We start from the raw sequence: 57671 nt of genomic DNA, 5'->3' as shown, positions 1-57671 counted from the left end.
AGTGCGATGTTGTATTCTGGCGTACCGCGCTCATCCGCATGACCTTCAACGGTTACTTTGAAAGACGGGTTTGAACGCAGGAACGCTGCATGAGCATCCAGCATTTGAGCGAAATCAGAACGCACATCGTAACGGTCAAAATCAAAGTATACGATATTGTTTCTTTGCAGCTCTTGCATCGCTAAACGAGCTTGTTCATCGGCGGAACCATTACCACTTCCCATTCCGCTACCGCCGTTTAACATACCGCCGCTACCGTTTAGGCCAGACTGATCGTTATCTTTATTAGACGTTGAGCTACAGGCAGCCACAGCAAGAATAGGTAAAGCCAGCATCAGCCCTTTTAGCACTTTGTTCAGTTGCATTTTTCGATCCTTTTAAATAAATTTGCCATACATATTCACATATGCATTACATTACAAATACGGCGACCAAGCAGGGAATTTAACCTGACCTTCAGTCGTCGGAAGACGCGCTTTAAAACGCCCATCGGTCGACACTAAACGTAATACGCTACCCAGCCCTTCAGTGGCACTGTAGATAATCATAGTACCGTTAGGTGCGATGCTAGGCGTTTCATCCAACATGGTCTCAGTCAATACTTGCACCGACCCTGTTTCCAGATCCATTTTAGATATGTGCTGTTGACCGCTTGCCGAGCTCACCATGGTCATGAATTTGCCGTCTGGTGAAACATCGGTATCTTGGTTTTGACCACCTTCCCAAGAAACGCGAGCCGGCGCACCGCCGTTAATATTAACTTTATAAATCTGTGGTCTACCACCCTGATCTGAAGTATAGGCCAGAGTTTGGCTGTCAGGATACCAAGATGGCTCAGTGTCGTTGCTATGACCTCGAGTTACTTGGCTTATCTGATTTGAAGCCAGATCCATCACGTATAAATTTAAGCTGCCGTCTTTAGACAAAGCAAACGCCAATTTTCTGCCGTCAGGTGAGAATGCCGGAGCACCATTGTGACGAGGGAAAGAGGCAACCTTTTGAATTGCGCCGTTAGCCAAGGTTTGGGAGACTAACTCTGAACGCCCACTCTCAAACGTAACGTAGGCAATCTTACTACCGTCTGCAGACCATGCCGGAGACATTAACGGCTCCGGTGAACGGTGAACAACAAGCTGGTTATAGCCATCGTAGTCGGCCACGCGAAGTTCGTGTGGGAATTGGCCGCCCGCTTTACGCACAACATAGGCAATACGGGTGCGGAATGCACCTTTAATACCGGTCAACTTCTCAAAAGATTCATCGCTAGCCGTATGGCTAGCGTAGCGTAGCCATTGCTTAGTCACTTTGTATTGGTTCTGAGACAGTACGCTTGGCGTAGCGGCAGATGTGTCAACCAGTTGGTAAGAAACTAAGAAGCTACCGTCAGCACTTGGTTGAATTTGGCCAATAACTACCGCAGTAATACCTAACGCAGACCATGCCGCTGGGGTCACTTCAGAAACCGACGTCGGTGATTGAGGATTGCGATTTGGAGCTAACGGATTAAATTTACCGCTATTTCTTAAATCAGATGCAACAATTTCACCAATATCTTCAGGCGCAGATCCTGAACCAGTCCATTTAAACGGAACAACGCCAATAGGACGAGCCGAGTCAACGCCTTGGGTAATAACGATTCTGACTTCAGCGTGTAACACAGATGCCCATAAAATAAGCAGGCCCATAGCTAGTCGAAATGCATGCTTCATGTTCTCTCCCTTATCTAGACCTTCTAGGCCAAGATAAATTGCTCATTAGTAGTAAAGCGGTATAGCTTAAGCCTTAAAATATTGGTCATAAAAAAACCGTAAATCAAACCTAAGCGTTATTTATGTTGGTATTCTTTCATCACTGAGGCTTAAAATCTATGGGAGCATTTTTAAACTTCTCATAAATTTCAGTAGACGGTGGCTTAGGCAGCTTAGTTACTTTTGCCGCTGCGATAGCTACCTGGCACAGTGCTGGATCGCCGCCTTCGGCTTTAACATCATAGATTGTACCGTCAGGAGCCATCTTAATTCGCAACGTACAGGTCTTTCCTTTATACAACTGAGCGTCGAAAAAGTTCCTCATCAACGCCGCTTGAACCTGACTCATATAACCGTCAACTTCCGGGCCAGAAGCACCGGCTTTAGTACCGCCGCCTGATGCTCCATTGTTTGATGGCGTATTTTTATCTGAAGTCAAACCGCTAAAGATGTCATCAACGTCGGCGCTCTGTTTTGCTGCCTCAGCAGCAGCTTTCTTGTCATCAGCGGCCTTTTTGGCATCGGATGCTTTTTTAGCATCATCAGCTTGCTTCTTCGCTTCCGCTGCTTTTTTAGCATCATCGGCCTGCTGCTTCGCTTCTGCTGCTTTTTTAGCGTCATCAGCCTGTTTCTTCGCTTCTGCTGCTTTTTTAGCATCATCGGCCTGCTGCTTCGCTTCTGCCGCCTTCTTTTGTACTTCCGCATCGGCTTTAGCCTGTGCAGCTTCTGCATCAGCTTTGACTTTTGCCGCTTCGGCCTTGGCTGTTTCCGATTTAGCTTTAGCCGTGTCGGCTTCAGCCTTCTTCTGAGCATCTTCAGACTTCAGACGGTCAAGCTCTTGCTGCTTCAGTTTTTTCTGCTCAGCGGCCTGCTGCTGCTTTAGCTCTTCGGCCTGACGATCGGCTTCTTGCTTACGACGTTTTTCAGCCTGTTTAGCGTCGGTCTTTTGCTGACTTATTCGCTCTGACTGCTGGGCCATTGCGCTAGGATCGACCATAACTGCGTCAATAACAGCGCCGCCTCCATTATTTCCACCCAAGATGACATCTTTTTGCATAAATGCGCCAATAGCTAAAATGCCGAGCACTAAAATATGCAAGATTATCGAAACCATCACGGAACGGTTTAATTTATCGTTTTGCTCTGTAGCCTTTCCCACGCGCTGTTTTCCAAAAACTAATTAATTGGCTGAGTCATCAGCCCGACAGACTTCACGCCGGCCTTATGAAGCATATTTAACGCTTTAATCACTTCATCGTAAGGAACTTCTTTAGCCCCGCCGATTAAGAATACCGTTTTCGGGTCTTCGGCCAGTCGGGCCTGTGCTTCGGAAACCACCTGCTGTTCAGGTATTTGAGGAATACTTTCAGCACCAATCCTCAACGTATATTGACCAATGCCTGAAACTTCGACAATCACCGGCGGCTTATTATCAGATGCGACTGCGGTTGAATCGGTAGCATCAGGTAAATCAACCTCAACGCTTTGGGTAATAATTGGGGCCGTTGCCATAAAAATCAACAACAGCACCAACAAGACGTCCAATAGCGGAACAATATTGATTTCGGCTTTGGTATCACGACCGCGCCGAGAACGCTTATACGCCACGTTAACCCCCTAGCCTATTTAGTCTCAGTAGAGAACGCCTGACGATGGAGAATAGTGGTAAATTCTTCCATAAAGTTATCATAATTCTGCTCAAGTTTGACAACTCGCAGGTTAAGGCGACTATGAGCCATTACGGCAGGGATAGCGGCAAACAGACCAATGGCCGTTGCAATCAAGGCTTCTGCAATACCCGGTGCTACCATCTGTAAGGTAGCCTGCTTTACGGCACCCAGTGCGATAAAGGAGTGCATGATCCCCCATACGGTACCAAACAGACCGATGTACGGGCTGATAGAACCCACAACGCCGAGGAATGGAATATGGTTTTCCAGATTCTCAAGCTCACGGTTCAGAGACAAACGCATAGCGCGAGTCGCACCTTCAATTGCCGCTTCTGGCGCATGATTGTTTGCACGATGGATACGGGCAAACTCTTTAAAACCAGAATAAAAAATTTGTTCAGAACCACCTAACTCATCACGACGAGCGCTACTTTCTTGGTATAGGCGGGATAAATCGATACCCGACCAAAATTTATCTTCGAAAGCTTCAGCGTCGCGTCTTGCCGTACTCAGAATCCGAGTACGCTGGATAATAATAGCCCAAGATGCAATAGAGAACCCGGCCAGAATCAGCATTACAAATTTAACAAGTAAACTAGCCTCTAAGAACAGGCTCATGATATTCATTTCAGTCACTTATTTAACTCCGCGACAATAGACCTAGGAAGTTTTATTGGCTTCATTAGGTGTGAATCAACACATGCTACTAACACATCGGCCTGGCTAAGTAATTTACTATGTTGGTCAAAGATGCGTTGTGCAAACGTAAGGGATGCGCCCCCGATGGCGACTATTTCAGTTTCAATCTCCAGCATGTCATCAAGACGGGCAGGAGAAATATACTCAACGGACATTCGGCGGACAGCGAAAGCGACATGCTCACTAAGCAATTGTTGCTGATTATAATTGTATTGACGCAGCATCTCTGTGCGCGCTCTTTCATAGAAGGCTGCATAACGGGCATGGTAAACCACACCGCCGGCGTCAGTATCTTCAAAATAGACCCGAACGGGCCATCGGAACAGCAAGTTACTCACAATATATCCAGTCTAAAATTCTAATAACTAACCGACTGATACTATACGCAAGAGCAAACCTCTTGGGAATGGGAAGAATGGATGCGGGCGAAAATAATTCTCAGTTAGAATAACTGACCATTATTTTTGCTCGTCTTCGATTAGCTTATGATAAATAGTAGGCTAAACCTGCGATCAGGATCGCAATTGCCGGAAGCGGCGTAAAAAATACTTTCCAACGCATTTGATTGGGTCTGAACCCTACGCCATGGATCACGCCAGTGCAGACGGCCCACATAATCAACAGGCTTTGCCAGATGGCAATTGAACTGGTTTTAGCCGCAAAACTGGCTGGCTGCCAAAAAACACAGAACGCCATCGAAAACGCCAAAATTAAAGAAAGGGCCCGAAACGGGCCCTTATCCATAACCGCGTACAGTTTATTAAACACGGTACCCATTAGATTTAGTCTTTATCCCCGTTATTCGTTTCATACCAAACGGCACCGATCATACCGGCTGCACAGGCAAGCAACGTTCCGAGACTCCAAGCAAAATACCACATTGTTTAGCTCCTTAAGTTGATATCAATACAGCGCAGCGTGGTTGTCTTCAATGTGTTTCTTATCAAGACGACCAAACATTTTGACGTAGCTCCAAATCGTATAAAGCAGCACGATAGGAACAAATATCAACGCAACAAAAGTCATGATTTTCAACGTGAGATGAGTAGCCGTTGCGTCCCACATTGTCAGGCTCACATCAGGCATGATGCTTGACGGCATAACGAATGGGAACATGGTAATACCCGCAGTGAAAATAACGCACGCGATAGTCAGTGAGGAAAACAGGAATGACCAGCCGCCTTTATTACAGAGTGAGCAGATAATGGTTAATAAAGGTAAAGCTACGCCTAAGGCAGGAACGGCCCACAAAATAGGATAGCTGTTGTAGTTAACCAACCATGCGCCAGCCTGATGAGCCACTTCTTTTGTCAGTGGGCTTGATGGTGCAGTGTGGTCTAACACGGACGTAATAATGTAACCGTCCATATAGTACACAACCCAAACGCCCGCTCCCGCAAAGGCTAACATCACCACCAATGCCCCGATTTGCGTTGCAGCGCGAGCGCGTAAACGCAGTTCAGCGGTGGTTTTCATTTGCAGCCACGCGGCACCCTGAGTCACTAGCATCATCAGGCTAACAACGCCTGCGATAAGAGCAAACGGGTTTAGCAGCTGGAAGAAATTGCCGCTGTAGGTGACACGCATCAGGTTATCAACGCTGAAAGGTACGCCCTGTAACAGGTTGCCGAAAGCCACGCCAAAAACTAATGCGGGTACAAAGCTACCAAAGAAGATGCCTGCATCCCACCAGTTGCGCCAGCGCTGGCCGTCAATCTTACCGCGATAGTCAAAGCCTAGCGGGCGGAAGAATAAAGCGCAGAGGACCAGAATCATCGCAACATAGAAGCCGGAGAATGCCGTAGCATAAACCATTGGCCAAGCGGCAAATAAAGCGCCACCGGCGGTGATTAACCATACTTGGTTGCCGTCCCAATGAGGGGCAATACTGTTGATCATAATACGACGTTCAGTATTGGTCTTACCGATAATAGGCACCAGAATACCAACGCCCATATCAAAACCATCGGTTATGGCGAAACCAACCAGTAACACGCCAACCAACAGCCACCAGATAAATCGTAATGTATCGTAATCTAACATGTCTGGACTCCTGTTTACCGTGTTTCTTGCGCTATCGAAGCACTGTTTTGTTCATAATGATAACGGCCGGTTTTCAGAGCGCTTGGCCCCAAACGCGCATATTTAAACATTAAGAACATTTCAATAATGAGGAACATTGTATACAGCCCACAGATCAGAGCGATCGAGAACCATAAGTCGCCCACGGTCAGCGAAGACGTTGCCGCAGCCACCGGTAACGTATCGGCAATGGCCCATGGTTGACGGCCATACTCGGCGATAAACCAACCGGCTTCAACGGCAATCCAAGGTAACGGAATGCCGAACAGAGCCATACGCAGCAACCAGGATCTTTCACCAATCTGGTTGCGGGCAACGTTCCAAACGGCCAAACCAATGATGAGTAGCATTAACACACCACACCCAACCATCAAACGGAATGAATAATAAAGCGGAGCAACCTCTGGAATAGTACTCAGAGCCGCCGCTTTAATTTCTTGATCGGTGGCGTTATTGATATCTTTAGCCTGCGTGTGTAGCAGAATACCAAAGCCGAGGTCTTTTTTGGTCTCATCAAACGTATGGCGAACTGCCGGATCTTTATCGCCTGAGCGCAGTTTTTCTAACATTTGATAAGCGGTAATACCGTTACGCACGCGCTGTTCATTCTCAACCACTAAATCTTTAATACCGGTAATTTGCGTATCCAGAGAACGGGTAGCAATGATTCCAAGCATGTAAGGTATTTCAATGGCAAAGTTATTTTCCATTTTATCCTGATTAGGAATACTAACAATGTTAAATGAGGCAGGCGCTTTTTGGGTATCCCATTCAGCTTCAATAGCGGCTAATTTAACCCGCTGTACGTTGCCTAATTCATGACCAGATTCGTCGCCTAACAGCATAACGGAAAGTACAGAGGCAAGGCCGAAACAGGCTGCGATAGCAAATGAGCGTTTAGCAAAACCAATATCGCGTTTTTTCAGCAAGTAGAATGAGCTGATACCTAAAACGAACATGGCGCCGGTGACATAACCCGCAGAAACGGTATGAACGAATTTAACCTGCGCAACCGGGTTTAGAACGAGTTCGGAAAAGCTGACCATTTCCATACGCATGGTTTCAAAGTTAAATTCTGAAGCAACTGGATTTTGCATCCAACCATTAGCAACCAGAATCCACAGTGCAGAAAGGTTAGAACCCAGAGCAACAAACCACGTTACGGCTAAGTGCTGAACTTTGCTTAGGCGATCCCAGCCAAAGAAGAACAAACCCACTAACGTTGATTCTAAGAAGAACGCCATCAGGCCTTCGATAGCCAGCGGCGCGCCGAATATATCGCCAACATAATGGGAGTAGTAGGACCAGTTTGTACCAAACTGGAACTCCATGGTTAAGCCGGTAGCCACACCCAGAGCAAAGTTAATACCGAATAACTTACCCCAGAACTTAGTCATATCTTTATAAATATGCTTACCCGTCAGCACATATACCGATTCCATGATTGCCAGCAAAAACGCCATACCCAGCGTTAGCGGGACAAACAGAAAGTGATACATTGCCGTCAAGGCAAACTGTAATCGTGATAGTTCGACGACATCAAACATCTTGACTCCTTGCTTATCGCAGGAAGGCTTGGGATGGCAATAACCCTACATTTGGCATGCCCAAAACCTTGCACTATACTCACCAAAGGTGAATGCCTAAAATTTAACAAATTAAACAACAAACGAAATTTGTAAAACCACTCTTCTAATGGTAGTGACGTATTTTGAATTACGAACTCGGCCATCTGTCGGTAACACTGTTGGCAACAAACGAAGCCATTACATCAAACGTCTCTATAACAATTCGAATATTACGCCTCCAATCCCTTACAATAAATAGGTATTTAACAATAAAATCCAGAAATGTGAACTCAAATCAAAATCAATGTGTAATGAATATATCAATAAAATGATCTAGAACACGTTTAGCTAATTACACCATAAATTCACAATTTTTCAATTATGTTTAACTGCCATTTTCACAATATCTACTGAAATGTATAGTTACTGCCCGCCGATATATAACATAATTTACTTTTTGTTATCATATGCGCAATATTTAATTCCGGTTGTGAAAACTAGCCACCGCGATTAAATCAATAAACAACGCCGATATCCCCTTTCCCATTCTGGTTTTTTTAAGCATAAAAAAAGCCGCTTTCGCGGCTTTTTACATCAATTTGATATCAATGTTACATTCAGACTAATTCACTTCAGCAGACAGCGTTTTGGCAGCGTGGGGTTTACTGCCTAAGGCTTTTTTTACTGCATCACCGATATCCGCCAAACTGCGGACCGTATAGACACCGGCGGCTTCCAGCGCAGCGAACTTCTCATCGGCGGTGCCTTTACCGCCGGAGATAATCGCACCGGCATGGCCCATACGCTTGCCCTTTGGTGCGGTTACGCCAGCAATGTAGCCCACAACCGGCTTGGTCACATGATGCTTAATGTAGTGAGCCGCCTCTTCTTCAGCGGCCCCGCCAATTTCACCAATCATCACAATGGCTTCGGTTTGCGGATCTTGTTCGAACAGCTTCAGAATATCAATAAAGCTAGCTCCCGGAATAGGATCGCCGCCAATGCCCACACAGGTAGACTGACCAAATCCGGCATCCGTTGTCTGCTTTACCGCTTCATACGTCAATGTACCCGATCGGGAAACAATGCCAACGTTACCCGGCTTATGAATATGGCCCGGCATGATGCCAATCTTACAGGCTCCCGGGGTAATCACGCCCGGGCAGTTTGGCCCAATCATACGAACGCCTAGCCGATCGATTTTCACTTTAACCGTCAGCATGTCCAGCGTTGGAATACCTTCGGTAATACAAATAATTAGCTTTATTCCGGCATCGGCGGCTTCAAGGATGGAGTCTTTGCAAAACTGAGCCGGAACGTAAATAACCGAGGCGGTAGCCCCCGTAGCAATAACGGCTTCGCGCACCGTATTAAACACCGGTAAGCCCAGATGTTCCGTTCCGCCCTTGCCCGGCGTTACCCCACCGACAAGTTTAGTCCCGTAATCAAGCGCCTGCTGGGAGTGAAAAGTGCCCTGACTCCCGGTGAACCCCTGACAAATTACTTTGGTGTCTTTATCAATCAGTATCGACATTAGTTAGCCTCCGCAGCAGCAACAACTCGTTGGGCGGCATCAGTCAGGCTCGATGCACCAATAATATTCAGCCCGCTTTCGCTCAGTTTCTTCACCCCAAGCTCGGCATTATTGCCTTCCAAACGCACCACCACAGGCACGTTGATACCGACATCGCCCACCGCACCGATGATGCCGTCAGCAATAAGGTCACAGCGCACAATACCACCGAAGATATTAACGAATACGGCCTTAACCTTTTCATCAGAAAGAATGATTTTAAACGCTTCAGTCACGCGTTCTTTGGTGGCACCGCCGCCAACGTCGAGAAAGTTAGCCGGTTCACCGCCGTGAAGCTTAACGATATCCATGGTGCCCATCGCCAGACCGGCGCCGTTAACCATGCAACCGATATTGCCGTCTAACGCAACGTAGTTCAGTTCCCATTCAGCCGCGTGGGATTCACGCGCATCTTCCTGAGTCGGATCGCGCATTTCGCGCAGTTCTGGCTGGCGATACAGCGCATTGTTATCGACGTCCAGTTTGCCGTCTAAGCAGATTAACTCGCCGGATTTAGTCACCACCAGCGGGTTGATTTCGACTAAAGACAGATCGCATTCAAGGAACAGTTTGCCAAGCCCGACAAAGATATTGGTAAATTCATTAATCTGTTTACCGCTCAGGCCCAGTTTAAACGCCAATTCCCGGCCCTGATAAGGCATTGGGCCCGTTAACGGGTCAAGCTCCATCTTGTGAATCAGCTCGGGCGTCTCTTCTGCCACTTTCTCAATTTCTACCCCACCTTCGGTCGAGGCCATAAAAATCACCCGACGAGAGCTGCGATCGACCACGGCACCAAGGTAAAGCTCACGGTCTATATCGGTCGCACTTTCCACCAGAATTTGATTCACCGGTAAACCGGCGGCGTCAGTCTGGTAGGTTGCAAGACGCTGGCCTAACCAACGATGGGCAAAATCACGGATTTCATCTTTTGTTTTAGCCAATTTCACACCGCCGGACTTACCGCGCCCGCCGGTATGTACCTGACATTTAACCACCCAAGGGCCTGCGCCAATTTTTGCGGCGGCTTCGACCGTCTCTTGAGCTGTGTTACAGGCATAGCCTGTTGGTACCGGTAAGCGATACCGAGCAAACAGCTGTTTTGCCTGATACTCATGTAGGTTCATGATGTTCTATCCATTATTGTGGGGATTAAAGAACTGCGCCTTTCTACGCTCAGGAGATAACGCGCCCCCTGAACTCGAAAACACACTCACTAAGATAAGCACGCTCGCGTTATACGCATTGGTGCTCATCATCCTTGGCTTGACGGCAACACATAGCCGAAAATCGGGCGGCTATGTGCTGTGCATCAACTAACGCTTAAACCGGTAAATACGCTAAACGTCTAATAACAAACGGGTAGGATCTTCCAGCAGATCTTTTACTGCCACCAGAAAACTCACTGACTCACGGCCATCAATCAGACGATGGTCGTACGACAGCGCCAGATACATCATAGGCAGAATCACAACCTGACCATCCACCGCCATTGGGCGGTCTTTAATCGCGTGCATGCCCAAAATAGCGCTTTGAGGCGGGTTGATAATCGGCGTTGACATTAATGACCCGAAAACGCCGCCGTTAGTAATGGTGAAATTACCGCCGGTTAAGTCTTCTACGGTCAACTTACCGTCACGACCTTTGACCGCGAGATCCTTAATGCTTTTCTCGATATCCGCCATGCTCAGAGAGTCAACGTCGCGCAGTACCGGCGTGACCAGACCGCGTGGAGTCGATACGGCAATGCTGATATCAAAATAGTTGTGATACACCACGTCTTCGCCATCGAGCGAAGCGTTGATTTCTGGGAAGCGTTTTAACGCTTCAACCACCGCTTTCAGGTAGAAAGACATAAAGCCTAAGCGTGCGCCGTGGCGTTTCTCAAACGCCTCGCCGTATTGCTTACGCAGGTCCATTATTGGTTGCATGTTGACTTCATTAAACGTAGTCAACATGGCGGTATTGTTTTTTGCTTCTAACAGACGCTCTGCAATACGCTTACGTAAGCGGGTCATTGGCACGCGTTTTTCACTACGGTGCGCCATTGGCGTGCTGTCAGCCTTTTTAGCCTCAGCGGCGACCGGTGCAGCTTTTGGCGCAACCGTTTCCCGTTGAGCCAAATGCTGGGTAACGTCTTCACGGCTGATACGGCCACCAACGCCAGAGCCTTTAATCGAGTTAACGTCTAAGCCGTGTTCGGCAATGAGGCGACGCACAGCCGGGCTGAGAGCGTCATTCGAGCCCTCTTCCAGACTGGCTGTCTGGCGCTGAGCGGGCGCTGACTCGCTGTTTTGCGGCATATCGGTAATTTGCTTACCCGTGACATCCGCCGGGCGCAGTCGGCCCAACAGCTGGCGGGAGGTAACGGTAGCGCCTTCATCTTCCAAAATGGCGTCTAAAATTCCGGACTCCAGAGCGGGAACTTCCAGAACGACTTTATCGGTCTCAATTTCAACTAACACTTCGTCGCGCTGAACGCTATCGCCCGGTTTCTTGTGCCAGGTTGCAACGCTTGCATCGGCGACGGATTCAGGAAGGTCGGGAACGAGAATATCGATGTTACTCATTATTTATCCTTAATTCATTTAACGTTAAGCGCGTCTTCAACCAGATTCTTTTGTTGTTCTTGGTGTACAGACATGTAGCCTACGGCCGGTGAAGCCGAAGCCGGGCGGCCAGCATAGCGAAGCGTTGATCCCGCCGGGATAACGTCGCGAATATTATGCTGACTACAATACCAAGCCCCTTGATTTAAAGGCTCTTCCTGGCACCAGACAAAATCTTTCACATGAGCATAGTCGGATAATGCGTTTTGCATCGCCTGATGCGGGAACGGATAAAGCTGTTCGATACGAATGATAGCCACATTGCTTTGCCCATTAGCGCGGCGCTGTTCTAGCAGATCGTAGTACACTTTACCGGAACACATCACCACGCGTTTGACTCCGTCAGGATTCAGGCTATCAATTTCACCGATAGCCGGCTGGAACACGCCGTTTGCCAGCTCATCCAGAGAGGAGATAGCTAACGGATGGCGTAGCAGTGACTTCGGAGACATCACAATCAACGGCCGACGCATACCGCGCAGCGCCTGACGGCGAAGCATGTGGTAAACCTGAGCCGGAGTCGAAGGCACGCAAACCTGAATATTCTGCTCAGCACACAGCTGTAAATAGCGTTCTAAGCGCGCCGATGAGTGCTCTGGCCCCTGCCCTTCATAACCGTGCGGTAGCAGCATAACCAGTCCACACATCCGGCCCCATTTCTGTTCGCCAGAGCTAATAAACTGATCGATAACCACCTGAGCACCGTTGGCAAAATCACCAAACTGGGCTTCCCATATGGTCAGAGTACGCGGTTCTGCCGTGGCGTAGCCATATTCAAAAGCCAAAACGCCGGCTTCAGACAGTACGGAATCCCATACCTGAAAACTCCCCTGACTGCTGTGCACGTTAGCCAGCGGAACATAGTAAGAACCGTCTTTTTGATTATGGACCACCGCATGACGGTGGAAGAAGGTTCCCCGACCGGAGTCTTCACCAGAAATGCGCACAGGAATGCTCTCATCGACCAGCGTGGCATAGGCTAGATTCTCTGCAGCACCCCAGTCAAAAGGCTTTTGACCATCGGCCATCAGGGCCCGATCTTCATAAATTTTCACCACGCGGGGATGCAGTTCAACGTTGTCAGGCACTTGGCTAATGCGCTTCGCCAGATCCTGTAACCGTTTCATGTCAACCGCATTGGGGTAGGCTTCATCCCATTCGTGATTCAGGTAAGGCGCCCATGACTTTGAGTGACCGCTAATTGGGCGCCACTCTTCAACCACGCAGTCGCCGTTATCTAATGCATCGCGATAAAGGTTAACCATTTCGGTCACTTCTTCCGCTGAGACCACGTTGGTTTCGATCAGCTTATCCGCATAAACTTTGCGCGGCGTTGGCTGCTTCCTGATCTTCTGGTACATCATTGGCTGCGTTGCGCTTGGCTCATCGGCTTCGTTATGGCCATGGCGGCGATAGCAGACCAAATCAATCATGACGTCGCGCTTAAAGGTATTACGGTAATCAAGGGACAGTCGGGTTACAAAAGCCACGGCTTCCGGGTCGTCAGCATTCACATGGAAAATCGGTGCCTGAATCATTTTCGCGATATCAGTGCAGTATTCCGTTGAACGGACGTCCTGAGGGAAGGATGTGGTGAAGCCGATCTGGTTGTTAATCACGATGCGTACCGTTCCGCCCACTTCATAAGCGCGAACCTGAGACATATTCAGCGTCTCTTGTACAATTCCCTGACCGATAACTGCTGCATCACCGTGGATAGTAATCGGTAGCACTTGGTTGCTACTGCCGGTTGCATCAATTCTGTCACGACGGGCGCGCACCGATCCGATAACCACCGGGCTCACAATTTCTAAGTGGGATGGGTTAAATGCCAGCGTTAAATGAACCAGTTTGCCTTCGGTTTCAAAATCAGAGGAAAAGCCCTGATGGTATTTCACGTCACCGGTGCCAAGGTGCTCTTTATGGATACCGGCAAATTCGTCGAACAGATCGCCCGGGCGTTTACCCAATAAATTAATCAATACGTTAAGACGGCCGCGGTGGGCCATACCCAAAACGACTTCGCGACCATCGTTATGTGCCGCATGGCGAACCATCTCTTTTAGCATAGGAATGAGTGCATCTCCGCCTTCCAAAGAGAAACGTTTTGCACCCGGATATTTAGCACCGAGATAACGCTCTAGCCCTTCTGCCGCGGTTAGCTCTTGTAAAAATCGTTTCTTTTCTTCATGGCTAAAGCTACCGCGCCCCACCACCGATTCAAGACGCTGTTGAATCCAGCGTTTCTCTTCGGTATTGGTAATGTGCATATATTCTGCACCGATAGAATCGCAGTAAGTCTGCTTTAGCGCCTGATAAATTTCACTGAGCTTCATGGTTTCTTTACCGATGGCAAACGAGCCAACGTTAAAGGTTTCCTGCATGTCTTCTTCAGTTAAATGATGAAAGGCAGGATCGAGCTCAAGCACGGGCTCTTTATAGCGAAGTTTGATCGGGTCAAGGTTGGCATTCTGATGGCCACGGAAACGAAATGCGTTAATCAGCTGTAAGACTTTAACCTGTTTAGCGTCATTTTCTGGATCGCTGACGCTGGAAGAATAACGTTTAGAATCTTTGGCTAATCGGCGGAAATAATCACGGGTGGTTGAGTGGAATTGGTCCGGGCTCAGGGCGTCGGTTGGCAATTTATCGAAAATGGCTCTCCAACTGTCGTCAATAGAATTCGGATCTGTCAGAAAATCTTCATACAGCTGTTCTATATAAGATTGATTCGCACCAGCAAGATAAGATGAGTCTAACCAAGTCTTTATTGCGCCGTTCTGCATTATGACCTCTTAAGCTTCACGCTTCAGTATGTGTTGTGATACTCGCTACCACACTCTCTAACACGTCGTTACTAAAAGCCAACAAGCCTATATTTAATTTATTGCAAAAAAGTGAGTAAGTAGGTTTCACTTTTATGCAACACCAGAAAACCGCCAAAACTACCGCGATCCCCTTATTAATATCAGATTATTTAGTTGAACATAACCCTTTGTTATCTTTAATTGTTATGTTCAAAAAAACGTCAGCCCAAATATAATTATAAGGAGGTATAACCCGTAGCTCCAACGTATAGGTTGCAACTCCCGATTCGGAAGTGTCCTTGAGTATAGAAGGCTCATTTTACTATTACAATTCAAATAAAAACAGATTGATAACATTTTCCCAGAAAAGTGATAACGATCACAACCATCAAAAAACCATTAAAAACAACGGCTTTTAATGAATCGTGTCAACTACACTGTGTAGTGAATTGTTATACCAACCCGAAAATGTAAAATAAAAGTAAAAATTATCTTCACGATGGTCTAAATTTATGCAACTGTATTTAAGATAATTTAGAGGAAGGCAATCGCGTTGTATTTTATCGATTTTGCCGCACTTCCCTAAGCAGAAATTATTTGAGGAGACAACCATGGCTGTAGAAAAAAAAGCAACATTGGTCTTTAATAGCGGTAATAATATTGAACTACCAATATTATCCGGCTCGCTGGGAGAAGACGTTCTAGACGTAAGGACCCTTGGTTCCAAAGGGCTTTTCACCTACGATCCTGGCTATCTCTCTACGGCTTCTTGTGAATCAAAAATAACCTTCATTGATGGTAATCAAGGCATATTATTGCACCGCGGTTATCCAATTGCGCAATTAGCCAAAGAATCTACCTATTTGGAAGTTTGTTATATTTTATTATATGGCGAAACCCCTACACCTGAACAATTTGCCACCTTTAAAGACATCGTTACCCGACACACTATGATTCACGAGCAAATATCCCGTTTATTCCAGGGATTTCGTCGTGACTCACATCCGATGGCGGTTCTTTGCGGCGTAACTGGCGCGCTGGCTGCGTTCTATCACGACTCTCTGGACGTGAACAACGAGCGCCATCGTGAAATTACCGCATTCCGTTTACTGTCAAAAATGCCGACCGTTGCCGCTATGTGCTACAAATATTCGGTAGGTCAGCCGTTTGTATATCCGCGCAACGAGCTGTCGTATGCGGGTAACTTCTTGCATATGATGTTCTCTACGCCGTGCGAAGAGTACGTGGTTAATCCGGTGGTTGAGCGCGCTATGGATCGCATTTTTATTCTGCACGCCGATCATGAACAAAATGCGTCAACCTCTACGGTAAGAACCGCAGGTTCATCCGGTGCAAACCCATTCGCCTGTATTGCTGCCGGTATCGCCTCACTGTGGGGGCCTGCCCACGGCGGAGCCAATGAAGCCTGCCTGAAAATGCTGGAAGAAATTGGCAGCGTTGACCGTATTCCTGAATTCATTGAAAAAGCCAAAAATAAAGATGACCCGTTCCGCTTAATGGGCTTTGGCCATCGTGTTTACAAAAACCACGATCCGCGCGCTACGGTCATGCGTGAAAGCTGCCACGAAGTGCTGAAAGAGCTTAACCTCAGCGATGAGCTGTTAGATATCGCCATGGAGCTTGAACACATCGCCCTCAACGATCCGTACTTCATTGAGAAGAAGCTCTACCCGAACGTTGACTTCTATTCAGGCATTATTCTGAAAGCAATTGGCATTCCAACCACCATGTTTACCGTGATCTTTGCCATCGCCAGAACCATCGGCTGGATTGCCCACTGGAATGAGATGTACACCGACGGCATTCGTATTGCCCGTCCGCGTCAGCTCTATACCGGTTACGCCGAAAGAGAGTTCCATTCCCAGATCCCAAAAAAATCAGATAAAGCCTGATAGGTAAGATTAGTCGTTCATAGTTAGTAAAAAATCCGGGGTAATTCCCGGATTTTTATGGCTAATACTGACAGCCCGCACAGTAAAAGAACGGACGAGAGGACAGTGACGTTTTTTGAATGATATCACCACACCGCGAGCAGGCCTGACCTTCCCGAGAAAATACCTGAAAGGCAAACAGTGCACCATGATGATAATTGGGGTTATCGTCACCCCGGGTCATATACGATAAACGGGGAATAGTCAGAAGAGAGCTGGCCAACCGGGTCAGCTGCTCTGAGGTTAAATCTTCCGGTTTATGCGCCGGTAATAATTGTGAATCCCACAGTATTTCCGCCCGTAGGTAATTACCAAGCCCGGCTAAAAAGGACTGATCGAGTAACATTCCCCCCAGTTGCCTGCGCACGAAACGCTTATCAAGCAGACGAACTGCAACGGCATCAACGGTTAACCTATTATCTAAAATATCGGGGCCAATACGTTGCAAAAACCGATGCTGTAAAATAGCGTCCCGAGGGCCAATTTCAATATCGGAAGCGCTGTACAGCAAAATAGCTTTATCGCTGGCTTCCAGTACTACCCGCAAATCCCGCTTAGTCTGTGGGCGCTCTCCGGCATCAACCACTTTCCACAGGCCATAAAGTTGGTTATGGCTGTACATCGTCAGGCCGTTAGAAAAGTGTGTGAGTAAGGCTTTTCCCCGGGTTTCAATTCGTTCAACCCGCTGCCCGACCAGCGATGATTCAAAGCCTTTCAACTGAGGGAAGGCAAACCAGACTGAAGCCAGTTGTTTATCTTCAATAGCGGTAACCAGCTTATCGGCGGCGCGGCGAATCTCCGGTCCTTCGGGCATAATCACTCCTTACATACGGCAAAAACGCCAATCGGTATTTAACTCAGACAGGGTTATTGATATCAACAAAAGTAACATCAAACTGATGTTCACCCGCCAGCCACCCGCCTAACTGTTTAATACCATCGCATTCAGTCGCATGATGGCCGGCGGCAAAGAAGTGGATACCCATTTCCCGCGCGATATGAATGGTTCGCTCTGAAACTTCACCGGTAATAAAAGCGTCAAAACCCTGCTCTGCGGCCAGCTTAATATAATCCTGCCCGCCGCCGGTACACCAAGCGATGCGACGAATCTTCGGCGGCGCGTTATCGCCACAGTGCAGCGGTTCACGCGCATATTTTTGGGCAATTCTAGCCGCCAGCTCACTACCGGTAATCGGTTGTTCAAACTCACCGTGCCACATAAAGCACCCCGAGTCCTCAGGTTCAAAGCTGCCATACTGACGGACATTTAATACTTCGCCCAATAGCACGTTATTACCCAGCGATGGGTGGGCATCCAGCGGTAGATGATAACCATAAAGATTAATATCGTGATTAATCAGAGTTTTTATTCGCTTATGCATCATACCGGTAATCACCGGCTCATCGTTTTTCCAGAAATAGCCATGATGCACCAATACGGCATCGGCCTTTAGCTCTACCGCTGCATCCAGTAAAGCCTGACAGGCGGTGACGCCGGTTACAATCCGCTGTACTTCCGGGCACCCTTCCACCTGTAGTCCGTTAGGCGCGTAATCTTTAAAACGGCTAACGTTAAGCTTTTGGTTCAGTAAAATTTCTAACTGTTTATTCAGCATGTTGTTCTCTCAAAACGACCTACGTAACGGTCCCTTTACGGGCCGTTTCAAATGCATTAGCAGCCAAATCACCGTTAATCAGCTGTGACATAAAATAGCGTTCACCGCGCCGCCAATCAATCAGTAAATTTTCACCAAAAAGCTGGCAGTAATGATGGGTCAACGACGTTGACAGTAAGATTAATAGAAATCTTTAGGCGCTCGCTCTGATAAAGATAGCCATACGGGCTTAGTGCTGGTTTTACTCCACACCCGGTGCAAATAGCTATAATAACGGCTCTTATCGCTGCGAAACATCATGAAAGGTAAGGCTAATACGCCGAAAAAGATAACGCCAATGCGGCGAAGTACGATGCGATGGAGCGGATATCTTTGATACATAATCGCCTCCTGATAAATAACCGCGTTTAATCTGACGGCTAAAATAGCTTAAGATGCTTTATCTTAGCCGATGACTTTAGCTATCACAACTAGTCTGACCAGTTAAAATAAAAACTAATCTCCGTTAATCCAGTCTTCTTCAATATTGCAAATTCCGTCTGATATCAGCGGAATTAACGCCAGCAGGTAAACGTGGGGATATTTGTTCAAATAGAGAATCATCCAGCCGTCACCGCTTAATTCCCGTAATTCATTACAGTTAAATCGCCGTGCCAGCTGCCACTTCAACCGTTGATTATCGCTGTTTGTCGCTGTTCGGTTAAGGAACAGGCGACCACGGCAAGGGTAACGCCCGATCTGAGGCAACACGCTATTTTGGATCCATTCGGGATTAATCGACCCCGCAGCCATGGCATCTTTTAACATCGCAACGAACTGGTGGGTAAAATGTAGCTGACCGCTGATAGCCATAGTGATTTCTAAGCCCCGTTATTTGAGTAAACGCTGGTTATTGAAGTTGTTATGGCTAGTTACCCTGCGGGAAGCCACATCATTCATGCCTTTTAAAGCAGCGTTCAGGGCTGAATGGTGTAAATGTTGATAAAAATTACGCTGTAGAAATAAAAACTGGCGCTCTTCGAGCCTCAACCCTTTCATAGCAATCCCTCTGGAAGATTAACGATTCAGGTAACATATTCAGATGATGGTCAGAGTTCCAGAAACAGAATAAAAAATTGCGGCGCTTATTCAGATAATTATGTCGTTGTGGCTTTTATGTATAACTTTCCACCCTCAGCCGCTTGAGCCTATATCAGAATTAGTCGTAATATTATTGCCTTCACAACGCTTACCCTCTTCTCTAGGATTTACAATGAGTACTTGGCTAATATATGCCCTGCTGTCGGCGATAACGGCGGCACTGGTCGCCATTTTTGGAAAAATTGGTTTACAGCATCTGGATGCCAACACGGCAACGGCCATCCGTTCTATCGTCATGGCAGTATTCTTAGTTGGCGTTGTGGTGGTTCAGGGAAAGCTGAACATGGTTTCTGAAGTGCTAGCCGACCATAAGGCGCTGCTATTTATCATTCTCAGCGGCGTCGCTGGCGCGCTATCATGGCTATTTTATTTTATGGCGATAAAAAACGGCACGGTATCTCAGGTTGCGCCCATCGATAAGCTTAGCGTCGTTTTTGCGGTGATTCTGGCGGTGATTCTGTTTGGCGAGAAAGTGACACTGTATACCGGCATTGGCATCGGTATGATTTCCGTCGGGGCGCTGTTGGTTGCGTTGGGATAACCGTATAAAAAAAGCGTGGCGGTTATTATCATCATAACAACAGACCACGCTTTATTCAGACCAGGCTCAATGCCGCAACGGCAAACCCGGCGCTATTTTGCCGTTGCTAATACAGCACTGACAATATCCACCGCTTCACGTTCTATCTTTTCGCGGTGCTCTTTTCCTAAAAAGCTCTCACAGTATATTTTGTAAGCCTCTTCAGTGCCTGACGGGCGAGCGGCAAACCAGCCGTTATCGGTTATCACTTTAAGCCCGCCAATGGATGCCCCGTTGCCCGGCGCACTGGTCAGGCGTGCGGTAATTTTATCACCCGCCAGCACGTCAGCCGTGACCATTTCCGGCGAAAGCTTTGCCAGAGTCGCCTTCTGCGCATGGGTTGCCGGAGCCTGAATGCGATTATAGCTAGGCGCACCAAAGCGGGCGGCCAGATCTTGGTAATGATCCTGAGGGTTCTTGCCGGTAATCGCCGTAATTTCAGCGGCCAGCAGGCACATGATGATGCCGTCTTTATCGGTAGACCATGGCTTTCCGTCAAAGCGTAAAAACGACGCACCGGCGCTCTCTTCTCCGCCAAAGCCTAAGCTGCCGTCAAACAGACCGTCAACAAACCACTTAAAGCCGACGGGAACTTCAACCAACTTGCGGCCAAGGCTGGCGACAACGCGGTCAATCATCGCGCTGGAAACCAAGGTTTTACCTACGCCGATATCGTTATTCCACCGAGGGCGATGCTGATAAAGATAGTGGATTGCCACCGCCAGATAATGGTTAGGATTCATCAACCCTTTCGGCGTAACGATACCGTGGCGATCGTAGTCCGGATCGTTAGCAAAGGCTAAATCAAACTTATCTCTTAGCGCCAACAGCCCGGCCATTGCGCACTCGGATGAGCAGTCCATCCGAATAATGCCATCGTGATCTAAATGCATAAAGCGAAACGATGGGTCAACGGAGTCATTAACCAGAGTAAGGTTGAGCTTATAAAACTCGGCAATACGCTGCCAGTAAGCGATGCCCGCGCCGCCTAAGGGATCGACCCCTAGCATTAGCCCGGCGTTTTGAATCGCTGGCATATCGACCACATCGGCCAATTGTTCAACGTAAGGTTGGACTAAATCTTGCGCGTGGATAAACCCGCCCTGTTTCGCCACGGCAAACGTTAAACGTTTAACGCCCTGTAGCTTATCGCGCAGTAGTCCGTTAGCCCGGGTTTCAATCCACTGAGTAAGGTTAGTATCCGCTGGCCCACCGTTAGGTGGATTATATTTAATGCCGCCGTCTTCCGGTGGATTGTGAGAGGGAGTAATCACAATACCGTCGGCTAACGCTCCGCCTTTGCGGTTATAGCAAAGAATAGCGTGAGAGATAGCCGGCGTTGGCGTAAAGCCGTTATCCTGTTGGATAACCACGTCTACACCGTTGGCGGAAAGCACTTCTAAAACCGAAATAAACGCAGGTTCAGACAGGCCGTGAGTATCTTTTCCGACAAAACAGGGGCCGGTAATGCCGTGAGCCGTACGGTTTTCAGCAATGGCCTGAGCAATAGCTAAAATATGTGGTTCATTAAAGCTCTGCCGAATCGAGCTTCCACGGTGGCCCGAAGTACCAAACTTGACAGCATGGGCGGCGTTGTCGCAGTCAGGCTGTAAGACATAATATTCAGAAACTAACTGAGGTATATTAATCAAATCGCTTTGCCGCGCTAGCTGCCCGGCTCTTGGGTGATTAGCCATTTGGTACTCTCTCTGGAACTTGCCGATAAATTAGATACTGCCGCAGGTTTGTTGTATGAGTTCGGCCGGGAACTGCATTGCGGCCATAATATGTTCAACCATGCTGCGTTTACGCTCTGAGTTAGTATTGGTGATAACCCAGTATGGCGTTTCAGGTACCGCTTTTGGTTTAGTATGGCGGCCATTTTGTAACAACGTTTCTTGGGCGTTAGAAAAATAGATGCGGGTGCGGCCGTGGAGCGACTCGGTCGCATCAGCAAAATCATTTTTATTGATCTGATAGAGCACTGACAGTATCAATAAAAAGCGATCGACCGCCTTTTTCTGCTCATTAAACTCTTCCGACAGCAGCAGTTCACCGATCCGCTGACTGCGCTCAGCCGGTGAAACCACTTTAGCGACGCTTGCAGGAGCCACTGACGCATTGATTGACGCGTTAATTGACGAATGGGAAGCCTCTTCAGCCACCAGCATTGCCGGTGTAAAATTAAGCATCCGGCGTAAAATTTCAGAAGCGCTTTCACCAATATGTAAAGTCTGACTGGCGATATAACGATAAAGCTCTTCGTCAACTTCGATAGTTTTCATCTTTATCCTATAATTCTTTTCAGGTTATTCATGGGAATTATACTCGTTCGTATCGTGATACTCTAACGCAAAGCAACCAAAGATGTGACTATTGTTATGAAATTAAACTACCGCATCCAGGGTAACGGGCCAATAATTGTTCTCATACATGGCCTCTTTGGAACTTTAGACAATCTGGGCGTGCTTGCCAGAGATCTCCAGCACGATTTTCAAACATTGCAGGTTGATTTGCGTAACCATGGCCTCTCCCCTCACTCATCGGAAGTCAGCTATCGATCGATGGCCGAAGATTTACTCTCGCTGTTCGATCGGCTCGACATGCATGATATTAGCGTAGTGGGTCATTCTATGGGTGGGAAAGTCGCGATGATGCTGACGGAACTAGCCCCGAAACGAATATCCCGGTTAGTGATTATTGATATAGCACCGGTTGCCTATCAAGAAAGGCAGCACGATGAGGTTTTTGCCGCACTCAATGCCGTCGCTCAGTCAAACGTTACCCGGCGTACTCAAGCGGCCGAAATAATGAAACCGTTTGGCTTGCATAACGACGTGATTCAATTTCTGCTCAAATCATTTCATGAGGGGGAATGGCGCTTTAACGTTCCGGCGCTGGAGCAGCATTATGACGAAATTATCGGCTGGAAAGAGGTTAACGAATGGAATAAACCGGTGATGTTTATTCGCGGTGAACGCTCTGCGTATATACAGGACGGCTTCCGCCCAGCCATTGCTCGTCAGTTTCCGATGGCCAGAGCCTACGTAGCCGCAGGATGCGGGCACTGGATTCACGCTGAAAAACCGCAGTTAGTTATCCGGGTTATCCGTAAGCTATTACAGCCCTGATTGGGTTCGATTACGCAGCTATTACTACTTTTTTACCGACTAATATCGGTTTGACGTTGGCGGGAGTCCGGTATCTGCGTTATGATTTGCGGCCACGCTATTAGCGTAGATAGCCTGAGCTCTCCATCGCTCCATCATTGATGGTCACGGTTGGTTGAACGCTCGGTTTTTTGTATTTATCTGGTTTCATATACTCACTGATTTTATGGCAAAAGAACAATTAGATCGTACCACGCTGGATCTTTTCGCGGATGAACGTCGCCCCGGGCGGCCTAAAACCAGTACCTTGCCCCGTGACGCGCAATTACGAATCAATAAGCGTAATCAGCTAAAACGAGACAAAGTTCGTGGTCTAAAACGCGTTGAGCTAAAGCTGACTCAAGAAGCGGTTGATGCGTTAGATGGGCTGTCAGAAATCCATCAAATAAATCGCAGTGAGCTGATCGAATTCCTGCTGTTGAACGAATACAAAAGGCTCAAGAAAAGCCGCTCATAAAACGCAGGCAGTTAGATCCCCACACTCCCCGCCGCCAGACGGTTATCGTGTAGATTAACGATGCCATCGAGCACCAACAATGTTATATTATTGAATACGACGTATTAATATCCATACAATATTTATAAGGTGTAACACGCTATGGCAACCGTAGGTATCTTCTTTGGTAGCGACACTGGCAATACTGAAAACATTGCCAAGATGATTCAAAAGCAGTTGGGCAAAGATATTGTCGAAATATACGATATAGCAAAAAGTAGCCAAGAAGATATCAATCGTTTCGATACGCTGCTTCTAGGCATACCAACCTGGTATTACGGTGAAGCACAGTGTGACTGGGATGACTTTTTCCCAACGCTGGAAGAGATCGACTTTGAAGGTAAGCTCGTAGCCATTTTTGGCTGTGGCGATCAAGAAGACTATGCAGAGTACTTCTGTGACGCAATGGGCACTATCCGCGACATCATTGAACCGCGTGGTGCAACCATTGTCGGTAACTGGCCAACGGCAGGCTACCAGTTTGAAGCATCGAAAGGCTTAGCCGATGACGATCACTTTATTGGCCTGGCCATTGATGAAGATCGCCAGCCAGAACTCACCGCAGAGCGAGTTTCCGCTTGGGTAAAACAGATTGCTGAAGAAATGAATCTGAACTGATCCATTATTCTATTCAGGCTGCATTACACAATATATATTTTATATCAGTAATGCAGCTATCAATATAAACTACACACCTATCAGCCAATCAATGTTATAACGCGCTGATTTATTATTTTTTGATATCCCCCACACAATCACCCTGCATTAATTACGGTTTTTAGTGATAATGAAAAACTAAAAAATTTGCCAACCTGTGAGCAAGTGCAAACTAGTTTTTTGAATCTGTTGATAAACTCTATGACACTAATAGTCTGAATGATGATTTTCACAGTATTAGTGATTCTTCATAAAACATCGTAATGACGATGTCATTTTTAACAAAAACCAATTAAAACACAAGCATACAACAGCTACTTGAAATATAAATCATTCAAGCTATATGGGCTCAGCCGTAATTAAGATGAGGTAAGAAACCAAAAATATGATTATCTGATTTCAGATACGCATTATTGATATAGATTAACTTGCTATATTCCAACTATCGTCTAGCAAGTATCTATTATAAATAATCTGAAAATAAACTTTTATTCCCTATTTTATTGTTTCCTACAAATGAGGAGGACCCTATGCGCAGCATAGCGTCTCATATTACTTGGATCGCCGTCGCTATACTTGGTGCCTGTGGACTAGCCATTATTGCTTTAAATAACGGTGAGAAAATTAACGCACTTTGGATTGTTGTTGTTGCAGTATGTGTTTATTTAATCGCTTATCGCTATTACAGCCGCTTTATTGCCGACAAAGTACTGCGTCTTGACGCAACCCGAATGACGCCAGCCTACCGGCATAATGACGGGCTGGACTATGTTCCTACCAATAAATATGTTCTGTATGGTCACCATTTTGCAGCCATTGCCGGAGCAGGCCCATTAGTTGGCCCGGTTTTAGCGGCACAAATGGGCTATTTACCCGGAATGATCTGGATTCTGGCCGGCGTGGTTTTTGCCGGTGCGGTTCAAGACTTTATGGTGCTGTTTGTCTCAACCCGGCGCGACGGACGTTCGCTGGGCGATTTAGTTAAATCAGAGCTTGGCACCATTCCGGGAGTGATTGCGCTATTCGGCGCATTTATGATCATGATTATCATTCTGGCCGTACTTGCGCTCATCGTAGTCAAGGCGCTCATTAACAGCCCGTGGGGTGCCTTTACCGTTGGCGTTACCATTCCAATTGCGCTGTTTATGGGGGTTTATACTCGCTATATTCGACCGGGTAAAATTGGTGAAATATCTATTATCGGATTTGTGTTGCTGATGCTGGCGATTATCTACGGCGGGGAAGTGGCGAAAAGCGAAACGCTGGCACCTTACTTTACCTTAGATGGGATCCAACTGACCTGGGCGCTGATTATTTATGGCGGCATCGCCTCCGTACTACCGGTTTGGCTATTGCTTGCACCGCGCGACTATCTGTCCACCTTCCTAAAAATCGGTACCATTGTTGGTCTGGCTATCGGCATTGTTATTATCGCCCCTGATTTACAAATGCCGGCAACCACCAAGTTTATTGATGGTACTGGCCCGGTATGGGCAGGCAACCTCTTCCCGTTCTTATTTATTACCATTGCCTGCGGTGCAATCTCTGGCTTCCACGCCCTGATTGCCTCTGGTACTACGCCAAAGATGCTTGAAAATGAGAACCACGCGCGCTTTATCGGCTATGGCGGCATGTTGATGGAATCGTTTGTTGCCATTATGGCGCTGATTGCTGCATCGGTTATCGATCCGGGCGTTTACTTTGCGATGAATAGCCCGCTGGCGCTTCTGGGGCCAACGGTCGAGTCAGCCGCATCGGTTGTCAGTTCATGGGGCTTTGTCGTAACGCCCGATGTGCTGGTCCAGTATGCAAAAGACGTGGGTGAAACAACCATCGTTTCCCGTGCCGGTGGAGCACCAACCTTGGCGGTGGGTATGGCCCACATTTTGAGCCAAATAACCGGCCCAAGCATGATGGCGTTCTGGTATCACTTTGCCATTCTATTCGAAGCCTTATTTATTCTTACCGCCGTTGACGCCGGTACCCGTGCAGGTCGCTTTATGCTTCAGGATTTGCTGGGGACGTTTGTTCCTTCAATGAAACGTACTGACTCTTTCGTTGCTAACATCACGGCAACCGGCCTTTGCGTGGCCGCATGGGGTTACTTCTTGTATCAGGGCGTGGTCGATCCTCTCGGTGGAATTAACACCCTATGGCCACTATTTGGCATTGCCAACCAAATGCTGGCGGCCATCGCACTCACGCTTTGCGCGGTAGTATTGTTTAAGATGAAGCGCGAGAAGTACGCTTGGGTGGCCGTTGTTCCGACCATATTCTTACTGGTTTGTACGCTAACTGCAGGATGGCAAAAAGTATTTGATGCCAATCCGCGCGTTGGCTTCCTTGCGTTGGCGAAAAAATATCAGGTCTCTCTTGATGAAGGTAAGATTCTTGCTCCGGCAAAATCTCTCGATCAAATGAGCTCGCTGATATTCAACAACCAGTTGGATGCCGGCCTTACGCTGCTATTCATGTTTGTTATGCTTAGCGTTGTGGTATTCGGTTTACGCACCGCGTTTAAAGCGCGCGCAAATCCGATCGCTACGGCCAATGAAATTCCTTATCAGGCCATGCCTACAACGGCCGGTCAGGCTTAAGTAAAATAGCAACGGTAAACGATGGCGGTAGCTGAAGAGAGATTCTCGGTTACCGCCATCACCGTCAGGGGAGTCTATCGCTATGTTCGAAGATCTGGCAAAAGTAGGACGATACCTTGGTCAGGCTGCTCGTCTGATGGTCGGTGTCCCGGACTATGATAATTACGTCCAGCATATGCGCCTTACTCATCCCGAGCAGGAAGCCATGACCTATGAAGAGTTTTTCCGCGAACGTCAGGAAGCCCGCTATGGCGGCGGAAACGGGCCGTGTTGTTAAATATAAATTGTTAAATCATACATTGCTAAATCACAAAACGGTGTGCCAATTCAATACACCTCCAGTCACGTTTAACATGACGGTAAAAGGCTATACGCTATGACCACCCCATCTCCATTGCCGGTCACGATACTGACCGGTTTTTTAGGTTCCGGGAAAACCACGCTAATTAATCATTTGCTGGAACAGTATCCCGACGAGCGAATTGCCATCATTGAGAATGAGTTTGGCGCCGTCGGCGTTGACGGCGGATTACTTGGGAAACACAGCGCAATTGAAGTGATAGAACTGACTAACGGCTGCGTATGCTGTAGCGTCAGAGGCGAATTGACCGAAGCATTGCACGATTTACTGAACCGCAGAGACACCGGAGCGTTACGGTTTGATCGACTACTTTTGGAAACCACCGGACTGGCCGATCCTGCGCCGATAATTCAGACTTTTTTTGTTGATGAAATTTTACGACAGCGATTACAGCTGGATGCGGTTGTCACGCTGGTCGACGCTGAACATGCCCAGAAGCAGTTAACTGAACATCGGGTTGCCGTTTCTCAGGTAGGATTTGCCGATCGTTTAATTCTGACTAAGCTCGATCGTATTGATACACAGACCAAAGCGTTACTGCTCGATCGCCTGCGTAAAATTAACGCCCGCGCAATCATGTGTGAAGCTGACCACGGCCTGATTGATAAATCAGCATGGATCAATATTCAGGCGTTCAACCTCGATGATTCATTCAACGTTGATCCCGCCTTTACCCTTTCGCCAAAAGCTCATTATAATTCGGTAGCATTTCGACCGATAACGCCATCGCCAACGCTTTTGAACCGTTCGTGGAATGACGACATTACCTCCCACGTTTTTGAAGCAGGCGACGTCGATATCAAACTCATTGGCGCATTTATGGAAACAGCCATCGAAAAATATGGCAATGACATGCTACGCTATAAGGGTATCTTGGCGATTAACGATGAACCTCGCAGGTTGATTGTTCAGGGAGTGCACCGCGTTGTTGGCTTTGATTACGGAGCCGCATGGAGTACTAACGAAACTCGCCAAACGCTGCTAGTGATTATCGGGCGTAATTTACCCATCGATATATTAAGAAACGATTTTTTGGCAACGGCCAAGACAACCGTAGGCGGCTAGCCAAAGTGGAAAAATATTGTCCACATGAATCATAAGGTTACTGATACTGTATTGTTACATTGGCATACGTTTAATTTCAGCTGGTGATTTCCATTTCATGTATCGGCCTCTATAATGATATATTGTATTTAAGTTAACCGTTCGCTAGCGATTCGTGGCGTCCCGAATTTAGGAATAATCTGCATGACTGATAATAATATTGCGCTGAAGAGGGCTGGCCTGAAAATTACGCTTCCACGGCTAAAAATTCTGGAAATACTTCAGGAACCAGAAAATCATCACGTCAGCGCGGAAGATTTATATAAAAGACTGATCGACATGGGCGAAGAAATTGGTTTAGCAACGGTTTACCGCGTACTAAACCAGTTTGACGATGCCGGCATCGTTACCCGCCACAGTTTTGAAGGTGGTAAATCGGTCTTCGAACTCACTCAACAGCATCATCACGATCATCTAATTTGTCTGGACTGTGGTCGCGTTATTGAATTTAGAGATGAATTCATTGAACAACGCCAGCGTGAAATTGCCGAAAAATACAATATCAGGCTAACCAACCATAGCCTGTATCTGTACGGAAAATGTCAAACAGGTGACTGTCGCAAAGACGACTCACTGCATGACCCGCGAGCTTAACTGACTCGGCGATTATCGGATAAAACCGACAATCATTAAAAAGCCCGAACGCTATTGCTTCGGGCTTTTTTATACACCAACGGCCATAACGCCATTATTACTTAGGAACTAGCCTGAGCCGTCCAAGTATCGCGTAAACCAACGGTACGGTTGAAGACCAGCTTATCTGCCGATGAATGGCGATTATCCGCACAGAAATAACCTTCCCGCTCAAACTGATAGGCAAACTCAGGTTTAGCATTTTTCAGGCTTGGCTCAACAAAACCATGAGAAACGGATAAAGATTCAATATTGATAGTCGATAAGAAATCTTCTGCAGCCCCCGGGTTAGGCACATTGAACAGGCATTCATAAAGACGGAACTCGGCCGCAAGCGCATGGGCAGCAGACACCCAGTGGATCACGCCTTTTGCCTTACGCCCGTCAGCCGGATCTTTACCCAGCGTATCGGGATCGTAAGTACAGTAGATGCAGGTAATATTACCGTCGGCATCTTTATCGGCGCGCTCAGCTTTAATAATGTAGGCGTTTCTTAGGCGAACTTCTTTACCCAATACCAAACGCTTATATTGCTTATTGGCTTCTTCACGAAAATCGGCACGGTCGATATACAGTTCGCGGCTAAACGGTACGCTGCGGGTTCCCATTTCAGGCTTATTAGGATGCGCGCCAACCGCCAGAATCTCTTCATGGCCCTGCGGTGCATTCTCAATAATGACCTTAATCGGGTTTAATACCGCCATTGCACGCGGAGCGTTTTCATTAAGATCTTCGCGAATGCAGGTTTCTAACGCCACCATTTCAACGTTATTATCCTGCTTGGTAATTCCAATGCGGCGACAGAATTCGCGAATAGACGCAGCGGTATAACCGCGACGGCGCAGGCCAGAGATCGTTGGCATACGAGGATCGTCCCACCCTTCTACCAGCTTTTCCGTCACTAGTTGATTTAACTTACGCTTCGACATAATGGCGTATTCTAAATTCAGGCGGGAAAACTCATACTGGCGCGGATGACAGGCGATAGTAATGTTATCTAATACCCAGTCATACAGACGACGGTTGTCCTGAAATTCTAGGGTACATAGCGAATGCGTAATGCCTTCTAACGCATCAGAAATACAATGGGTGAAGTCATACATCGGGTAGATGCACCACTTGCTGCCGGTCTGATGATGATCGGCAAACTTAATCCGATACAGTACCGGATCGCGCATCACCATAAACGATGAACCCATATCAATTTTAGCGCGCAGGCAGGCTGAGCCTTCGGCGAACTCGCCGTTTTTCATTTTCTCAAACAGCGCTAAGTTTTCTTCGATACTGCGATCGCGATACGGGCTGTTTTTACCCGCTTCGGTTAACGTTCCGCGATACTGACGCATCTCTTCAGCCGTCAGTTCATCAACGTAGGCTAAGCCTTTAGTGATAAGCTCAACGGCATACTGATGCAGTTGATCAAAATAGTCAGAAGAATAACGCACGGCGCCATCCCAGTGGAAACCCAACCACTGGACGTCATTTTTAATTGATTCTACGTACTCAATATCTTCTTTTACCGGGTTAGTATCATCAAAGCGCAGGTTGCATAACCCCTGATAATCCTGAGCAATACCGAAATTCAGGCAAATGGATTTGGCATGGCCAATGTGAAGATAACCATTTGGCTCTGGTGGAAAACGAGTCTGTACAGATTGGTGCTTACCGGATGCTAAATCTTCGTCAATAATTTGACGAATAAAATTAGTTGGGCGAACTTCAGCCTCACTCATTTATTTCTTCCTCTATACAAAAGCGCTCACACGTATTTAGCCAAAATCATTCAAGTTACCGTCAGGCGGCAAGCGCGCCGGTAACTTGAAGTATGACGGATATAACCTCTTATAATCCAACAACAGCCTTCCAGACACAACCGTTAGTTACATCAAAAGATATTTGTCGTCGATTATTTACTCACATGGCATTGGTTCTATGTTACCCGACGGGCAGTTAGAAATAAAAAAAGCGGAAAGGTTTTACCCTTTCCGCTCTCAATATTGACTATCTAGTCGATAAGTTTAAATGCTTACCCTTTGATATCAAAAAGCCTAGTCTGACCCGCGACGACGCTTCCTGCGGCAATATCTACTACGCCGGAGAAGTCATCGATATTACTCACTACGACAGGACTGATAATGGAAGCAGCGTTCTGCGAAAGATAATCGAGATCCAGTTCAAGTACCGGATCGCCAGCTTTCACCGTAGAGCCTTCTTCAGCTAAACGTTTAAAACCCTGACCGTTTAACTTAACGGTATCAATACCAATATGAACAACAACTTCGGCACCGTCTTCGGTTTCTAAACAGAATGCGTGGTTGGTACCAAAAATCTTAACCAGCACACCGTTTGCCGGTGCTACCACCAAATTCCCCGTAGGGCGAATGGCAATACCGTCACCAACCGCTTTGCTGGCAAACGCTTCGTCAGGCACGCTTTCTAACGCAACGATATCACCCGTAATTGGCGATACTAACGAGCTTAACTTAGAGGCTTTATTGGTCGTCACGGTTGCCTGAGGAGCTGGCGCTGGTGCAGTTGTTGCTGCCGCAGCGGCTTGAGCAACGGCCGTTGGCGCTGCGCCAGAGGCAATCACTTTACGCATACTGTCAGCAATCGATTCGGCTTTTGCACCCACGATAATCTGAATACTTTGTTTGTTCAGCTTAACCACACCGGCTGCGCCTAAACGCTTAGCGGCATTTGAATCAACGATGCCAGAGTCTTTTACGGTTAAACGTAAACGAGTGATACAGGCGTCAATGCCGGTCAGGTTATTGCTACCGCCGATAGCGCCAATGTAGCTAATGGCTAATGCATCCAGACCTTCATTGGTATTGCTGTTGGCTTCCGGTAAAACTTCGTCAGTATCGTCTTCACGGCCCGGCGTTTTCAGATTGAACGCACGGATAATGACGGTGAACAGAACAAAGTAAACGGCGAAAGCCACCACGCCCATAACCAACAACATCCAAACGTTGCTGCTCGCAGCCGGCAGTTTATACATTAACGCATAGTCAATGGCGCCCGCAGAGAAGGTAAATCCTGCGTGGATACCAAGAGCGGTTGCAATGTATAGACTGATACCGGTAAGGATAGCGTGAACTAAATACAGCAGCGGAGCCAGGAACATGAACATGAATTCCAGCGGCTCGGTAACGCCGGTCAGGAATGCCGTTAACGCAACGGATACCAATAAACCACCGACAGCAGAACGACGCGCAGGCTTAGCGGCAAAGTACATAGCAAATGCCGCACCCGGCAGACCAAACATCATGATCGGGAAGAAGCCCGACATAAACATACCTGCGGTCGCATCACCGTTATAGAAACGGTTGATATCACCGTGGAATACTTTGCCCGCAGCGTCGGTGTAGTCACCAATTTGGAACCAAGCAATGGTATTAAGAACCTGATGTAGGCCGGTAGGAATCAACAGACGGTTAACGAAACCGAAGATACCAGAGCCCAATGCGCCTTGAGATACAATCCATTCACCACCCAGCTGTATAGCATGCTGAATTGGAGGCCAGACATAACCAAAAATCGCAGCAAGAATTAAGCAGAAAAACCCTGTTGCAATGGGAACAAAACGCTTACCGCCGAAGAATGATAAGAAATCAGGTAACTTGATATCAGACCAACGGTTATATACGGCACCGCCGACCAGACCTGCAATAATACCGGCTAATACGCCCATATTAATGGTGGCTTCAATCGTGACCGTTGCTTTTGTTAAAATAAAGAAACCAACTGCACCCGCTAAGGCCGCAGAACCCGCGTTATCTTTAGACCAGGTTGATGCAACACCGATAGCAAAAATCAGCGCCAGATTATCAAAGATAGCGCCACCGGCCTGAGCCATAAACGCTAAGTTTAATAAATCTGGTTGACCAAAACGCAGCATTAATGCTGCAACGGGTAGTACGGCGATCGGAAGTTGTAGCGATCGCCCTAGTCGTTGAAAAAATCCAAGTATATTCACCTTGTTTCCCCCTGCATGTCCCAAAATAGGACTTATATTTTTATACTCAACAATAAGGCGTCTAAGGTAACCGCGCTTTTGCTACAGATAGAGCTACTTAATAGACAAGATACAGCTTAAGACCTACTCAAGATACAGTGTAAAAAATATATTTCGCATCGCAAATTAAAACCTCCTAATTTGTGATAAATATCACCAAAAACTCTATTTAACCACCCTAAAGACTAGCTATAGAGCCTAACTTATTTTATTATTAAAAATATCAGATTAACGGCATGTTAGAAACGCGTATGTATAACGTAGGCTATAGTTATAGCCATAAATTTCACCCTATTACGTTTAACTTCACGCATTTCAGTATAGCCAGTATTGTGTCACTAAGAGGTATATACATGAGACTTATTCCACTTGAAAGCGCTAAAGACGTTGGCCTATGGTCCGCACGCCACATTGTAAACCGTATCAATGCCTTTAAACCAACGGCCGATCGCCCTTTTGTTTTGGGTTTGCCCACGGGCAGCACACCGTTAAGTACTTATATTCGCTTAATTGAACTCTATAAAGCTGGTGAAGTTAGTTTTAAGCACGTCGTAACGTTCAACATGGATGAGTATGTAGGATTAGAAGAATCTCATCCACAAAGCTATCATGCGTTTATGCATAATAATTTTTTCAGCCACGTTGATATTCAAGCTGAAAATATCAATTTACTAGACGGCAATGCCAGCGATATTACGGCAGAATGCAAACGCTATGAAGATAAAATTAAGTCTTATGGCCATATTCACCTGTTTATGGGCGGCGTTGGTAATGACGGGCACATCGCCTTTAATGAGCCAGCCTCTTCTTTAGCATCCCGTACCAGAATTAAAACGCTGACCGAAGAAACCCGCATTGCTAATTCACGCTTTTTTGACAACGACATTAATCAAGTGCCTAAATATGCATTAACAATTGGCGTAGGTACGCTGATGGATGCGCTTGAGGTGATGATTTTAGTAACCGGTCATAACAAAGCGTTGGCATTGCAAGCTGGGGTTGAAGGCTGTGTTAACCATCTTTGGACCGTATCTGCACTGCAATTACATCCAAAAGCTATCATCGTCTGTGATGAGCCATCAACGATGGAACTTAAAATTAAAACGGTAAAATATTTCCGCGAACTTGAAGCCGAAAATATTAAAGATCTGTAATCTGCACTGCGGGGTTTACCATGTACGCTTTGACTCACTGCCGGATCTACACCGGTCATGATATGCTCGATAACCATGCGGTGATCGTCGCTGATGGCTTGATAAAACAGGTATGCCCTCAGTCCGATCTACCGGCAGGTATCGACGTTATCGATCTACAGGGTGCCATCTTGGCACCAGGATTCATCGACACTCAGCTCAATGGCTGCGGTGGCGTTCAGTTTAATGACTCGCTGGATGCTATATCGATTGATACCCTTGAAATAATGCAACGGGCGAATGAAAAGTCAGGTTGTACTAGCTATCTTCCAACGCTTATCACCTCAAGTGATGAGTTAATGAAATACGCCATTGAAGTCATGCGTAAATATCTAGCCACCCATGCTAATCAGGCTTTAGGCCTTCATATTGAAGGACCCTATATCAACCCGGTTAAGAAAGGGACTCATAATCCTGACTTTATCCGCAAGCCTGATGCCGCAATGATTGACTACCTTTGCGCCAATGCTGACGTTATTACTAAAGTGACGCTAGCGCCGGAACGGGTTGAAAACCATTATATTCGCCAGCTAGTTGACGCGGGTATTGTGGTTTCTGCGGGCCACTCCAACGCAACCTATGAACAAGCACGCGATGGATTTTCTGCCGGTATTAGCTTTGCGACTCACCTTTACAATGCCATGCCGTACGTCACCGGCCGAGAGCCCGGTCTGGTGGGCGCAATTTTTGATACTCCAGAGGTTTATACGGGTATCATCGCCGACGGTCACCACGTAGCCTGGCCCAGCATTCGTAACGCTCAACGTCTAAAAGGTGACAAACTGGTATTAGTTACCGATGCCACAGCCCCCGCTGGTGCGAATATAGATCATTTTATTTTTGCCGGTAAACCCGTATATTACCGTAACGGAATGTGTGTGGATGAGAATGGAACCCTCAGTGGTTCCGCATTAACCATGATTGAAGCTGTTGCTAACAGCGTTCAGTTTGTTGGTATTCCCCTCGATGAAGCCATTCGGATGGCAACGCTTTACCCTGCCAGAGCCTTAGGCGTATCTCAACGCTTAGGAAGCATCGAACCGGGAAAAATTGCTAACCTCACCGCATTTACCCACGATTTTAACGTTACTCATACCTGCGTAAATGGGGAAATGAGGCCATGCTAATTACGAAGATAAATAGGAAATAAAGGTCATGATGACGACGGGTGGTCAAATTGGTAACATCGATCTGGTGAAACAACTCAATGGTGCGGTTGTTTATCGACTCATCGATCAACAAGGTCCGATCTCCCGTATACAAATTGCTGAACTGAGCCATCTTGCCCCCGCCAGTATCACTAAAATTACCCGGCAGCTTCTTGACCGGGGCCTGATAAAAGAGGTTGAACAACAGGCTTCAACCGGTGGCCGCAGGGCGGTTTCTATTGTGACTGAAAATAGAGCCTTCCATACGGTCGCTATTCGCCTCGGTCGAAACGGCGCGACCATCACACTGTATAACCTGAGTGGAAAACCGTTAGCCGAAGAGGCCTATTCACTTCCTGAGCGAACTCAAGAAACCTTAGAAATAGGCTTATTGAACGCTATTGCTGCGTTTATCAACACCTTCACCAATAAAATTCGCGAACTGATCGCCATCGCTATTTCGTTACCCGGCTTAGTCAATCCTGAAGATGGCATAGTCAAATATATGCCACACATGAGCGTGAATGACTGGCAATTAGAAAAAGCTATCCGTGAGCGATTCAAAGTCAGCTGTTTTATCGGTCACGACATTCGTGCGTTAGCGCTAGCCGAGCACTATTTTGGCGCAACGCAGGAATGTGAAGATTCAATGTTAGTAAGAGTTCATCGGGGAACCGGCGCGGGCTTTATTATTAATGGGCAGATTTTCCTTGGTAAGAACCGCAACGTCGGTGAACTGGGCCATATTCAAATCGATCCGTTAGGTGAACGCTGCTATTGCGGCAACTTTGGCTGCCTTGAAACCGTCGCCTCTAATGCGGCCATAGAGCAGCGGGTTCGTAATCTGTTAATTCAAGGCTACCAAAGCAAACTCACGCTAGACGATTGCAGCATCTCGGCTATTTGCAAAGCGGCGAATAAAGGCGATGAACTGGCCGTTAACGTTATCGATCGGGTTGGGCGTTCTCTGGGGCGCGCTATTTCCATGGCGATTAACCTGTTTAATCCTCAAAAAGTGGTCATTACCGGCGATATCGCCGAAGCCGAAAAAATCTTATTGGCTGCGATTCAAGGCTGTATCGATAATCAGGTTTTGATTAATTTCAGAAAAGATTTGCCCGTAGTAATTTCCCAACTCGACCACCGTTCCGCCATTGGCTCATTTGCATTGGTAAAACGTTCAATGCTAAGCGGTGTGCTATTACAGCATCTGCTCGGTGACAGTAACGAGTAGTCTCCTGCCCTGTTTTTATTCATCTATTCGATACGCCGTGCAATGCCCCATTCTCGGGCATTGCACTGAAATAGATCCGTTATTGCACCCGAGTAGTGCAAATCAACTGCTATGATCATCAATAGCGTCAAACCAACGCCATCTCATCTATATCAATCAGATACCAAGTCTGGCTTAGTTATTGCATAGATTGCATAGATGGAAAATTAGGTTAATTTAGTATTTAGCGACTAATTCAATGACAACTGAACAAGAGAGATAACAATGTGCTCAATATTTGGTGTACTCGATATTAAATCTAACCCGGTTGAGTTGCGTAAAAAGGCATTAGAGATGTCTCGTTTAATGCGCCACCGGGGTCCTGACTGGTCCGGTGTTTATGCGTCAGATACCGCGATTTTGGCCCATGAACGCTTATCTATTGTCGACGTTAATAACGGCGCTCAGCCGCTTTATAATGCTGCCCACACTCACATTCTGGCCGTTAACGGTGAAATTTATAACCATCAGGAAATTCGCCGTCGGTTAAAAGACACATATGAATTTCAGACCGAATCTGACTGCGAAGTTATTTTGGCGCTCTATCAGGAAAAAGGCATTGATTTTCTGGACGACCTACAGGGGATGTTTGCCTTTATTCTGTATGACAGCGTCAACAACAGCTATCTGATAGGCCGCGACCACATCGGCATTATCCCGCTATATACGGGCCACGATGAAAACGGCAATTTCTACGTTGCATCAGAAATGAAAGCGCTGGTTCCGGTGTGCAAAACCATTAAAGAATTTCCGGCCGGCAGCTATATGTCGAGTAATGACCACCAGATTAAGCGTTATTACCAACGCGACTGGATGGAATTCGACAGCGTCAAACACAACCCTACCGACGCCAATGAGTTACGTAATGCGTTAGAAGAGTCGGTAAAAAGCCACCTGATGTCGGACGTTCCCTACGGCGTATTGCTCTCCGGAGGCCTTGATTCATCGGTTATTTCCGCTATTACCAAAAAGTATGCCGCCCGCCGTATCGAAGACGATGAGCGCAGTGAAGCCTGGTGGCCGCAGCTACACTCTTTTGCCGTAGGGCTTGAAGGTTCACCGGACCTGCTAGCTGCACAAAAGGTAGCCAATCATTTAGGCACAGTTCATCACGAAATCTACTTCACGGTACAGGAAGGAATGGACGCCATTCGTGATGTGATTTACCACATCGAAACCTATGATGTAACCACCATCCGGGCGTCTACCCCCATGTACCTGATGGCCCGAAAAATTAAGGCCATGGGCATCAAAATGGTGCTATCCGGCGAAGGGGCTGATGAAGTATTTGGCGGGTATCTTTATTTCCACAAAGCCCCAAATGCGAAAGAGTTCCATGAAGAGACGGTACGCAAGCTATTAGCCTTACATATGTATGACTGCGCCAGAGCCAATAAGGCCATGTCGGCCTGGGGTGTTGAGGCCCGGGTGCCGTTTCTGGATAAAAAATTCCTTGATGTTGCGATGCGCATTAATCCTGAAGATAAAATGTGCGGCAACGGAAAAATGGAAAAGCACATTGTGCGCGAATGTTTTGAATCTTACCTGCCAGCCAGCGTGGCCTGGAGGCAAAAAGAACAGTTCTCTGACGGGGTTGGCTATAGCTGGATTGATACGTTAAAAGAGGTCGCGGCTAAACAGATTACCGATCAACAGTTGGAAACGGCAAAATTCCGCTTCGCTTACAATACGCCGACGTCAAAAGAGGCCTATTTGTACCGAGAGATATTTGAAGAGCTATTTCCGTTACCCAGTGCCGCAGAATGCGTTCCCGGTGGCCCTTCCGTTGCCTGTTCTTCGGCTAAGGCCATCGAATGGGATGAATCATTTAAAAGAATGGACGATCCTTCCGGACGTGCGGTTGGGGTTCATCAGTCAGCCTACAAAAAATAATTTATCGTTGATGTAGGACGGTGAAAATCACACAATAAAAGCGGGTGAATATCGCCTGCTTTTGCTTTTTCATTCCGCCGCTGACTACGCGTGAAATGACATAAGAAAAGCCTGATCCCGTCTTTTTTATCATCATATCGGTTATAAGCCAAACAATCAGACCGTACAGAGCGACTTATAGCAAAAAACTTGTTGACGGAAAGGAACCAGATACGCATAATGCGCCCCGCAACGCCGTTGAAGGTTAAGCAAAATGTTATGGCTACGTAGCTCAGTTGGTTAGAGCACATCACTCATAATGATGGGGTCACAGGTTCGAATCCCGTCGTAGCCACCATAATATTTGCGGGAGTGGCGAAATTGGTAGACGCACCAGATTTAGGTTCTGGCGCCGCAAGGTGTGCGAGTTCAAGTCTCGCCTCCCGCACCATTTCCTTCAATGACAATGCTCGGGTGGGGTATCGCCAAGCGGTAAGGCAACGGGTTTTGATCCCGTCATCCCCAGGTTCGAATCCTGGTACCCCAGCCATTTTCACTTTCTTCTTGAAGCGATCTCAAATTGAAGTGATATCAAAAATTATCCTTTGGGGTATCGCCAAGCGGTAAGGCAACGGGTTTTGATCCCGTCATTCCCAGGTTCGAATCCTGGTACCCCAGCCATTTCCTCCCTCTTTTTCTGTCTCCATTAAGCCCGATATATTTCTTATTTTTTTCTGCTATTTCTTCCCACTACGTTTAATCACATCACTATTATTGCCATTCAATTACCGCTGGCCAATCGGCTACAACTTAAGCAAACAAATCACCAAACCCTTGACGAAACCAACCCAGATACGGATAATGCGCTGCGCAATTCAGTTGAAAGTTATGCAAAGACGTTATGGCTACGTAGCTCAGTTGGTTAGAGCACATCACTCATAATGATGGGGTCACAGGTTCGAATCCCGTCGTAGCCACCATAATATTTGCGGGAGTGGCGAAATTGGTAGACGCACCAGATTTAGGTTCTGGCGCCGCAAGGTGTGCGAGTTCAAGTCTCGCCTCCCGCACCATTTCTTTCAACGACAACGCTCGGATGGGGTATCGCCAAGCGGTAAGGCAACGGGTTTTGATCCCGTCATCCCCAGGTTCGAATCCTGGTACCCCAGCCATTTTTCTCTTCCAATCTTTATCTGCTCTTACTTTTCCATTTCCCAAATATTTCCCAAATGCAAAAAACCCGCCTTAGCGAGTTTTTAATCAGTACGGCAAACCTTCACAACCTTAAAGGCCCAGCGCATATTTCAGCGCCCACTCCTTAAGCTTGCCTGCACGCTGAGCCGCCATGAGCGCTAGGTTCCTGATCAGGCGCAACGGGGGAATGTCATTGCTAAACGCTTTATAAAAAATGTCCATTCCTGCCTGCATCAGTAAATTGTCAGGATAACGCCGGAGCTGATACCGGCTGAGGACCTCATCAGAAGCGTAGTCTTTACCTTCTTTATGCGCATTCAGTAGCACATCCAGCAGCACTTCCACATCCCGATAGCCTAAATTCACGCCCTGCCCTGCCAGCGGATTAATGGTATGGGCCGCATCACCGACAATCACCACGCCAGATTTGAAATAACGCTGCGCATGGCGGCGGATCAGTGGAAAAGAAGCGGTCGCTTTAGCATTAACCGCGCCTAATCGCTCTGGAAAAGCAGCGGCAATTTCGCTATCGAGTTCCGGTAATGAAAGAGACTGTAAATGGCGAATTCTGGCCGGAGAGTCATACCATACCAGTGAAGCATGACGGTCGGACAAGGGTAAAAAAGCCCGAGGACCCGAAGGATAAAATTTCTGCCAGGTAACGTCCTGAGGAAGTTGTTGAGTTTCAACTGAAATCAACATGCACGACTGACGATATTGCCAGCCGGTAGTACCAATTCCGGCCAGTTTGCGCACCATAGAATTAGCGCCGTCTGCGCCAATTACCAGCGGAGAACGCAAACAGTCACCGCTATCTAATATCACATCCCACTGAGCTGGATCTTGGGTCGTTCTTACCATCCGCTCTAGCCTAGCCGGGCAAAAAAGCGCTAAATCAGGATACCGCTCAAACTGCTGCCACAGCCCAAGCTGAATTAGCCGGTTTTCAACCATAAAACCTAACTCAGGCAGTGAAAGAGACGCTGCGTCAAAAACAACCTTAGACTCATCCCACTCCCAGGTTTCAAGCCGGCGATAAGGCGTAATCCGCATTTTCTTAATATCAGGCCAGACACCCAAACGCTCAAGTAAGGCGACTGAAGTACACCCAATCGCAGAAATTCGTATATCTGGTTGGCTATCTGCTATAAATTCAGACGGGCTTTGGTGTTCGATAATCGCAACCGACCAGCCCGACTGAGCTAAACCCAAAGCAACAGCGGCACCGACCATGCCGCCGCCAACGATAATGGCATCATAATTTTTTATAGTATTTTTCATCATTTAACCCCACCACCTGTCATCCTTACTAAAATAAAGTGTACCGGATTTTTACAATTCCTTCAGTCTTGAAGTTCGCCTATCTCTGGTCATGAGGCCAACAAACCATTACAATACGCGCCCTGCATAGGGTTTAACCTGTACTGAGTAAACGAATCGATGATTAAGAAACTATACATTAAGACCTGGGGCTGTCAGATGAATGAATATGATTCATCTAAAATGGCCGACTTATTAGAAAGTACTCATGGCTTAGAGCTAACTGAAATCGCTGAAGAGGCGGATGTTCTGCTATTGAATACCTGCTCGATTCGTGAAAAAGCACAGGAAAAAGTATTCCATCAGTTAGGGCGCTGGAAGAAATTTAAAGACTCACGGCCAGACATTATTATTGGTATCGGCGGGTGCGTTGCCTCACAGGAAGGTGAACATATCCGTCAAAGGGCACCTTTTGTTGATATTATTTTTGGGCCGCAAACCCTGCATCGCCTGCCTGAAATGATCAATCACGTCAGCGGTACTCGTAGCCCGGTGCTTGATATCAGTTTTCCAGAAATAGAAAAGTTTGACCGCCTGCCAGAGCCAAAAGCAGAGGGGCCAACCGCATTTGTTTCTATTATCGAAGGTTGTAATAAATACTGTACTTACTGCGTAGTTCCCTACACGCGCGGAGAAGAAGTCAGTCGCCCGTGCGATGACATTCTGTTTGAAATTGCCCAACTTGCCGCTCAGGGCGTGCGGGAAGTCAATCTGCTGGGTCAAAACGTAAACGCCTATCGTGGGCCTTCTTTTGAAGGCGGAATTTGTACCTTCGCCGAATTACTCCGTTTAGTGGCCAGCATTGATGGCATTGACCGCGTGCGCTTCACCACCAGCCACCCTATCGAATTTACCGACGACATCGTTGAAGTTTATAAAGATACCCCTGAGCTGGTTAGCTTCGTTCATTTACCGGTACAAAGCGGTTCCGATCGTATTCTGAACCTGATGAGCAGAACCCATACCGCGTTGGAATATAAATCTATCATCCGCAAGCTGCGGGCTGCTCGCCCGGATATTCTGGTGAGTTCTGACTTTATTGTCGGTTTCCCTGGCGAAACTCAGCAAGATTTCGAACAAACCATGAAGCTGATTGCCGATATCAATTTTGATATGAGCTACAGTTTTATCTTCTCAGCAAGGCCTGGAACGCCCGCAGCCGATATGGTTGACGATGTATCAGAAGAAGAGAAAAAGCAGCGTCTCTACCTCCTACAGGAACGAATTAATCAGCAGGCGATGCAATACAGCCGTCGCATGCAAGGCAGCGTTCAGCGCATTCTGGTTGACGGTACTTCCCGTAAGAGCATTATGGAGCTGTCCGGGCGCACTGAAAATAACAGAATTGTGAATTTCGAAGGTTCTCCGAACATGATCGGTAAATTTGTCGACGTCGAAATCGTTGACGTTTACTCGAATTCCCTGCGCGGTAAGCTGGTGAGAACCGAAGAAGAGATGAATCTTCGGGTTCAGGAATCGCCAGAAGCGATTATTGCCAGAACGCGTAAAGAAGACGCATTGGGCGTTGGTCAGTATCAGCCATAAAGCTGACTGTCCGTGATTTAAAAGGCCATAATGATGGCCTTTTTTGCATCTGCCATTTAGTCAGTTGGAATACCCACCACGATAGACAGTTCCTGTCCTCACAAAGAAGCCTTTTGGATAGCCTCTGGGCCGCCGCCATTCAGCGCGACAATTTGACGAGTGCGTAACTAGCACTATTCTTAATTATTAATACGCTAAGTAAGAGAAAGGGCGATAGCCGTAGCACGGAGTTTGTGCGTCTGTTTTATCCATCGGCCGCAGCTATACACAGCAGTTTTTAATTTTGCCAATATCGATAACTTTTTTGCGTCGTATAACATTAATGAGTGGAGGATGTATGCCTGTGGATATTCCGTCGTGCCAGTCTAACCAAACCTTGGGTAGGATAGTTCCGTCTGCCCTGCCCTTTATAGGTAACCATTTCTCTTTAACGCGTTTATACGAGAGATCCAGTATTGTCGCGGTAGCGCTGCTTTTCGGTTTATTTGCCGGACCGGTTTTAGCTGAAGACGTGATTTACCCCGGAGCCCCTCTGCAACCGGGGCTATTCGATTCGACCGTAAACTCTGTATATCCGATAGATGGCTGGATTAATAATACCGTTACGGTGAATGGCGGGGAACCTATTCTCGGCAACGTAGCGGGGGGAGTGAATTTCTTTATTCAGGACGCTACCATAAGCGGTAACGTAATACGGTTTAACGATGGTGTAGTATCACAGAATGTTATCGGTGCGGTGTCTAACGGCGGCACTTCCACAGGCAATAAAGTCTTTATTTCTGGCGGTTCGATTTTGATGAAAACGTCTGCGGGCATCGTATTGGATTTCGGCCTGCCGGGCAGTAATGGCTCTTATCAGGAGTTTAGTACCCTCTTCCTGTCCACCGGTAATACGTTGACTATAACCGGTGGCTCAGTGAGTGAAGAAGCCTACGGCGGATATTCGGTTGGTTCCGCAACCAATAATCAGATTATCTTTTCGGGTGGCTCCGTGGGATGGGCCATTGCGGGTGGGCTTGCGGGAGGAAACAGCGGAGGTCCTCAGAGAACCGGCATTGCAAGCGGTAACAGTGTGGTTATCTCCGGCGGCAGCGTGGGAGCCGGTGTACAGCCGCTCTCTCCATTCTTACCTGCTCCGGGCGTATACGGCGGAGCCAGCCTCAACGGTGCGGCTATTAATAACACAGTGACTGTTTCCGGTAACCCGGACCTGACGCTCGCCAGACTGGTTGGGGGATATAGCTACAGCGGCGACGACGCTTTTACCGGTAATACGCTAAACGTGCGTGAGTTTCAGGGCACGGTAGAAGGCATCCAAAATTTCCAGAACTACTATTTTCTCCTGCCTGCATCTCTGGCCAACGGAGATACCATGCTTTCTGCCACCACCACGCCTCCAGATATGACCGGCGCTACGGTCAATATGGATGTTGCGGAGGGCGGCACGCCTCTGGCCAAGGGGGACTCGGTAATATTAATCAGCAACGTCCAGAACTCGACTGCCAACGCGAGCGCTCAAGGGCGTAAAGGTTTATGGCTGCGGTATGATTTTGATCTGGCTACGGTTGGTCCCGCTCTGACCGCTACCGTAAGCAGGGTTCAGACCAATCCGCAGCTCAAGGCGCTGTCTGAAGGATATTTGATGGGGCTGGCTTCGGTAAATCAGGGCGCGGATTTACTGTTCAATCAGGGTATCAGAGCTGCTAACCACACCGCTGCAAATGATGACTCGGTTGGTTTTGCCGCGTTTTCCGGCGGTTCTAACCGCTATAATACCGGATCGCACGTGGACGTTGACGGCTTTTCTATGATGGCGGGAATCGCTCATAACTTTCTCGTTTCCGACGAGGGCTTGGGGAATGCGCTGTTGTTAGGCGTCTTTTTTGAGGCTGGAAAGGGGCAGTATGACACCTTCAATAGTTTCAGCAATGCACCTTCGATCTCAGCTAGCGGTGATACTTCATATACCGGCGGCGGTATTTTAGCTCGGTATGGTGCATCGTCAGGTGTATACCTTGAAGCGTCTGCCCGTGCGGGTGAAGTCGAGTCGGACTTTAACGGCGGCAACCTGCGGGACGCTACCGGAAGAAGCGCCGATTATGACAGTTCGACGCCTTACTACGGCACTCACGCCGGGTTGGGTTATCTATGGCAGATAACGAAAAGCGCCGGGCTGGATATTTCTACCCGATATATCTGGACGCATCAGGATCATGATTCGGTGAAAGTTTTGGATAATAGGGTTGATTTTGACGATGCGGATTCTCAACGTTGGCGTAACGGTGTTCGCTTTTCTTATGCAGTAAGCGATATGATTAGCCCTTATATCGGTGCTGCCTATGACTATGAGTTCGATGGTAAAGCCGGGGCTTCAGCCTACGGCAGCAGCATTGATGCGCCTGATTTGAAAGGCGGCACTGGCATTGGTGAACTTGGCCTCGCCGTTAATCCTATGGCGGGCGACCGGGTTTCCCTTGATTTCGGCGTTCAAGGATATACCGGCGTGAATGAAGGCGTCACAGGAAGCGCGAAGTTTGCGTTGAAGTTTTAATACTATTACCGGCAGGCAAGACGAATAGTCCGTTGTACAGGGCATGACCATAAGGGAGATTTCCCAGAGAAAAGGTCATGCCCTGTTTTTTTAGGAAGAAGCCAAAAACAGACTCTGGATAGTTAAACCAACAGTATTACCCGAAAGCACCATAGGAATAATGACTTAAGTTATCTATAATCAAAGTGAAAGTACCTGAGCGTACATAAGATTAACTTCGCAACTCAGCATGAAGAGGTCTGACTTGAATATAGATACCCAAGAAGTTTCGCTTGAACCCGCAGACAATGAACGCCTGAAAAACCTGTGCGGCCCGTTTGATGACAACATTAAGCAGCTTGAGCGACGTCTTGGCATTGAGATTAACCGCCGCGATAATAAATTTACGCTGGTTGGTCAATCGCCCTGTATTAGCGCTGCCAAAAACATTCTTTTAAACCTGTATGTGGATACCGCACCGGTCCGCGGCATCATGCACGATATCGAACCAGACCAAATCCATTTGGCTATTAAAGAATCTGGCGTGCTGGAGCAGATAACAGACTCCGTACCTGACTATGGCAAAGCGGTGATCATTAAGACTAAGCGCGGAATGATTAAGCCAAGAACGCCGAATCAGGCCCGCTATATTGCTAATATTCTCGATCATGACATCACGTTTGGCATTGGCCCCGCCGGTACCGGTAAAACCTACCTTGCCGTTGCGGCGGCAGTCGACGCGTTAGAGCGCCAGGAAATTCGTCGAATTTTACTCACCCGACCGGCCGTTGAAGCCGGAGAAAAACTGGGTTTCTTACCCGGTGATTTAAGCCAAAAGGTTGATCCTTATCTGCGCCCGCTGTACGACGCGCTGTTTGAAATGCTTGGCTTTGAAAAAGTAGAAAAATTAATCGAACGTAACGTCATTGAAGTCGCTCCGTTAGCCTATATGCGCGGGCGTACGCTGAATGACGCGTTTATTATTCTGGATGAGAGTCAAAATACGTCGATAGAACAAATGAAAATGTTCTTAACCCGTATCGGCTTTAACTCCAAAGCGGTTATTACCGGTGATATAACTCAAATAGACTTACCGAGAGCGCAAAAATCCGGATTACGCCACGCAATTGAAGTACTATCTGACGTCAATGAACTCAGCTTTAACTTCTTCCATAGTGAAGACGTAGTAAGGCATCCGATAGTTGCGCGTATTGTCGTTGCCTATGAAGCGTGGGAAGCTGAAGAGCAAAAGCGTAAAGATGCCCAAACAGAACAACGCAAACGTGACTATCAACAGGTTTCTGAATCGGACACGCATTAAATGACTATCGAGAGCAATCACGTAATTTTAGATTTACAAATAGCCTGTGAAGACGAGTTAGGGTTACCCAGCGAACAAGACTTTCAACGCTGGCTGGATGGAACAATTCTCTCTTTTCAGGCTGACTCAGAAGTAACGGTACGCTTGGTTGATATTGAAGAAAGCCAACGGCTTAACCATACCTATCGCGGCATGGATAAGCCAACTAATGTATTATCCTTTCCCTTTGAAGCGCCGCCTGAAATAGAGCTTCCCCTGTTAGGGGATTTGATCATCTGCCGTCAGGTTGTAGAAAGAGAAGCGAAAGAGCAAAATAAGATTTTATTCGCACATTGGGCGCATATGGTTGTCCATGGTAGCCTCCATCTGTTAGGGTATGACCACATCAACGATGATGATGCTGAAGAAATGGAGTCTTTAGAGACTGAGATCGTGCAAGAGTTAGGCTATCCTAACCCTTACGCCTCAGAAAAAGACACTGTCTAACTAACTAATAAAGAATGCATGAGCGACGATCATTCACAAAGCAACGATAGCCCCGTTGCCAAAAAGGGCTTTTTTTCACTAATTCTGGGTCAATTCTTTCACGGCGAGCCTAAAAACCGCGGCGATCTGGTTGAGCTAATTCGCGATTCAGAACAAAACGAGCTAATCGATCCCGATACCCGTGACATGCTGGAAGGCGTGATGGATATTGCGGAGCAACGGGTTCGCGACATCATGATCCCTCGTTCCCAGATGATTACCTTAAAACGGAATCAACCTCTGGAAGAGTGTCTGGACGTGATTATTGAGTCAGCCCACTCTCGCTTTCCGGTGATCAGCGAAGACAAAGACCATATTGAAGGCATTTTAATGGCAAAAGATTTATTGCCATTTATGAGTAAAGATTCTCAGCCTTTCAGTATTGATAAAGTCTTGCGCCCGGCCGTCGTGGTTCCTGAAAGCAAGCGGGTTGACCGCATGCTTAAAGAGTTCCGCTCCCAGCGCTATCACATGGCGATTGTAGTTGACGAATTTGGCGGCGTTTCCGGTCTGGTTACCATTGAAGACATTCTTGAGCTGATTGTTGGCGAAATCGAAGATGAATATGACGACGCGGAAGATCGTGACGTTCGCCAGCTTAGCCGCCATACGTTTACCGTCCGCGCGCTTACGCCAATCGAAGAGTTTAATGAGATCTTCTCAACCACCTTCAGCGATGAAGAAGTAGATACTATCGGCGGATTAATTATGCAAGCCTTTGGTCATTTACCGTCACGCGGAGAGATCATCACGATTGATGGCTATCAGTTCAAAGTGGCCATGGCGGACAGCCGGCGCATTATTCAGGTACATGCCACCATCCCTGATGAGTCACCACAACCTCAATTGGAAGAATAACTAGCCCATGGGCCGTACTCCCTTATTCAATCGCCAGTGGATCCGCATTCTACTGGCGTTATTTTTAGGCGCTTGTGGAACGCTTTCTCTGGCACCGTTTGATTTCTGGCCCGCATCCGTTATTTCGCTGTGCGGGCTTTTAGCGTTAACCTTAAACCGGCTACCGAAGCAGTCGATGGCGATTGCTTTTGTCTGGGGATTAGGGCTATTCAGCTCAGGGGTTAGCTGGGTTTATGTCAGCATTTCTGAATTCGGTGAACTACCGTTTGTCGTTAGCGTTGGGTTAGTCGTTCTATTAGCGGCCTACCTATCGCTCTATCCAATGCTGTTTGGCTGGCTATTAGCGAAGTTCTGGCCAAAAACGTCGGTGTGGCGTTTAGCTATTGCGGCCCCTGCCCTTTGGCAAATTACGGAATTTCTGCGCGGCTGGGTGTTTACCGGTTTCCCTTGGCTACAGTTTGGCTACGGTCAAATTGATGGCCCGCTAAAAGGTATTGCTCCCATCCTTGGCGTTGACGCTATCACCATGCTGTTGGTGGCTATCAGCGGTTTACTGGTGCTGGCTTTAACCGCTAAACGCATTATTCCGCTGGCCGCCGCCGTGCTGTTAGTGCTGGTATCTTGGCCGCTGAAGCAGCTTCAGTGGTTTACCGCTCAGCCTGAGCGCGCCGTTGATGTTGCATTGGTTCAGGGAAATATCGCTCAGTCCCTGAAGTGGGTGCAAGGGCAGCTGGCACCCACGCTTGAAGCCTATGTGAATTTATCTGAGCCCTACTTTGGAAAATCCCGCATTATCATCTGGCCAGAAGCCGCGATTCCCGATCTTGAAACTCGACAGTCGGATTTCCTGAGTAAATTAGATCGAGTAGCCCGCGAGAATAATTCCAGCCTGATTACCGGTATTATTGACTATCGCCGTTCTGCTGAGCGGTCTGATTACTACAATGCAATGATCGTATTGGGCAATGAAAAACCTTATCAGTACGCGGGCACAGACCGCTACAACAAACACCATTTAGTTATTTTTGGTGAATACGTACCGTTTGAATCTATTCTCCGGCCGCTGGCCACCTTTTTTAACCTACCAATGTCATCCATCAGCGAAGGGGAATATCGCCAACCGCCGGTAACGGCGAATGGGTACAAAATTACCAGCGTTATCTGCTATGAGGTCATTATCGGCCAGCAGGTCAGAGATAACTTCACGCCGGAAACCGATTTTCTGCTGACTATTTCTAATGATGCCTGGTTTGGCGACTCTATCGGCCCGTGGCAACATTTCCAGATGGTAAGAATGCGTGCGCTAGAGCTAGGTCGTCCGATGCTACGCAGTACTAACACGGGTATTACTGGTGCAATAGATGCCAACGGAGAAGCGATCGCCCAAATTCCCCAGTTCGAACGCAACGTGCTTAACGTGAAAGTTGCACCAACGACGGGCATGACGCCTTACGCGACTATGGGGTCGTTACCAATTTGGATAATTACCCTGTTACTGATTGGTAGTGCTTTGCTGTTTTCCCGCAGAACCAAATAAGCTTCACATGATTAACCCTCTGGCTAGCAGAGGGTTAATTCGCAAAAGGATAGGCGTCATCGCTGAGCAGCCTTTTAGCCCGTAGCGTAAATCCATTATTAATATGTAATTTGAGGATCCGGCATGCCGCATCGGCATTATTGCGCGATAGTTCCTGAACGATATCCCGGTGCTCCTGAAGCGACTTTATCATGTACTCTTGAGAAAACGTCAGCCGGTTACGCATCGCCAACACTTTAGTGGTGGTATTACGGTGCATATCAAATAGATAAGGGTTATTGGCATATTTTAATAGCAGGCGATGAAACTCAACGTCCATCTCTAAATAAGTATTACGATCGGGTTTAAGCAGTAGATATTCGCAATCCTGAATATTTTTCTGAAGCTCCGCCAGCAGTTTATCTCTATTTTTACCGATTGCGCCCTGAATAGCGCAAACCTCTAAGGCAATACGCAGCTCACTAATATTATCAATTTCTTCTGCCGTTAAGCTGCATATAAAAGTGCCACAGCGCGGCCGTATTTCGATTAAACGTTCGGCACACAGCCGTAATAGCGCTTCTCGGATCGGCGTTTTACTTAATCCAAATAGTTCTGAAAGTTGACTCTCCGTCACCTGTTGCCCGAACTCAAACTCACCAAAAATAATCATCTGACGGATCTTCTCAGCCGCCACTTCGGTTAACGTTTTAGGGATCTCAATATGCATAATCTGACCTCGCCGTCACTATCAGTAAAAGTATGCATTGATATAAAAGCTGGAATATCACCGCATGATAATACTCGGTCAATCTGATAAGGCGGATCATATACTAAGCGTAAAGATAATATACGGCTGACGTGATGCTTTTGTGAGATGTATGCTTCATTTCGCGATCGAGAAATGAAGCATACATGAGGTACTTTTTAAGCGGTAATGGTATACGCCAGATAGTCTTTGACGATCTCTTCGTTCAGCTCTTGCCCTAAGCCAGGTAAGTCGGGAATGGTATAGTAGCCATCGACCGGCTGGTAATCATTGGTGCATAGCTCCCGAATACAGGCTTTTAAGCCATGGGTATGGTGCTCATGGATGATAAAGTTAGGAATGGCCGCTTCCATATGCAGCGAAGCCGTCATGGATACCGGACCGCCACAAACATGAATCTGTACGGTAGCGTCGTAAATATTGGCATAATCACATATCTTTTTACCTTCGGTAATTCCACCGCAGAGACAGAGATCCGGCTGAACCACGGCAACGCTTTGTTTTTCAAACAGGTCGCGATAGCCCCATCGAGTATAAGAACGCTCTCCGGTAGCGACGGGGATATTAATACTACGGGCCACTAACGCCATATTGTCTGAATTTAACGGATGAACAGGCTCTTCGTAGAAGAAAATATTATATTTTTCAATAGCTCTGGCAAACTGAATGGCCGCATTGGTGCCCAGTAATGAGTGAATTTCTACAATAATATCAACGTCCGGCCCCACCGCTTCGCGCATGGCGGCAATGCGCTCTTCTCCCATGCGTAATTGGTCAGCAAGCAAAAGTCCGAAGTAGTTTTGATTAATTTCCCAGTCTAATTCTGGGCCGCCGTTACGATCGATCTGCAACGGATCAACTTTAATTGCCGTGTAGCCTTCAGCAATCGCTTTGCGGGCAGCATCAGCATACTGTTCCGGGGTGGTTAACATCTGAAAGGTATCACTCCAGCCAAACTGCAACTGGCTGGCATATGTACGTAATCTTTCGTTAGTTTTCCCACCGAGCAATTGATAAATTGGCGCATTAAGCACCTTCCCTTTGATATCCCATAGTGCGATATCAATGGCACTCATGCCGGCATAAAAAACGTTTCCGCCGCCCATTCCCCAAAACGTGGCCCGAAATAGATTCTCCCAAATAGCCTCAGATTTCATCGGATCTTTCCCGATAATCCGTGGGGCCAGATCGCGGAGTATACCTACGCCAGCTTTAGCTCCGGCGCCATAAGCCAGTCCAACTTCACCGATCCCACTGATGCCTTCATCCGTATTAATCCGTACCATCACCGGATTAAATCTGGCCATACGCGGATCCCGACGGTTCACTTCACAATCAAATATCTCAACGCTTGTTATTTTCATCTTTATCACCTTGATATCAATTAATGTCGTTATGCAGATTTATGCTTCTTCACTTTTCTTCACGCGAGGGATACGCATGGTGATCAGTATCAGGCTAGACATCACACACAAAATGGCTTCAACGACAAATACACCGTATGAACCATAGGATTTAGCCACGTAGCCCAGTCCAAGGTTGGCAAAAAAGCCCCCCAAACTAGAACAAGAGTTAATCACCGCAATGCTAATCGCTAATCCGGCCGGGGACAGCATCATGGAAGGTATTGCCCAAAAAGGACCGTAGTAGCTTAGAATACCGACGCCGAATAGCATCATGCCAACCATACGAATGGACATTGAATCTGCGGTTGCGATAACCAAGAATGCAGCGCCAGCTAACAGCATAGGTACTGCCGCATGGTATTTTCGTTCCCCTTTTCGATCTGAATGCGCACCCCATAGCGGCATCGCAATCATCGCACATAAAAAAGGAACCGCCATAATCAGGCCAACGTGCGTGTCCGTCAGGCCTGAAGCAAAACCTTTAACCTGCCCGGGAAGCCAGTAGTTACTGGCCTGTGAAGCAGCCTGAACAAACATATATACAAAGGAGAGTCGCCATAGAATAGGATTACGGATAATTTGCATAAAACGGATTGATTGCCCGGAAGCATGGCCTTTACTTTCCTGCTCTAATTCAGCAATAAGCCACTTTTTCTGCGGTGCAGTTAACCATTTCGCGTCTTTCGGACGATCGCACAATACATAGAAGGTCATCACACCAAGCAGTACCGTCGGGATCCCTTCAATAGCAAATAGCCAACGCCAACCGGCGTAGTCCAAGAAGCCTGCGTGCTGAATAATCCACCCGGACATTGGCGCAGCAACAACCGAAGATACCGCAATAGCCATCATAAATAGCGCGGTAACTCGGGCACGTTCTTTCGCAGGAAACCAGCAGGCAAGATAGTAGATCATCCCGGGAAAGAAGCCGGCTTCAAATACGCCAAGCAATAAACGGGCAATAAGCAGATATTCAAAGCTGTTAGCAAAAAAGAGTAATACGGTTACTCCACCCCACGCCATCAAAATGGTGCCGATCCACCTGCGGGCACCAAGTTTCTGAATCATTATATTGCTGGGAATTTGACAAACGAGGTAGGAAATGAAAAAAACTGAAGCTAGTTGTCCAAACTGTACGCTAGAAATTCCAAGGTCTGCGTTCATTTGCAGTGCAGCAAACCCGATGTTGACCCGATCCATATAATTGAAAAAATATAAAATGAAGGCAAAGGGAATGATATGCCGCCCAATGGCTTTCAAAGTCTCTTTTTCAACGCCGAAATAATGTTCTTGTTCCATATTTCGCCCATCCTGATTTTTTTTAATTAAGTGATGAAGCATTAACTTAATCGAAAATCCAGAGGGAAACCGATGCTGATATATGATATATCGGTACATCATATATCAGTCACCGTTCAACATTCGCCAGCCAGCAATCTGCTCAACTTCCCTCTCATTTACCGCCACCTTTTCTCACGCTCATTTAAATAACGCTTTAACAAAGCTAAGACTTGGCACGTACCTTGCTACATATTTATTGAGGCGGGCAAAAATATGCAGATAATCCTGATATTTATGACCGTTAATGATTACCCGCACTTTCCAAGTGCAAATTTGCACCAAAAAGATGCATCGATGTGAAATCGCTCACTAATGGTGCAAATTGTAGGTCATCAACAGGTTGATTATTTTACATAGATGCATCATTAATCTACATTTTAATTACATCATTGGCGGAAAATCGTACCGACTAATGGGAAATAACGCTGTTAGACATCATATTGATAATAATGAAGGAGTAAGTCATGCAATTACGCAAGTTAGTATTACCGTTAGTTTTAATGGGTCTGACCAGTACTGCGCTTCATGCTGAAGATTTGAATGGTACATTAAAGAAAATTAAAGATAGTGGTGTGATCACCGTTGGTCACCGTGAATCCTCAGTTCCTTTCTCCTACTATGATAATCAACAAAACGTGGTTGGTTATTCGCAAGACTACTCAAACCTGATTGTTGATGCAGTGAAAAAGAAGCTCGACATGCCAAACCTGCAGGTCAAGCTGATCCCGATTACTTCTCAGAACCGTATTCCGCTACTGCAAAACGGCAGCTTCGACTTTGAGTGTGGTTCAACAACCAATAACGTTGAACGCCAGAAGCAGGCTGATTTCTCCGATACCATCTTCGTGGTCGGAACGCGTCTGTTAGTGAAAAAGGGATCGGATATTAAAGATTTCCCTGATTTGAAAGGCAAAAATGTTGTTGTGACTTCAGGTACCACCTCAGAAGCCTTACTGAATAAGTTAAACGACAGTGACAAAATGGAAATGCGCATCATCAGCGCGAAAGACCACGGTGACTCTTTCCGTACCGTTGAGAGTGGTCGTGCCGTTGCCTTTATGATCGATGATGCACTGTTAGCCGGTGAAAGAGCGAAATCTAAAAAACCGGATGACTGGGTCATCGTAGGTACACCGAAGTCTTTTGAAGCTTACGGCTGTATGTTACGTAAAGACGACGCCCAGTTTAAGGCACTGTTAGATGACACTATCGCTAAAGCGCAGACCTCTGGCGTGGCAGAAAAATCTTATGACAAATGGTTCAAACAGCCTATTCCGCCAAAAGGTCTAAACATGAACTTTGATCTTTCTGATGATATGAAAAAACTGTTTAAAGCACCGAACGATAAAGCCCTGAACTAATAGAGTTACATCGCAATTATCGGCTCTAGGTTAGCGCTCTTTATCCCACATCGGGGTAAAGAGCCGCTGATAAAAAGAAGAAATTAAGGGCTAAGCTATGTTTGGAAACTGGAACTGGGGAATATTTTTAGAACAAACCCCGTTTGGCAATACGACTTATCTGGGCTGGCTGTGGACCGGCGCTCAGGTCACCGTATCGCTGTCTATTTGCGCATGGATTATCGCGTTTATTCTGGGATCGCTGTTTGGTATTTTACGTACCGTTCCCAATCGCTTTCTTGCTGCGATAGGAACGCTATACGTTGCACTATTTCGCAATGTCCCCCTGATTGTACAATTTTTTATCTGGTATCTATTGGTACCTGAATTATTGCCAGCCTCCATTGGTGACTGGTTTAAGGGCGACTTAGACCCAAATGTACAGTTTTTTATTACCTCGGTTTGCTGTCTGGGCGTATTTACCGGAGCCCGCGTATGCGAACAGGTAAGAACCGGAATACAGTCTCTGCCGCGCGGTCAAAAAGCTGCGGCGCTGGCGCTGGGTTTAACGCTGCCACAGGCCTATCGCCACGTGCTATTACCCAATGCCTATCGCGTTATCATCCCGCCGTTGACCTCTGAAATGCTGAACATGGTGAAAAACTCCGCCGTGGCATCAACCATTGGTCTGATTGAACTATCGGCGCAGGCCAGCAAACTGCTGGACTACTCCGGTTACGCCTACGAGTCATTCTTAGCCATCACCATCGCTTACGTGATTATCAATATTGTCGTCATGCGATTGATGAAACTGGTTGAGAAGAAGACGCGTTTGCCCGGCACGTTTGGAGGATAATGATGCTTGAATTTGACTGGAGTACGATTATTCCGAGCATGCCTTACCTTCTGGAAGGCATGTGGGTTACGTTAAAAATTGCCAGCTTCGCCATTGTATTCGGTATTCTTTGGGGAACGGCTCTGGCTATTTTCCGTCTGGCTCCTCCCCCATTCCGCTGGATTAGCGTTATCGCGGCTGCCTATGTGAATACCTTCCGTTCAGTACCCTTAGTGATGGTACTGCTGTGGTTTTACCTGATTGTCCCCCAGATTTTACAAAAATTTCTTGGCCTTTCACCACAAACGGATATTCGCTTTATTTCCGCGGTTATCGCGTTCTCGCTGTTTGAAGCCGCCTACTATTCAGAAATTATCCGGGCTGGTTTACAAAGCATCTCTAAAGGCCAGAATTCTGCCGCACTCGCTTTGGGTATGACACCGTGGCAGTCTATGAGACTGATTATTTTGCCTCAGGCTTTTAAAGCGATGACGCCGCTGCTATTGACTCAAGGCATCATATTATTTCAGGATACCGCTCTGGTGTATGTTATCGGGCTTGCTGACTTCTTCCGCAGTGCAACCAACGTAGGTAAAAACTACGGAACCGAAACAGAGATGGTTTTATTCGCCGGTTTCATCTACTTTGTCATTTGCCTCTCGGCGTCGCTACTTGTAACTTACTTAAAGAAAAGGACAGTTTGATGATTTCCTTAAAACATGTTTCTAAATGGTATGACCGTTTTCAGGTGTTGTCAGATTGCACAACTGAAGTAAAGAAGGGTGAAGTCGTTGTTGTTTGCGGGCCCTCTGGTTCAGGTAAGTCAACGCTGATTAAAGCGGTTAACGGCCTTGAGCCAATTCAGGAAGGCACCATTCTGGTCGATGGCATTGCCGTGAACGATCCGAAAACCAATCTCGCACAGCTTCGTGCCCGCGTGGGTATGGTATTCCAGCACTTTGAGCTATTTCCACATCTGTCTATTATTGAAAACCTGACGCTGGCACAGGTCAAAGTCCTCAATAGAAGCAAGTCTGAAGCGGAAAAGAAAGGTCTCGCGCTGTTAGACAGAGTCGGTCTCTCCAGCCACGCGCATAAATTCCCAAGCCAGCTTTCCGGCGGCCAACAGCAGCGCGTAGCCATTGCCCGTGCGCTATGTATGGATCCGATAGCCATGCTGTTTGATGAGCCAACTTCAGCCCTCGATCCAGAAATGATCAATGAAGTTCTCGACGTCATGGTTGAGCTGGCCTATGAAGGTATGACCATGATGGTAGTCACCCACGAAATGGGCTTTGCCAAAAAAGTGGCGCACCGCATTTTGTTTATGGATGAAGGTAGAATTGTTGAAGATACCAATAAAGATGATTTCTTTAACAATCCTCAGTCTGAACGGGCAAAAGACTTCTTAGCTAAAATTCTGCACTAAAATTAGAGCGGGTTCTTTCTCATAGGGAAGAACCTGCTCATTAAGTTCGGCTATATCGCACAATCGCAGAGAAAGCCTAATGTTATGCAAACTGAACTCAACGCCCTCTTACGGGCAGTAAAGCAATTTCTGCTCTATTCACTTGCTGCGGCTTTAGCCATTGGAATGCTGTGTTTAGACGTAAAGCTCACCGGCAACCAGTTTGGTGAATATTCTTGCGTGCAAATCACACAAGAAATCATACTGTTAGCCGACATTATTCTATTTTCAATGCTGGCCATAAAAAGGTCAGAAATCAGGCAATCAAGCATTTTAATTGCCGGGTTCTTTGGCTGCATGTTTATTCGCGAGCTTGACAGCTTTTTTGATCTTATCAGCCCCGGCTTTTGGCTTTACCCCGCATTAGCAATTACGGCACTCTGCCTGTTATTGGTTTCCTTTAACCTGAAGCAAACGCTAATACAGTTAGCCGAGTACACCCGCTCGCCAAGCTACAGCTTTATGATTTCCGGCCTGATTTGTATTCTGATATTTTCCCGCCTGTTCGGCATGAAGTACATATGGTATGGCCTTGACCCAGACCATTCTAAATTTATGCTATACCACATTAAAAGCGCCGTTGAAGAGGGTTCTGAGCTATTTGGCTACGCCCTATGCTTTATCTCTAGCTTCCACTACCTCAAAGAACGCGATAAAAAACCAACGCAAGCTATTCACAAACAACGCTAAATCACCGGTAACTTCATTTTTGTCATGATTATTTAGCATAAAAACGCTTTCCAGCGCTTTAGAGTATTGTTGCGGCTAGCGCTTATCGGCTATCCTATGGGGATCTATTTCCCCATTGCAGATAAATGCAATAACTGCCTATTTTATTCTAGTAACGATAAGTTAGAGCAATTTTTATAAACAGAAGGACGATACGTCGCCATGCAAGAGCAATACCGCCCGGAAGATATCGAATCTCACGTACAAAGCCACTGGCAAGAAAAGCAAACCTTTCAGGTCACTGAAGATCCGACCAAAGAAAAATATTACTGCCTCTCTATGCTGCCTTACCCTTCAGGGCGACTGCACATGGGCCACGTTCGTAACTACACCATCGGTGACGTTATCTCCCGCTATCAGCGGATGCTCGGCAAAAACGTATTACAGCCAATTGGGTGGGATGCC

52 protein-coding genes, 7 tRNA genes and 1 pseudogene (2 of these 60 cut by a window edge) are annotated in these 57671 nt (G+C 47.1%); 32 read left to right on the top strand and 28 right to left on the bottom strand.

What is annotated here, in order from left to right:
* From pal to sucA, 14 genes are all read right to left on the bottom strand, one after another.
* Positions 1-365: the 5' portion of a peptidoglycan-associated lipoprotein Pal gene (gene pal / locus GVI43_RS09145; RefSeq protein WP_159566558.1), read on the bottom strand. The gene continues 160 nt to the left of window position 1, outside the view; the window shows 365 of its 525 coding nt (coding positions 1-365); it begins with the start codon at positions 363-365; the stop codon falls past the left edge of the window.
* A gap of 51 nt (positions 366-416) precedes the next feature.
* Positions 417-1709 carry a Tol-Pal system beta propeller repeat protein TolB gene (gene tolB, locus GVI43_RS09140; protein WP_159566557.1) on the bottom strand — a complete coding sequence of 431 codons (1293 nt, stop codon included), beginning with the start codon at positions 1707-1709 and terminating at the stop codon, positions 417-419.
* 139 nt (positions 1710-1848) lie between these two features.
* Complete coding sequence (tolA, locus tag GVI43_RS09135; RefSeq protein ID WP_159566556.1) at positions 1849-2907, bottom strand: cell envelope integrity protein TolA; 1059 nt, start codon at positions 2905-2907, stop codon at positions 1849-1851.
* Positions 2908-2924: 17 nt separating this feature from the next.
* A complete protein-coding gene (tolR, locus tag GVI43_RS09130) occupies positions 2925-3356 on the bottom strand; it encodes a colicin uptake protein TolR (RefSeq protein ID WP_159566555.1) in 432 nt (143 codons plus the stop codon).
* A 14-nt stretch (positions 3357-3370) separates the two neighbouring features.
* Entirely contained in the window at positions 3371-4054 is a 684-nt protein-coding gene (gene tolQ / locus GVI43_RS09125; protein WP_159566554.1) for a Tol-Pal system protein TolQ, read from the bottom strand.
* Positions 4051-4455, bottom strand: a complete 405-nt coding sequence (gene ybgC, locus GVI43_RS09120; protein ID WP_159566553.1) for a tol-pal system-associated acyl-CoA thioesterase — start codon at positions 4453-4455, stop codon at positions 4051-4053. The genes tolQ and ybgC overlap by 4 nt, the downstream gene beginning before the upstream one ends.
* A 145-nt stretch (positions 4456-4600) precedes the next feature.
* Positions 4601-4894: a cyd operon protein YbgE gene (gene ybgE, locus GVI43_RS09115; protein ID WP_159566552.1), complete on the bottom strand. Its 294-nt coding sequence runs from the start codon at positions 4892-4894 to the stop codon at positions 4601-4603.
* Positions 4895-4899: 5 nt separating this feature from the next.
* A complete protein-coding gene (cydX, locus tag GVI43_RS09110; RefSeq protein WP_159566551.1) occupies positions 4900-4998 on the bottom strand; it encodes a cytochrome bd-I oxidase subunit CydX in 99 nt (32 codons plus the stop codon).
* Between the two features lie 22 nt (positions 4999-5020).
* Positions 5021-6160, bottom strand: a complete 1140-nt coding sequence (cydB, locus tag GVI43_RS09105; RefSeq protein ID WP_159566550.1) for a cytochrome d ubiquinol oxidase subunit II — start codon at positions 6158-6160, stop codon at positions 5021-5023.
* A gap of 14 nt (positions 6161-6174) precedes the next feature.
* A complete protein-coding gene (gene cydA / locus GVI43_RS09100) occupies positions 6175-7746 on the bottom strand; it encodes a cytochrome ubiquinol oxidase subunit I (protein ID WP_159566549.1) in 1572 nt (523 codons plus the stop codon).
* Between the two features lie 643 nt (positions 7747-8389).
* Complete coding sequence (sucD, locus tag GVI43_RS09095) at positions 8390-9301, bottom strand: succinate--CoA ligase subunit alpha (RefSeq protein ID WP_159566548.1); 912 nt, start codon at positions 9299-9301, stop codon at positions 8390-8392.
* Positions 9301-10467, bottom strand: coding sequence for an ADP-forming succinate--CoA ligase subunit beta (sucC, locus tag GVI43_RS09090; protein ID WP_159566547.1), 1167 nt, complete (start codon positions 10465-10467; stop codon positions 9301-9303). Before sucC ends, sucD begins: the two co-directional genes overlap by 1 nt.
* Positions 10468-10680: 213 nt before the next feature.
* Positions 10681-11910: a 2-oxoglutarate dehydrogenase complex dihydrolipoyllysine-residue succinyltransferase gene (gene odhB, locus GVI43_RS09085; protein ID WP_159566546.1), complete on the bottom strand. Its 1230-nt coding sequence runs from the start codon at positions 11908-11910 to the stop codon at positions 10681-10683.
* A 14-nt stretch (positions 11911-11924) separates the two neighbouring features.
* The gene (gene sucA / locus GVI43_RS09080) at positions 11925-14735 is read right to left on the bottom strand and encodes a 2-oxoglutarate dehydrogenase E1 component (protein ID WP_159566545.1); all 2811 of its coding nucleotides are present in this window, start codon (positions 14733-14735) and stop codon (positions 11925-11927) included.
* Positions 14736-15367: 632 nt separating this feature from the next.
* On the opposite strand from sucA, the gene GVI43_RS09075 reads away from it, so the two are divergent.
* Positions 15368-16669 carry a citrate synthase gene (locus tag GVI43_RS09075; RefSeq protein ID WP_159566544.1) on the top strand — a complete coding sequence of 434 codons (1302 nt, stop codon included), beginning with the start codon at positions 15368-15370 and terminating at the stop codon, positions 16667-16669.
* Between the two features lie 61 nt (positions 16670-16730).
* Here the strand turns inward: GVI43_RS09075 and nei are convergent, their stop codons facing one another.
* The 6 genes and pseudogenes from nei to GVI43_RS09045 all read right to left on the bottom strand — a co-directional run bounded on the left by nei (position 16731) and on the right by GVI43_RS09045 (position 19362).
* Complete coding sequence (nei, locus tag GVI43_RS09070; RefSeq protein WP_159566543.1) at positions 16731-17522, bottom strand: endonuclease VIII; 792 nt, start codon at positions 17520-17522, stop codon at positions 16731-16733.
* 43 nt (positions 17523-17565) lie between these two features.
* A complete protein-coding gene (locus GVI43_RS09065; protein ID WP_159566542.1) occupies positions 17566-18324 on the bottom strand; it encodes a Nif3-like dinuclear metal center hexameric protein in 759 nt (252 codons plus the stop codon).
* A gap of 55 nt (positions 18325-18379) precedes the next feature.
* A pseudogene (locus GVI43_RS15795) lies at positions 18380-18480 on the bottom strand (FAD-binding domain-containing protein); the annotation flags it as partial.
* Between the two features lie 24 nt (positions 18481-18504).
* Positions 18505-18705: a YbfA family protein gene (locus GVI43_RS09055; protein ID WP_159566541.1), complete on the bottom strand. Its 201-nt coding sequence runs from the start codon at positions 18703-18705 to the stop codon at positions 18505-18507.
* Positions 18706-18819: 114 nt separating this feature from the next.
* Entirely contained in the window at positions 18820-19176 is a 357-nt protein-coding gene (locus tag GVI43_RS09050) for a hypothetical protein (RefSeq protein WP_159566540.1), read from the bottom strand.
* A gap of 18 nt (positions 19177-19194) precedes the next feature.
* Positions 19195-19362, bottom strand: a complete 168-nt coding sequence (locus tag GVI43_RS09045; RefSeq protein ID WP_159566539.1) for a hypothetical protein — start codon at positions 19360-19362, stop codon at positions 19195-19197.
* 214 nt (positions 19363-19576) lie between these two features.
* Between GVI43_RS09045 and GVI43_RS09040 the strand changes: the two genes are divergently transcribed.
* The gene (locus GVI43_RS09040; protein WP_159566538.1) at positions 19577-20005 is read left to right on the top strand and encodes an EamA family transporter; all 429 of its coding nucleotides are present in this window, start codon (positions 19577-19579) and stop codon (positions 20003-20005) included.
* Positions 20006-20097: 92 nt separating this feature from the next.
* Here the strand turns inward: GVI43_RS09040 and pgm are convergent, their stop codons facing one another.
* Positions 20098-21741, bottom strand: a complete 1644-nt coding sequence (gene pgm / locus GVI43_RS09035; protein WP_159566537.1) for a phosphoglucomutase (alpha-D-glucose-1,6-bisphosphate-dependent) — start codon at positions 21739-21741, stop codon at positions 20098-20100.
* Positions 21742-21771: 30 nt separating this feature from the next.
* Complete coding sequence (gene seqA / locus GVI43_RS09030; RefSeq protein WP_159566536.1) at positions 21772-22329, bottom strand: replication initiation negative regulator SeqA; 558 nt, start codon at positions 22327-22329, stop codon at positions 21772-21774.
* 96 nt (positions 22330-22425) lie between these two features.
* Between seqA and GVI43_RS09025 the strand changes: the two genes are divergently transcribed.
* The 7 genes from GVI43_RS09025 to fur all read left to right on the top strand — a co-directional run bounded on the left by GVI43_RS09025 (position 22426) and on the right by fur (position 29023).
* A complete protein-coding gene (locus GVI43_RS09025) occupies positions 22426-23175 on the top strand; it encodes an alpha/beta fold hydrolase (RefSeq protein ID WP_159566535.1) in 750 nt (249 codons plus the stop codon).
* 205 nt (positions 23176-23380) lie between these two features.
* Positions 23381-23671: a LexA regulated protein gene (ybfE, locus tag GVI43_RS09020; RefSeq protein ID WP_159566534.1), complete on the top strand. Its 291-nt coding sequence runs from the start codon at positions 23381-23383 to the stop codon at positions 23669-23671.
* 141 nt (positions 23672-23812) lie between these two features.
* On the top strand, positions 23813-24328 hold the full coding sequence (gene fldA, locus GVI43_RS09015) for a flavodoxin FldA (protein ID WP_159566533.1): 516 nt from the start codon (positions 23813-23815) through the stop codon (positions 24326-24328).
* A gap of 569 nt (positions 24329-24897) precedes the next feature.
* The gene (locus GVI43_RS09010) at positions 24898-26964 is read left to right on the top strand and encodes a carbon starvation CstA family protein (protein WP_159566532.1); all 2067 of its coding nucleotides are present in this window, start codon (positions 24898-24900) and stop codon (positions 26962-26964) included.
* Between the two features lie 82 nt (positions 26965-27046).
* Positions 27047-27241 carry a YbdD/YjiX family protein gene (locus GVI43_RS09005; protein ID WP_159566531.1) on the top strand — a complete coding sequence of 65 codons (195 nt, stop codon included), beginning with the start codon at positions 27047-27049 and terminating at the stop codon, positions 27239-27241.
* Between the two features lie 99 nt (positions 27242-27340).
* Positions 27341-28390 (top strand): CobW family GTP-binding protein, encoded by a 1050-nt coding sequence (locus tag GVI43_RS09000; protein WP_159566530.1) that lies wholly within the window; start codon positions 27341-27343, stop codon positions 28388-28390.
* Between the two features lie 183 nt (positions 28391-28573).
* On the top strand, positions 28574-29023 hold the full coding sequence (fur, locus tag GVI43_RS08995; RefSeq protein WP_159566529.1) for a ferric iron uptake transcriptional regulator: 450 nt from the start codon (positions 28574-28576) through the stop codon (positions 29021-29023).
* A 101-nt stretch (positions 29024-29124) separates the two neighbouring features.
* Here fur and glnS read toward each other — a convergent pair whose 3' ends face one another.
* Together glnS and nagE are read right to left on the bottom strand one after the other, a co-directional pair.
* A complete protein-coding gene (gene glnS / locus GVI43_RS08990) occupies positions 29125-30795 on the bottom strand; it encodes a glutamine--tRNA ligase (RefSeq protein ID WP_159566528.1) in 1671 nt (556 codons plus the stop codon).
* A 293-nt stretch (positions 30796-31088) separates the two neighbouring features.
* Entirely contained in the window at positions 31089-33044 is a 1956-nt protein-coding gene (gene nagE / locus GVI43_RS08985; RefSeq protein WP_159566527.1) for a PTS N-acetyl glucosamine transporter subunit IIABC, read from the bottom strand.
* A 392-nt stretch (positions 33045-33436) separates the two neighbouring features.
* Here nagE and nagB point away from each other — a divergent pair, with 392 nt between their 5' ends.
* The 11 genes from nagB to GVI43_RS08930 all read left to right on the top strand — a co-directional run bounded on the left by nagB (position 33437) and on the right by GVI43_RS08930 (position 39741).
* A complete protein-coding gene (gene nagB, locus GVI43_RS08980) occupies positions 33437-34237 on the top strand; it encodes a glucosamine-6-phosphate deaminase (protein WP_159566526.1) in 801 nt (266 codons plus the stop codon).
* 20 nt (positions 34238-34257) lie between these two features.
* Positions 34258-35403 carry an N-acetylglucosamine-6-phosphate deacetylase gene (gene nagA, locus GVI43_RS08975; RefSeq protein WP_159566525.1) on the top strand — a complete coding sequence of 382 codons (1146 nt, stop codon included), beginning with the start codon at positions 34258-34260 and terminating at the stop codon, positions 35401-35403.
* 31 nt (positions 35404-35434) lie between these two features.
* Positions 35435-36658, top strand: coding sequence for a DNA-binding transcriptional regulator NagC (gene nagC / locus GVI43_RS08970; RefSeq protein WP_159566608.1), 1224 nt, complete (start codon positions 35435-35437; stop codon positions 36656-36658).
* 264 nt (positions 36659-36922) lie between these two features.
* Entirely contained in the window at positions 36923-38590 is a 1668-nt protein-coding gene (gene asnB, locus GVI43_RS08965; protein WP_159566524.1) for an asparagine synthase B, read from the top strand.
* Between the two features lie 260 nt (positions 38591-38850).
* Positions 38851-38927 (top strand) — tRNA-Met (locus tag GVI43_RS08960).
* Positions 38928-38935: 8 nt separating this feature from the next.
* Positions 38936-39020: transfer RNA gene (locus GVI43_RS08955), tRNA-Leu, on the top strand.
* 24 nt (positions 39021-39044) lie between these two features.
* Positions 39045-39119 (top strand) — tRNA-Gln (locus GVI43_RS08950).
* A 56-nt stretch (positions 39120-39175) separates the two neighbouring features.
* Positions 39176-39250: transfer RNA gene (locus GVI43_RS08945), tRNA-Gln, on the top strand.
* A 222-nt stretch (positions 39251-39472) separates the two neighbouring features.
* A tRNA-Met gene (locus GVI43_RS08940) sits at positions 39473-39549 on the top strand.
* Between the two features lie 8 nt (positions 39550-39557).
* A tRNA-Leu gene (locus GVI43_RS08935) sits at positions 39558-39642 on the top strand.
* Positions 39643-39666: 24 nt separating this feature from the next.
* A tRNA-Gln gene (locus GVI43_RS08930) sits at positions 39667-39741 on the top strand.
* 112 nt (positions 39742-39853) lie between these two features.
* Here the strand turns inward: GVI43_RS08930 and ubiF are convergent.
* Positions 39854-41044: a 3-demethoxyubiquinol 3-hydroxylase gene (gene ubiF, locus GVI43_RS08925; protein ID WP_159566607.1), complete on the bottom strand. Its 1191-nt coding sequence runs from the start codon at positions 41042-41044 to the stop codon at positions 39854-39856.
* A gap of 159 nt (positions 41045-41203) precedes the next feature.
* Here ubiF and miaB point away from each other — a divergent pair, with 159 nt between their 5' ends.
* The 6 genes from miaB to lnt all read left to right on the top strand — a co-directional run bounded on the left by miaB (position 41204) and on the right by lnt (position 49399).
* Entirely contained in the window at positions 41204-42628 is a 1425-nt protein-coding gene (miaB, locus tag GVI43_RS08920) for a tRNA (N6-isopentenyl adenosine(37)-C2)-methylthiotransferase MiaB (protein ID WP_159566523.1), read from the top strand.
* 337 nt (positions 42629-42965) lie between these two features.
* Positions 42966-45179 carry an autotransporter outer membrane beta-barrel domain-containing protein gene (locus GVI43_RS08915; protein WP_159566522.1) on the top strand — a complete coding sequence of 738 codons (2214 nt, stop codon included), beginning with the start codon at positions 42966-42968 and terminating at the stop codon, positions 45177-45179.
* Positions 45180-45423: 244 nt separating this feature from the next.
* Positions 45424-46479 carry a PhoH family protein gene (locus GVI43_RS08910; RefSeq protein ID WP_170324322.1) on the top strand — a complete coding sequence of 352 codons (1056 nt, stop codon included), beginning with the start codon at positions 45424-45426 and terminating at the stop codon, positions 46477-46479.
* The gene (gene ybeY / locus GVI43_RS08905; protein ID WP_159566520.1) at positions 46480-46965 is read left to right on the top strand and encodes an rRNA maturation RNase YbeY; all 486 of its coding nucleotides are present in this window, start codon (positions 46480-46482) and stop codon (positions 46963-46965) included.
* An 18-nt stretch (positions 46966-46983) separates the two neighbouring features.
* Positions 46984-47862: a CNNM family magnesium/cobalt transport protein CorC gene (gene corC, locus GVI43_RS08900; RefSeq protein ID WP_159566519.1), complete on the top strand. Its 879-nt coding sequence runs from the start codon at positions 46984-46986 to the stop codon at positions 47860-47862.
* A 7-nt stretch (positions 47863-47869) separates the two neighbouring features.
* The gene (lnt, locus tag GVI43_RS08895; protein ID WP_159566518.1) at positions 47870-49399 is read left to right on the top strand and encodes an apolipoprotein N-acyltransferase; all 1530 of its coding nucleotides are present in this window, start codon (positions 47870-47872) and stop codon (positions 49397-49399) included.
* Between the two features lie 34 nt (positions 49400-49433).
* Here lnt and GVI43_RS08890 read toward each other — a convergent pair whose 3' ends face one another.
* From GVI43_RS08890 to GVI43_RS08880, 3 genes are all read right to left on the bottom strand, one after another.
* A complete protein-coding gene (locus GVI43_RS08890) occupies positions 49434-50108 on the bottom strand; it encodes a GntR family transcriptional regulator (protein WP_159566517.1) in 675 nt (224 codons plus the stop codon).
* Positions 50109-50305: 197 nt separating this feature from the next.
* Entirely contained in the window at positions 50306-51511 is a 1206-nt protein-coding gene (locus tag GVI43_RS08885) for a mandelate racemase/muconate lactonizing enzyme family protein (protein WP_159566516.1), read from the bottom strand.
* Between the two features lie 39 nt (positions 51512-51550).
* The gene (locus tag GVI43_RS08880) at positions 51551-52852 is read right to left on the bottom strand and encodes an MFS transporter (RefSeq protein WP_159566515.1); all 1302 of its coding nucleotides are present in this window, start codon (positions 52850-52852) and stop codon (positions 51551-51553) included.
* Positions 52853-53358: 506 nt separating this feature from the next.
* On the opposite strand from GVI43_RS08880, the gene GVI43_RS08875 reads away from it, so the two are divergent.
* From GVI43_RS08875 to leuS, 6 genes are all read left to right on the top strand, one after another.
* Positions 53359-54255, top strand: coding sequence for a glutamate/aspartate ABC transporter substrate-binding protein (locus GVI43_RS08875; RefSeq protein WP_159566514.1), 897 nt, complete (start codon positions 53359-53361; stop codon positions 54253-54255).
* Positions 54256-54352: 97 nt separating this feature from the next.
* On the top strand, positions 54353-55090 hold the full coding sequence (locus GVI43_RS08870) for an amino acid ABC transporter permease (RefSeq protein WP_159566513.1): 738 nt from the start codon (positions 54353-54355) through the stop codon (positions 55088-55090).
* A 2-nt stretch (positions 55091-55092) separates the two neighbouring features.
* Positions 55093-55773 (top strand): glutamate/aspartate ABC transporter permease GltK, encoded by a 681-nt coding sequence (gene gltK / locus GVI43_RS08865; protein ID WP_159566606.1) that lies wholly within the window; start codon positions 55093-55095, stop codon positions 55771-55773.
* On the top strand, positions 55773-56498 hold the full coding sequence (locus GVI43_RS08860; protein ID WP_159566512.1) for an amino acid ABC transporter ATP-binding protein: 726 nt from the start codon (positions 55773-55775) through the stop codon (positions 56496-56498). The genes gltK and GVI43_RS08860 overlap by 1 nt, the downstream gene beginning before the upstream one ends.
* Before the next feature lie 84 nt (positions 56499-56582).
* A complete protein-coding gene (locus GVI43_RS08855) occupies positions 56583-57227 on the top strand; it encodes a transporter (RefSeq protein WP_159566511.1) in 645 nt (214 codons plus the stop codon).
* Between the two features lie 201 nt (positions 57228-57428).
* Positions 57429-57671, top strand: the beginning of a protein-coding gene (gene leuS / locus GVI43_RS08850; protein ID WP_159566510.1) for a leucine--tRNA ligase. The gene runs 2340 nt beyond the window's last position; 243 of the gene's 2583 nt are visible here — the first part of the coding sequence; its start codon is at positions 57429-57431; its stop codon lies off the right edge, out of view.

Origin of the sequence: Budvicia diplopodorum, assembly GCF_009800925.1 — a bacterium.
GTDB lineage: Bacteria > Pseudomonadota > Gammaproteobacteria > Enterobacterales > Enterobacteriaceae > Budvicia > Budvicia diplopodorum.
Note: the sequence above shows the minus strand (reverse complement) of the source record. Positions and strands in the feature narration are given on the sequence as shown.

What these genes read in the sequence shown, in the direction of transcription:
- sucC (WP_159566547.1), bottom strand. Translation starts at nt 10,467, where the DNA reads ATGAACCTACATGAGTATCAGGCAAAACAGCTGTTTGCTCGGTATCGC.
- GVI43_RS08855 (WP_159566511.1), top strand. Translation starts at nt 56,583, where the DNA reads ATGCAAACTGAACTCAACGCCCTCTTACGGGCAGTAAAGCAATTTCTG.
- GVI43_RS09005 (WP_159566531.1), top strand. Translation starts at nt 27,047, where the DNA reads ATGTTCGAAGATCTGGCAAAAGTAGGACGATACCTTGGTCAGGCTGCT.
- sucA (WP_159566545.1), bottom strand. Translation starts at nt 14,735, where the DNA reads ATGCAGAACGGCGCAATAAAGACTTGGTTAGACTCATCTTATCTTGCT.
- GVI43_RS09010 (WP_159566532.1), top strand. Translation starts at nt 24,898, where the DNA reads ATGCGCAGCATAGCGTCTCATATTACTTGGATCGCCGTCGCTATACTT.
- ybgE (WP_159566552.1), bottom strand. Translation starts at nt 4,894, where the DNA reads ATGGGTACCGTGTTTAATAAACTGTACGCGGTTATGGATAAGGGCCCG.
- fur (WP_159566529.1), top strand. Translation starts at nt 28,574, where the DNA reads ATGACTGATAATAATATTGCGCTGAAGAGGGCTGGCCTGAAAATTACG.
- GVI43_RS09045 (WP_159566539.1), bottom strand. Translation starts at nt 19,362, where the DNA reads ATGAAAGGGTTGAGGCTCGAAGAGCGCCAGTTTTTATTTCTACAGCGT.
- gltK (WP_159566606.1), top strand. Translation starts at nt 55,093, where the DNA reads ATGCTTGAATTTGACTGGAGTACGATTATTCCGAGCATGCCTTACCTT.
- GVI43_RS08875 (WP_159566514.1), top strand. Translation starts at nt 53,359, where the DNA reads ATGCAATTACGCAAGTTAGTATTACCGTTAGTTTTAATGGGTCTGACC.
- seqA (WP_159566536.1), bottom strand. Translation starts at nt 22,329, where the DNA reads ATGAAAACTATCGAAGTTGACGAAGAGCTTTATCGTTATATCGCCAGT.
- GVI43_RS09075 (WP_159566544.1), top strand. Translation starts at nt 15,368, where the DNA reads ATGGCTGTAGAAAAAAAAGCAACATTGGTCTTTAATAGCGGTAATAAT.
- GVI43_RS09055 (WP_159566541.1), bottom strand. Translation starts at nt 18,705, where the DNA reads ATGTATCAAAGATATCCGCTCCATCGCATCGTACTTCGCCGCATTGGC.
- GVI43_RS08870 (WP_159566513.1), top strand. Translation starts at nt 54,353, where the DNA reads ATGTTTGGAAACTGGAACTGGGGAATATTTTTAGAACAAACCCCGTTT.
- cydB (WP_159566550.1), bottom strand. Translation starts at nt 6,160, where the DNA reads ATGTTAGATTACGATACATTACGATTTATCTGGTGGCTGTTGGTTGGC.
- ubiF (WP_159566607.1), bottom strand. Translation starts at nt 41,044, where the DNA reads ATGAAAAATACTATAAAAAATTATGATGCCATTATCGTTGGCGGCGGC.
- nei (WP_159566543.1), bottom strand. Translation starts at nt 17,522, where the DNA reads ATGCCCGAAGGACCGGAGATTCGCCGCGCCGCCGATAAGCTGGTTACC.
- GVI43_RS09000 (WP_159566530.1), top strand. Translation starts at nt 27,341, where the DNA reads ATGACCACCCCATCTCCATTGCCGGTCACGATACTGACCGGTTTTTTA.
- GVI43_RS09050 (WP_159566540.1), bottom strand. Translation starts at nt 19,176, where the DNA reads ATGGCTATCAGCGGTCAGCTACATTTTACCCACCAGTTCGTTGCGATG.
- GVI43_RS08915 (WP_159566522.1), top strand. Translation starts at nt 42,966, where the DNA reads ATGCCTGTGGATATTCCGTCGTGCCAGTCTAACCAAACCTTGGGTAGG.
- cydX (WP_159566551.1), bottom strand. Translation starts at nt 4,998, where the DNA reads ATGTGGTATTTTGCTTGGAGTCTCGGAACGTTGCTTGCCTGTGCAGCC.
- GVI43_RS08860 (WP_159566512.1), top strand. Translation starts at nt 55,773, where the DNA reads ATGATTTCCTTAAAACATGTTTCTAAATGGTATGACCGTTTTCAGGTG.
- tolB (WP_159566557.1), bottom strand. Translation starts at nt 1,709, where the DNA reads ATGAAGCATGCATTTCGACTAGCTATGGGCCTGCTTATTTTATGGGCA.
- GVI43_RS08890 (WP_159566517.1), bottom strand. Translation starts at nt 50,108, where the DNA reads ATGCATATTGAGATCCCTAAAACGTTAACCGAAGTGGCGGCTGAGAAG.
- ybeY (WP_159566520.1), top strand. Translation starts at nt 46,480, where the DNA reads ATGACTATCGAGAGCAATCACGTAATTTTAGATTTACAAATAGCCTGT.
- nagB (WP_159566526.1), top strand. Translation starts at nt 33,437, where the DNA reads ATGAGACTTATTCCACTTGAAAGCGCTAAAGACGTTGGCCTATGGTCC.
- nagC (WP_159566608.1), top strand. Translation starts at nt 35,435, where the DNA reads ATGACGACGGGTGGTCAAATTGGTAACATCGATCTGGTGAAACAACTC.
- fldA (WP_159566533.1), top strand. Translation starts at nt 23,813, where the DNA reads ATGGCAACCGTAGGTATCTTCTTTGGTAGCGACACTGGCAATACTGAA.
- odhB (WP_159566546.1), bottom strand. Translation starts at nt 11,910, where the DNA reads ATGAGTAACATCGATATTCTCGTTCCCGACCTTCCTGAATCCGTCGCC.
- glnS (WP_159566528.1), bottom strand. Translation starts at nt 30,795, where the DNA reads ATGAGTGAGGCTGAAGTTCGCCCAACTAATTTTATTCGTCAAATTATT.
- GVI43_RS08880 (WP_159566515.1), bottom strand. Translation starts at nt 52,852, where the DNA reads ATGGAACAAGAACATTATTTCGGCGTTGAAAAAGAGACTTTGAAAGCC.
- asnB (WP_159566524.1), top strand. Translation starts at nt 36,923, where the DNA reads ATGTGCTCAATATTTGGTGTACTCGATATTAAATCTAACCCGGTTGAG.
- corC (WP_159566519.1), top strand. Translation starts at nt 46,984, where the DNA reads ATGAGCGACGATCATTCACAAAGCAACGATAGCCCCGTTGCCAAAAAG.
- cydA (WP_159566549.1), bottom strand. Translation starts at nt 7,746, where the DNA reads ATGTTTGATGTCGTCGAACTATCACGATTACAGTTTGCCTTGACGGCA.
- ybfE (WP_159566534.1), top strand. Translation starts at nt 23,381, where the DNA reads ATGGCAAAAGAACAATTAGATCGTACCACGCTGGATCTTTTCGCGGAT.
- pgm (WP_159566537.1), bottom strand. Translation starts at nt 21,741, where the DNA reads ATGGCTAATCACCCAAGAGCCGGGCAGCTAGCGCGGCAAAGCGATTTG.
- GVI43_RS09040 (WP_159566538.1), top strand. Translation starts at nt 19,577, where the DNA reads ATGAGTACTTGGCTAATATATGCCCTGCTGTCGGCGATAACGGCGGCA.
- GVI43_RS08885 (WP_159566516.1), bottom strand. Translation starts at nt 51,511, where the DNA reads ATGAAAATAACAAGCGTTGAGATATTTGATTGTGAAGTGAACCGTCGG.
- lnt (WP_159566518.1), top strand. Translation starts at nt 47,870, where the DNA reads ATGGGCCGTACTCCCTTATTCAATCGCCAGTGGATCCGCATTCTACTG.
- nagA (WP_159566525.1), top strand. Translation starts at nt 34,258, where the DNA reads ATGTACGCTTTGACTCACTGCCGGATCTACACCGGTCATGATATGCTC.
- miaB (WP_159566523.1), top strand. Translation starts at nt 41,204, where the DNA reads ATGATTAAGAAACTATACATTAAGACCTGGGGCTGTCAGATGAATGAA.
- GVI43_RS09065 (WP_159566542.1), bottom strand. Translation starts at nt 18,324, where the DNA reads ATGCTGAATAAACAGTTAGAAATTTTACTGAACCAAAAGCTTAACGTT.
- GVI43_RS09025 (WP_159566535.1), top strand. Translation starts at nt 22,426, where the DNA reads ATGAAATTAAACTACCGCATCCAGGGTAACGGGCCAATAATTGTTCTC.
- sucD (WP_159566548.1), bottom strand. Translation starts at nt 9,301, where the DNA reads ATGTCGATACTGATTGATAAAGACACCAAAGTAATTTGTCAGGGGTTC.